Origin of the sequence: Pseudomonas sp. 8BK (assembly GCF_902506475.1) — a bacterium.
GTDB lineage: Bacteria > Pseudomonadota > Gammaproteobacteria > Pseudomonadales > Pseudomonadaceae > Aquipseudomonas > Aquipseudomonas anguilliseptica.
In genome coordinates this window covers 4286333-4342220 of the sequence record NZ_LR733252.1, presented here as the reverse complement: position 1 = coordinate 4342220, position 55888 = coordinate 4286333, and the positions used below count along the sequence as shown (strand labels likewise).

Below are 55888 nucleotides of genomic sequence, written 5' to 3'. Positions count from 1 at the left end.
TATACCCTTAACGATGGGTATCACAGCAAAGAGCCTTCGAATAACGAAGTAAAAAAGGGACTAACTGTTATGCAGGCGCGCTTTCTGCAAGATGTGTTAGACCCAGAAAGTACTATGTTGGTTTCGAGTCCACAGACGAAACTGCGGAACTATTTAATCGTTACTTTAATGCTGTTGCTAGGCCTGCGGCCAGGCGAAGTGCTGAGCCTTCGTCTGTGCGATGTGGAATTTGGCGCTCTGACTAATGTGCGCGTGCGGCGTCGTAGGCTTTGCGCAGAGGACACCCGCTCTTGCCCCGCTTCGGTGAAGCGCGCTGGCCGGATATTGGTGCTCGATTATCCCCGGCTCGAAAAACTGCTGAATAGCTATGCAATGAAGGCCAGGGAGATTGCCGTCCGGAGAGCAAGCGGCAAAACCAACAGCTTTTTCTTTCTAAGTCGGGACGGAAAGCCGCTTTCCGAGTCCAGCGTGCAGGCCATCTTTAAGCGGGTCAGGAGGGCCTATCCAGGCAAGCTACCAGGCAATCTCAGTGCTAAATCACTGCGGCACACCTTCACGGATGGTGTCCATCGTGAGCTGAAGTTCCAAGGGCGTAGCGAAGATGAAATTCGGGCTATTTTGATGTACTTGCGCGGCGACACGGGGCGTGAGTCTCAGGATACCTATATCGACTACCAAGGCCAAAGCGAAGAGGCACAGAGGTCGTATTGGTTAAAAGTGGCGGGTTCAAGGGGGGCAGACGATGTCCCCGTTTAACTCTCCACACGTCCAAGACTTGATTTTCGACAATGGCTGGGAAGCGCTTCCGGAGTCGTTTATCACGCGTGAAGGACGTAAAGCGCTCATGGATGAGCGTGAAGGGCGACTGTACTTGCCGATAGAGTCGGCGAGAGGGGTTATTAATCTCAGGCAAGTGTTGTGTCCAATTCTGAATTGGGTAGTTGTTAAGTTTGTTGTGCATCAGGTTAGGTGTGTTTCCTCAATAGCGGGATTTAATGCGTGGAACGATATTGTCCGTATTCTAAAATTTCGAGAATTTTTGTCGAAATCCTCAAGGTGTGAATATCCCGAGATTTTAGAGGAGGCGCTGATCTCACAAGTCGAATGGGTTATGGCTCATTACACTCAAGCGGGTTCGCTCTGGAATATTTATCGATTTGTACAGTTTTATATTTGGGCTGCCGAACATTATCCTGAACTCGGTTTTAGTGCCGCGTATGCCGATGAGTTGCAGGAGATGACGATCCCTGGTAACCCCAAAGGTGAGGCGGTTCGTCAGGAGTTCTCACACGGAGGAGCCTTGCACCCCGACTTTGAAACTCCGTTAATTTCGCGAGCGCTGGAAAATGACTCAGGGAGTGAATATTCGCATTACCAGCAACGGGCTGCGGTCGCACTGTCGTTAAGTTACGGTCGAAATGCAGCTAACTACACGGCCTTGAATGAAGAAGATCTATTTGATGCGCTGGATATGCCGGATAGCCCACTGTGGACACTGAATATCCCGCGAATCAAAAAACGTTATATCAGCCACCGCTCAGATTTTATGGCTGAGTCTGTGGAGTCGAATACGCTACACCATGTCAAGGCGTTGATTGAACAGAATCAGGAGTTGAGTAACCAAGTAGAAGTCAATGGCGAACTGATCAGCACTGATCGACCGCTCTTCCGTCGTGCACGGGCTAATAGCGTGTTTTTACGAGTGGGTATGTATGCCCCTGTGTATCGGCTGTACGGTTGTCAGTTTAGTCGGCTGCTTTCGGATTTTGCTGAGCGGGTCAAGTTAGTCTCGCCGTTGACCGGCGAGATCATGCACCTCACGCCAAGGCGTTTCCGCTACACGGTCGGCTGTATCTACGCCGCCATGGGTGTATCGCGCAAGGAACTGGCGGTACGACTTGATCATTCGGATGTACAAAATGTTGAGGTGTACTTCACGCTGCTAACCAACATGCGGACAACATTGGATAAAGCTGCCGCGATTCACTTCGCATCCAAGGTCAACGCATTTCTTGGTGCAAATCCGGTCGATGAACACCTGATCGCTTCGGATCGCCGGGTTATCGCCCAGTTTGAAAAGTCGGGTGCTGTGGAAGCGATGGGCGGTTGTGGGTTGGAGTCGGCGTGTCACCGCTTCCCGCCATGGAGCTGCTATCTCTGCCCCAAGTTTGTGCCGTTCAGATCCACGGTTCATGAGCGCGTGCTGGAGCAGTTACTGCGCATGCAAAAGGCAATCCGTAGCCCGGAAGGGGTAGGAGTGGGATTGGCAGACGTGATTATGGCGGTTGCCCAGGTGGTGTCCATGTGCGATAGGGGCACCCTAGATGGCCCGCACCACTCATCTTAGCCGACGCGCTAAGGCTGCCGCCGCTAGATCAGGACATTTATCCCCAGGTGGGCTTGAGGCTCTGATCGAGAAAGCCAAGCTGTGTCTCGCAACCGTTGGCGTTGAACTGGAGCAGTGGTCATCTTCGACGTGGCGTGTTTCCGAATCAGTTTTTAATTTGACTGGCCGAAATGTAGTTACAGCGTCTATGAGCTTTCTAGAGGCGGATACCCCAGCAGGTGTAGTGGGGGAGCAGTGGGAGGAGGCGGCAAAGGCCATCTTTGTGCTGCGACAACATCAAAAAGCTCGGGCCATTACATCACACCGGACGTTCATGTCTGCCATGAGATATGTCGCCCGTTGCGCCAACACGCGTGCACTTTCTGCTGTTACTCCGGAGGTGCTAGATGAGGCTTGCGAGCTTATCAAAGGGGCTACTGACTCTGAAAGTCAACAGTACAAGATGTGTTGCATGGTCGGTGAATTTGCTCGCAAATGGTGCGCGCGCTATGGGCTTTGCCACGTAGATCTTTCGGGCTATAGATTCTGGAATGTGGAACGGCCAGATGCCTATGGAGGATCCAGTAATCTCCGCTTGGATAGTGTGGCTGCGCTGGAAACAGAATCCAGTAGGGTACTCAGCGAGAGATCCTTGGCTTTACTCGGGGAACTATATGAAAAATTCCCAAAGAATCATGTCCATCGTATCTATATCCTGCTATTGGTTCTCTTGTTTTGCGTCGGTAGGCGTTTCTCTGAAATCGCTTACTTGCCTAAGAAGTGTATTGTCAAGCGCGCGGATGGCGACTATTTGCGCTATGTGCAAACAAAGATTGTAGGAGTTAAAGAGCAGCATAAGTATTTGCTGATCCCGATCCCATCTTTAACTCGTAAGTTGTTGCGCGATGTGGTTGCTGAGATAAAGTGGTCTTCTAGGTCGGAATATTCCACTGCTAAAGAAATGCTAAAAAGGCATGGCCCTGATTTGAGGTTTTTGGCGGGGATTCCAGATGCTAAGCCATTGTTAAAGAAAGATCTAGTGGCGTTAGGTCTTCCTAAGCAATGTTTGTCAAGTTAAGGCTGGTTTGCTAAGAATGACAAAGTTAAGCTTTGCGCATCGTTACAGGGCGGTCGCCCTCATAATTACGTTTCAAAGCAAGATGTTGTCGAATATTGCCAAGTCTACTACCGTCCATCGATGTTCGCGCCATTGTTTATTGTTGAGGATCGCAAGTATGGCTTTGCGGATATATTGTTCCTTCGGCAATATGGTGTTAGTAGTGGTTTTTACGCGCACTGGATCGTTCGACCTATCTCGCATGCGATGCTGACAACTACTATGCGCAATATAGATAAAATAACGACCGAGTTTTGCTCGGGTTGTTTTGATCAAAATTTCACGTCGCATGATTTTAGACACACGCTCAACGATGCGCTGGATAAAGGTGGTCTGTCTGACTTAATGCAGACAGAGTATTTTGGAAGGAAATATGCCGCAGACACCAAGAGCTATCAGCATAGTTCGCCGCAGTATCGCGCGCTCCAAGTGCGCGAAAAAATAAAATTGGGAGAAGTCGGCGGTGCAATACCAGAGCGGGCTAAGAACTTGCCGGTAGACAAGCGTGAAATTTATTTAAACTCCGAAGTTCGTGCTGTGCATGACCTTGGCCTCGGAATCTGCCTGCATGTCTGGTCGCATGGGCCGTGTCCAAGACACCTAGAGTGCTCTAGTGGCTGTGGGAAATTTTCTTGGCTCACAAATCTTGACGGTGAGCCTCAAGCTGCGCAGGTTGCTGAGGCAAAACGGCAGATTTGCTCAAATCTTCTTGTGTTATGTAATGCCTTTGATGCCCATGCGGGAAAAGTGGGTGGCGTTGAGTCTTGGGTTTCGCACCTGTTCACTAAAATTAAAAATTTAAAGCAGCTTCTTCGCGAAACAGATGAGCGTGAAGCGGATTTTGATCAGTATGGAATTTACTGGGAAAGTATTGTTCCAGAGGCGCATAAGCTAGACCGGATTAAAATTGATAAGGCCTATGAATATTACCTTGCTAATCACGAACGGTATTTGTCACTGATAGAGGTTGGTCATGGCTAATTTTAATAACCTCGGTGGCAGAAAACGTATTTCAGGCCATGATGTTGCGAGAATAGTTAAGTACCTTGCTGCCTTGCCCCACAATCGAAGGGTATTCAAAGTGACGTGGGCCATGATTGCTGAGTATTCAGGGCTATCACGGCAGTCGCTTCAAGCTAATTCAGAAATTAAGAAAGCCTATGTTTTGGCTAAGCAAGCATTTATCGCGCGCTCTAATCCACTGCATCTTAAGCTGTCGAGGAGTAAGGCTAGTCAGGAACTTGTCAATGAGAATATCGCCCTTCGAAATCGGCTTGAGCAATTAGAAGCCCGTGAAAATGCATGGAAGCTGCGTTGGTATACTATTGCTTACAATATACGGCTGCATGGTCTGCAAATGGAGCGTATTGATCGTGTTGTGCCTTTCACTGGGGAGGCTATGAAACAGCAAGAGATCCAGAAGATTCTTGATGATTGGGACGAGCCTATTCCTCCAGTGAGTTCGTGATTGTGATCCAGCCCCTCAGAAGCTTTAAACTATCTAAAGGTGTGTCTGTCTAGTAGTTTGGTGGAAAGCCATATGGAGTTTTAAAAAATCATGATCTCTGCATATATTGTTTCAACCGGGTACGATCAACCCAAGCCTGTTGATGGTGAGTATGTCGCAAAGATTTTTGAATCGCATGCAGAATTTAATTATGCGGGTCGTAAAGTTATAGCAAAGTCCGTCAAAGGTTCTATGGCTGCTGGCGGGGTTTCTGGAAAAGTGTTGGTAACAGGCTTTAGCGCCAATATCGTATGTGATTTTGATGTTCCTCGTAAGGGATTTCAGTGCTCTCGTTCCAATGATAGAAAAATTAGTTATGAAAAAGTTCTGGCAGCAACTTTGGTGCCTACTGGCTTTGATCAGCCTTATCCGTTTTATGGTGGTAAAATTGAGTACAAAAGCCGAATCCGGAAGGCTGAAGTAGAATTTGGTTGCTTTGAAAAATATCGAGCTGTGTTGGATGGTAATGTCCAATTCGCTGTTTTGGACGCGCCGTGTACTATCCTGCCCTTCTATGATGACCCAATGAGATGTCGAGTTATCTTTGATGATGCGACCATATATTTGGCCAGGAAATATGGCCAGGGAGTACATGACAAATTAGTGGCGGATGCAGTTAATGAGCTTCAACAACTTCTCGCCATAACATGATGTCGGCCAAGTAGAGGGCTGTAATGAAGTCAGCAATATTCTAACGACATTTCATACGTCAGCATCTGGATATACTGCTGACAACCGAGCAATTTGGCGAGCAACCGGACGCTGGTCAGCGCGGAGGGGATACTCAGCTAGACGGTTTTTTGTTGGCCATCATCCAGTCTGGAGAGCGGCCACTGCTCTGCCCTCACCGTGTCATGAATCGGCTGCACTTTCGTGTGCTGCGGCAAGCTAAGATGCAACAGGAGTGTCTTTTTTTTGCCGGCCTCCTTATTCAGCTTGTCCCAGCGGAATTGCTCAGCTTGATCGGAGTGTTTGAGCGCCAGGAGAGCGTTCTACTGGTCTCCAGCCAGTCGGACACCATCAAGCTTGCGGTGAACCAGTGACACCAGTGAGAAGATGTCTAGCGCGTCCTGTTCAGACATAGGCCAATTGGTTTTTGTCGCATGGGCTAGCGGGTTACGAACTGCCCCGAACAAACCAATCAGCAGGTTGGCAAAGCCTCTTTGCTCGCTTTTCTCGGATTCGGTGTTCAGCGGCCCTAGTGCCAATACGGGGGACTGACCAGTGAAGGCCTTATTGACTAGGTCAGCGCCATCACCGCCCAATCCAGAAAGATCGCGGATCCTTTGTGCGACCCCCTTGGTCGCCTCAAATACGGCGTGAAAATAGTTCTCATCCAGTAGCTCAGAGCGGCAGTACTTATAGACTTCCTCGTGTACAGATCGGTTTTCCAAGGCCGATTTGAGTTTGCCTGCGCGGGCGAGAGCGGCGTCTAGGGTCGCTGCCCGATTAGCATGGCCAACCTTGCCGTCGTCGCGTACATAAAAGCCTGAAAACGCCAGAACCACATTGAGTTCGTTGCGTCGCCAGATGAAGGATTCACGGTCTCTGGCATAGCTCACTGGGTTCATCGCTGCGTTGATGAACTGAATGAGATGATTGCCGACCTGGTGCTTGTTTTGGACGGCGGCGAGGGCGTTGTAGAGGCGCTTCCATTTGGTATTGCCGGGGTCTACATCCTCAGCCCGGATATCTTGCAGCAGCCAGCCGATCTGGGATCCGCTAAGGCCTCTTGCAGTATCGGCCAGTACGCGGGAGGCAGCCTCAAGGTCTTGAGAGCTGAAAGGTAGTATCCGATTACACAAGGCCGGTCTCCGTGAGGCTATTCATGCACTTTGCTTGCAAGATAAGGTCAAGCAGAGGTCGAAAGGGCAGGCTCTTGGCTCTGTATTGGTGACTGCTTGCGAATGGTTCGGATAACCATGGCCGTCCCGCGCATCTCAACATCGAACAGCTCAGATGTACGAATGAGGTCGCCCAGTTTCTGGTAGCCATAGTTCACCACAGAGAACGAACTGTTGTTATGGATGTAGTCTGATGCCCTACTGAGAAGCGACCAGCCATCATCGCCCGCTGTTTGGTCTGCCGCGTTTCGAAGCAAGCGCACTAGGGATGTGTCGCAACGCAGCTCATTTCGAGACTTCTTTCTGGGTTGTTCGTCCTGGGAAACCTTGCCGTCGTCTGTGTCCCGCACAAGGTTCTCCACGTAGATGAACGAGGTGCATGCATGTACGAAAGCCGAAGGGGTCTTTTTCTCACCAAAGCCATACACCGGAAAACCACTTTCTTGCAGGCGTAGAGCCAGTGGCGTGAAATCGCTGTCACTGGTCATCAGAGCAAAGGCATCGATATTTTTGCTGTAGAGCAAATCCATCGCGTCGATGATCATTGCTGCATCAGTCGCGTTCTTGCCCTTGGTATAGGCGAACTGTTGCATGGGCCGAATGGCGAACGGATGCAGTCGATCCACCCACCCAGATAGCCCATCACTCTTCCAGTCACCATGGGCATGTCGTACGTTCACCATGCCGTACTTGGCAAGCTCTTCCAGTACGCCCTCAATGGCGCTGTGGCTAACGTTGTCGCAGTCAATGAGTAGAGCAATTCGTTTCTGGTGCATCAAGTGACGTCCTTGTGAAGCTGTGCTTGCTTGAACGTTGCCATCGTGGCCAGGGGCAAAGCAAGCGCGGTAACTGGTTTGGCGGTTCTGAGAGGTGCTTACCCCGGAACGCCCCATCAGCCTGTTATCAAGTGCATGTTCAATTGGAACAGTTAACATAACTTTATTACCGCCTTCTCTCCCTGAACGCAAACTCTATAGTTCCTTGCCGTTAAGCAACCATCCAGTCAATATGTCGATTTCCTGAATGATCAAACGATTCTTTCCAGGGAGATTGAACTTAGGTAGAAGTGTTTCGGGATCTCGGGTGGAACCAGGGGTGTACCCTAGTAGGCCTGCATATTTTGCGGCCTCGTCTCCCAGCGAATCATAAAACCGGTCAAATATCTCTTCCTCACCATTGCGAGATAGCAGTTTAAACTGCGACTTGCAGAATGCGCATATTTGTACATAAAAAGGAATAAACAGAGGGCCTGCTGAATACTTAGCCTTTTCAAGTGCCTGCTTGAAATATTTCAGCGCGCTTTCACTAGAGCCGGTTAGCATGAAGCCGCTAGCCAATGACCAGTCTTCAATCCACGATGGCCTGTTTGTTAAGTTAGTTTGCCATTCCCCATCAAAAAACTTCAGATAATCCTTTCTGTATAGAATTGCAAGAGCGTCAGGTATGGTGGTGTCGCAGGAAAGAAATTCCCCTGTTGATCTAAGTCTTGTCAAAAGCTCATGGTACGCTCCAAACGCAGCACCCAGTAAGTTCTGATCGACTACACAATCATGCAGTATTTGATCAATGCAGTCGCTGATTGGAGTGGCACTGTCTAGAGCTTTAGTCTTTGGGTATTGGGGTTGAGTGCTGGGGGCAAAGTCGCCTATCTCAGCGGCATGCATATATAGGTTGTGGGAAACAAAGGCACAAAAGGCTTTGTTGGCAAAATCCTGCTTTTCTTCCTCTACCGGCACAAGGGAGGCAAGTGGTTTGAGAAATGGATGAATAACTTCCCATTTAATTTTTCCTCCCTTACTCATTCGCTCAAATAGCTGTTTTGACTGCGTGCTAACTGGTTTTGACGTGAAGTCTAGCGTCCACAACTCATCATCAGTCAGCCTATTGTTAATAGTATTCTTACGGAGTGCGTGAAATTGATGCAGTTTGTACGGCGTTACCCCGTATTCCTTGCAGGCGTTTTCAATAAAATCGCGCAGAGGCCATCTACTTGTCTCTGTATTATTACCAAGTTTATTAATTGGCCTTGGATCCACGTCGGCAATAGCTCTGACTAGGTCGATCATTGTGCCTGCAAGAAAACCTTGGTAGGCGTCAATACAGTCTTCAGATGTCGCCGAGTACTCCCTTATGAACTCTCTGTAGTGTAGTAACGCTGACGTGTAGAGTTTTGCAGCAAGATCGGAAACTTTTGAGGTGCCGTATTTCTCATGGGTGAGAATCTCAATATAGCCTGTTAACTCCTTGAGTTCCTCATATGAGGAGTAATCCTCTTTGGCTAGATAGGACACATAGGATTGAATGGTCTTGCTCTTTTTTACTTCCTGTTTTGATTCTGGTGCGATTTGAGTCGTGACCGATACAAGCTCGTCGAGAGATCCATAGGTGCCATCTCCTCTCTTAATTGCCTCGAATGCAGATCTCAATGCTACCCGCCTAGCCTGTTCGCTGGCGGGCACATGAAATTCGACACTCTTACTATCGCTGCTCCATAGTCCCAGGCAGTCACACAGAACTTTGTTGAAGTGACCAAGCGTGGGGAATTGAAAATCAGTAGGTGACATTTTGGCTCTCGCGGAATCGAATTTCCGCCACTTTAAAGTGATTCCATGGGGTGACTAGGTATCAAAGTGTCGATGGCACTGCCGTGGGGCTCACATGCCCCAATGTGGCTTCTGCGTTGCGCTACGGGTACAGGCCTGCTTGTGATTACTGCCGATCACAAGGACTTTAAAGCTGGAGCTAAGACTGTGGACATCTGCACCTGGGTTTCGAGGAGGTTCGGTGACTTCGTGCGGCAAGCTCTCTCGAAGAGGATGGCTTGACTCCAGCGACAGTCGGTTTAGGGCGTCATTAGAGTTTGTTTGGCCGAGCACTGCCGGTTTAGTACGGCAGTGCTCGGCCAGAAGTGGACTATCAAAGCGCAGCGACTGATGACTGTTCGCCTTGCGAATAGGTTGTTCTCAATGCCTATTCGCATATTTATACGAGTTGCTCGTGGTGCACTTTCTGCAACTAAGGGTGCGATGTCTGTTTGCTAATGAGCTTCAGCTTCGTCTTCTCCCTCATAATGGTAGTCAACCAAGCTTCCTGTCACCTCACCAACCTCAAACTCCCCCAAAGCCTTTGTGCCAAGCAATAAGGTATTTTTAATCTCGACGCTAAACTCAATATCGCGGCCAGGTATATCGTCATCTTTTCTATGAGTACCACTTGCCGAGCCAGAAAAAACAACTTTAAACCCAGCATCAAACTCAATGGATTCTAAGTCACTAATCTCGATTTCATCGTATATAGTATCTGACTCTGCGATGGGCCCGGATAATTCATCGCTATGCAGTAAGTCATACTGATTTTTTTCGCAGATATCTCTACACAACTCTTCTACTTGGTCATCGGTAATTAATTTATATTCTAAGCCTTCAAAGACAGAGATGACATGATCGTATAGTAGATCCGCCTCTAGGCTCTCATTATCCGACCCTTCATCTTGAACGATACTTTCAAGACTTGAAGCAAGTTCTTTAGGGTCGTAGATAATATATATAACCTGTGATAGTTTTTCGTTGTTGAAGCTCTCGTCAAAAATTAATGACTGGAAGTCTTTATAGCCAAATATTGTTGCTACAACTTCACCTAATCCGGCCAGGGATAATTGAATACCGTCCGCTTTCAGGCTTTCCTCGATGGCAAGCATGAAGCTATAAGATGAGGGAAAACGATTTGATGCCTGTGCTGACTTTAACCTAGCACTCGCCACAGTAAATCGTTGTCTTTCGATTAGTGCATGCTGTTGTTTTTTCTCCTCGTCCAATTGAACTTGATTTGCTCGGCTTTTGGCTTCGGTCGCTGCGGCTAATGCTGCCTCAGATGCAGCCGCAGCCGCTTCAGCGTTTTCTTTAAATTTTGCGCTTCTTAATTTTAATTGTTCAATTAATTCTTTTCGTCGGTCAATATCTAATTGAACATTTTGCTCCAGAAATTTCTTATCTGGATCTGCTAGCAGCTTTTGCCTATTCAATGCTTCCTGTTGCTTAGTCTTACTCACCTCAATTAATATTGCTTGCTGGTGCAGTCGATCATTTGCAAACTTCTGCATCGATTTCAAAAATAATGACAGCCAAGGGAAAGCAAACAAAAATAGAATTGTCATAAATAAAGGAATAACAAATATCGTGTTGAACGCTATTACATCGGTTTCTTTTAGGTATTTACTGAGGGCGTCAATCCTTTCTGTAGTAGTCCCGTCGCCCCAAATTAAGATTGCCAAGTGACTCCAATTACAGATAATCCATGACCCTATGAACGCGCCGATGAAAGGGTCGTTGACCTTTGTTCTGGTATTTCCGGAGATTGACTGCAATATATCGTCGAGAAACTTCATTTCGTATGACCTGTGTTCCTATGTTCAAGATGAGTCATCACATGCCGTCAAGACACTGACGAATATGGCGACTCTGGGGACGATTCAGCCTTGGGTATCAGTGAGGAGGCGTACGCCCAATATTCTTCTTCGCGCTGCTCTGTCGGATTTGGTCAGAACAGCAATCTTCTCTGCTTCAAGCTGAACAAGCTTTTGTGAAATAAAGTCATCCAACGCGATCATGCACTGGGCACCATTGCAGAACGTGAAAGATTTTCCCCACCCTAGGATAATTTTGTCGATGCGGTAAAGGGCGGATGAGTACGAGTACTTTCCATCGCCGTCTTGGTACTGGGCGTTGTAGCGCAGGGCGTGTGACGCTGCTGCGAATTCGGCGTCTAGTTTTGCCCTGAATCGCCTACGCGTCGCTTCGCTAGGCTGAACCAGACCGGGAGAGACATTACACCCCAAGAAATCGAACCCAGTTTGGGTGGCCCCACGGGAGGCCTTTTCTTTGTCTGTCCGTGGGTCGTAAGCCTTCAGCCCGATCTTGCCCAGCTCCTTCAGCGATCTATTGAATGCTTTGTCTACATCACTAAGGCTTGCCCCGAGGAGCAGGAAGTCATCTATGTAACGAAGACATGTGATGCCGTTCGCGTTCATTGCTAGGTCGAAGTCGGCAAGGTAGATGTTGGCTATCAGCGGGGACAGTGGAGACCCTTGAGCAACACCCTCGATTCCGATTGGAAATATCGCGTCGAGCCCCTTTCGCCTGAGGTCGTCGATATTGGCCAAATCCGTTTTGATGGCTGCCTCAAAAAGCTTGAGGGTAGCCTCACAGTTAAGATGTGGTCGAAGAAGTCCAAGAACCAGGTCTTTGTTGATCTTGGTGAAAAAGCCGGGGATGTCAGACCGAACGTGGAATCGTGCACCCGCGCGCATTGCTTCCCGTGCATCCGAGATGGCCATGGCTACGCGTTTTTCGGGAATGCCGCCGTAGCTTGTGGGAGTACCCAGAACTCGCTTAACGAAGCGGACACGACGCTGCAACACGTCGAGCATGGCGCGCTGGACAACACGATTCGGGATGGGGGCCAACACCAAGGGCCTGGATTTCCCACCTGGCTTCTTCTGTGCGACGCCAGTTTGCTGGAGAAATATGAATGTCTGCTTCGATAGGGCGCGCTGAATATCTATCAAGGAGTCGGGGAGGCGACTTTCGAACTCTTCAGCCTCTCGCCTGATTTCATCGGAAGAGGAGAAGAAGGCGCTACTGCGTACCTTCCGCCAGGCACCATAGAGCGTTCGTTGGCTGCAAATATCCTTATATAGCCTACTCACAGATATTCCTTGTGTTGTTGGGCATCACCAGTTCGCTCTCACCCAACTGCTACAGGGACTCACTACCTACNGCTGCAAATATCCTTATATAGCCTACTCACAGATATTCCTTGTGTTGTTGGGCATCACCAGTTCGCTCTCACCCAACTGCTACAGGGACTCACTACCTACGGGAGACCCAGATACCAGAACGGCTATCTTGGTCGCGACCCGAACAGCTCCCTCCGAAGAGAGATCGCTGCCGTCTGGCAAACTGGGTTCACCGCCGCGTGGCGGCTCGACCAGCAAGCAAACGAAGCAGAGGGCAGCTAGAAACAGCCTGGCTGCCGCTCGCGCCGGATTGGCACGTTTTTGCATGGGCGCATCTTGGCCTCCTGGACGTGTGGGGCACGATGAATCGTACCTTTTTCGGCCCCTCGGTCAACCGCGCCTCACGCGGCTGGACAACGAGCGCCGCACTGAAAATAAAGCTGCCAACCGCCTGGTGTGCCCAATGAAAGGACAGAGATACGGTCGTTGAAGCAGCAGTCGGGCGACACTCACTACCTACGGGAGACCCAGATACCAGAACGGCTATCTTGGTCGCGACCCGAACAGCTCCCTCCGAAGAGAGATCGCTGCCGTCTGGCAAACTGGGTTCACCGCCGCGTGGCGGCTCGACCAGCAAGCAAACGAAGTATCGTCACAATAGCCATCTCGCGGGTTTCAAGCAATGAGTACCTTCTGCATATGATTGGGATTGAAATCTATGCTTAACCGAGTTTCGCTTTTGGCCCAGAGTGTGTAAAAACGCCTCGGTAAACCCTTGCTATGGGTTCCGAGAATCTCATCGCTGGGGCAACCCATGAAACGGTTTATCTGCTGTTTAATGTATGCATTCACATACATTAAACGGTGAAACTCCAATCAATGTATGGAAAGGCATACATTGACGGTACTGCGCACCGTAGCAATAGAATCGATAAGGCATGCCCTCATAAAAGCATAAGCGATTGATTTATAAGGCCTTGTGCCTGTCATGCATAATCGCTTTCATGGACTCTTGTCCCTTCAGCGTGAATCTGGCTGATTCGGGCACTTACAGGCCGATGCCACCGGACTTCGGCTTAGAGCAAAGAGGCGCCGATTTGAGCTTCGGGGTACGGCCCACGGTAATGGCACCATGGCATTCCGCCGAATAGGTCAGATTATAAATCCCGCTCTTCAAACCAAAGTGGGGATGCTTGCCTTGCTCGATGTCGATCCAGAGTGAAGCCGTGCGCTTGTGTCCTGGGAAGGCGTGCGAGAAGAAGAATATCCAGCCGTTGTCAGACCGCTTGGGGTGCTTAAGGCGATAGTCATCGAACTGGAATCGTTCAAAGGCCTTGGCGTTGAAAATCACTACTGGTTTGAGGCCGCGCTGAGCGGATGCGTCGATGAACGCCTTGAGTGCAATCAGATCCAGTTTGTGAGCAAGCATCAGGGAGAGCCGCTTTTCGGGATGGATTCCATCAAAATCGACTCCGCTTACGCTGGTCTCCATCTCCCATTCACCCGAAGCATGATAGTGACGTATCCAGCCGTACTGCCAGAAGGTCGCCGTCTTTCGATAGCTGCAAGCCTGACCAGGCTTATGGCTCCAATGCCACTCGTAGATATCGCCCAGCTTGGGAGTCAGCGGCTCGTTGCAGCTTGGGCAATAGCCGCTCTCATCTCGGGTTGCAGGTATGCGCCTGCCGTCAGTGTTGCGTGCTAGATACATCCGGGCAATCTATCCCTGAGCCGAGTAACAACTTCAATCTAACATCAGTGTGGGCCATAGCCCAAAGCCCCATCGCCTCCCTTTCTGCTGGTGCCAACCGGCTCGAATAATATTTTTCAACTGCCTGGTGACACGCCAAAAGGTGTGCATTGCCGCTAATCTCAGTTCCTAGTACTGGAGCTGAGGAAATTTTCGCGCGTGGTCGTGACACGCGGAAAGTGGCCATTAAATGGGTGTCCCTTAAATCAAGCGGGACACCTCAAATGCGCAATCTAGTGAAAGAGATTTTCCTGTCCGTTGTATGTGGCCTAGCAGGCAACCTGTTGTTCCAGTGGATCGAGGTAGACCGCAGTCCAGCGGCTCCGTCTTTCCACCACTACTCCATTGTGATGCCTGACCAACCTCTAGTTGCTGTGCTCAGGAGTAACAGGGAGCGACCTGTAGCAGCCGAACGGGCATGGTCGTTCTGACTTAGCCACGGTTGGTGGCCAAGGGAGAGTGGTTCGCAGCGTTGCTGCTCGTATTGGCCACCATAACATCCCTGCGCCTCAGGCCCGCTCTGTAAAAGCCTACGTGGGGGCTGTCCCAAGATGAGGCCTGATCTGCATTTCTGATACTCTCGCCCCATCCTTTCGGCAGGGACGCGGACGGGGCCTTGCCCGCTGCTACCTGCCATATACGTAATGCAAGGTAGTACGCCCGATGGCCATCAAGAAATCCGAACTCTACTCATCCCTGTGGAAATCCTGCGACGAGCTCCGTGGCGGAATGGATGCCTCGCAGTACAAGGACTACGTCCTGGTGCTGTTGTTCGTGAAGTACGTTTCGGACAAATACGCAGGCGATCCCAACTCGCTGATCGAGGTGCCGGAAGGCGGCAGCTTCGCCGATATGGTGGCGCTCAAGGGCGACAAGGAGATCGGCGACAAGATCAACCAGATCATCGCCCGCCTGGCCGAGGCCAACAACCTTACCGGCGTCATCGACGTGGCAGACTTTAACGACCAGGAGAAGCTCGGCAAGGGTAAGGAGATGGTCGACCGCCTGTCCAACCTAGTTAGCATCTTCAATACGCCAGGGTTGGATTTCCGCAGCAACCGCGCCCAGGGCGACGACATCCTTGGCGATGCCTACGAATACCTGATGCGCCACTTCGCCACCGAGTCCGGCAAGAGCAAGGGGCAGTTCTATACCCCTGCCGAAGTGTCGCGAATCATGGCTCAGGTCATAGGATTGGCCGGTGCCACCGACAGCAAGCAGAGCATTTACGACCCAACCTGCGGCTCCGGCTCGCTGCTGCTCAAAGCTCACGATGAAGCCAAGAGTACCACCGGCCTCGACTTGGCCATTTACGGCCAGGAGATGGACAACGCCACCAGCGCGTTGGCCAAGATGAACATGATCCTGCACGACTGCCCCACGGCAGAAATCTGGAAGGACAACACCCTGTCTGCCCCACATTTCAAAGACCCGATGGGTAACCTCAAGCTGTTCGACTTCATCGTCGCCAACCCGCCGTTCTCCACCAAGGCCTGGAGCAATGGTTTCAATCCAGCCGAAGACGATTACAACCGCTTCAGCTACGGCACTCCACCAGACAAAAACGGTGACTATGCCTTCCTCCTACACATGCTCACCTCGCTGAAGAGCACCGGCAAGGCGGCGGTGATTCTGCCCCACGGCGTGTTGTTCCGTGGTGGTGCTGAAGGTGTGATCCGCAAACGCATCCTCCAGCAGGGCTATATCAAGGCCATTATCGGCCTGCCGGCCAACCTGTTTTTCGGCACCGGCATTCCCGCCTGCATCATCATTCTCGACAAAGCCGGCAGTGCCGGGCGCAAGGGGCTGTTCCTGATCGACGCCAGCAAGGGTTTTATCAAGGACGGCAACAAGAACCGCCTGCGCGAGCAGGACATCCACAAGATCGTCGATGCCTGCACCCAGCAGCGCGAATTGCCCAAATTCTCACGTCTGGTGCCACTGGCCGAGATTGAGGCCAACGATTTCAACCTGAATATCCCGCGCTATATCGACACCAGCGAAGCGGAAGACCTGCAAGATATCGACGCCCACCTGCACGGCGGCATCCCCGAACGCGATGTGGATGCCCTGCAAGCCTACTGGGATGTAATGCCTAACCTGCGCAGTGCGCTGTTCGCCCCGCAGCGCCCCGGCTACCTGCAACTCAAGGTGCCGCAGGCGGATATCAAGCCCAGCATCTTTGCCCACCCCGAGTTCACCGCCTTTAACCAGACCATCAGCGGCCTGTTCGATGCCTGGCGTAATGAGCACCACCCACGCCTGCAAGGCATCGCCATTGGCGACCGGCCCAAGGCACTGCTCAATGCCATGGCCGAAGACTTGCTGCATCGCTTCGAGGCCGCGCCGCTGTTGGATGCCTACGACGTCTACCAGCACCTCCAGGACTACTGGTACGCCACCATGCAGGACGATGTGTACCAACTAGTGATCGATGGCTGGCAAGCGCTGATCGCCAGCGGCCCGAGCAAAGGCGATCCGAACACCGACCTGCTTCCGCCTGAGCTAATCGTGCGCCGCTACTACGTCGCCGAAGCAGCCGCCATCTCCGAGCTGGAAGCCAAGCGCGACGCCATCAGCCGCGAGCTGGAAGAACTGGACGAGGAACAGGGCGGCGAAGATGGCCCGCTCGCCGAAGGCAAAACCGACAAGGGCAAGCTCACCGCCGCCAGCGTCAAGGCTCGCCTGAAAGCCATCAAGCACGACCGCAATGCCGATGAAGAGCGTCAGGCGTTGGAGCAATGCCTAGCACTGATCGAGCGCGAAGCCGAGGCAAGTAAGAAGATCAAAACCGAGCAAAAGGCCATGGATGCCAAGGTGCAGGCCCACTATGCCCAGCTCAGCGAAGATGAGCTGATAACCCTGGTGGTAGACGATAAGTGGCTGGCCACCCTGCAAGCCGATGTCCAGACCGAGCTGGATCGGGTATCCCAGGCCATTAGTGGACGTATTCGCCAACTGGCCGAACGCTATGCCACGCCGCTGCCGGCGCTGAATGCCGAAGTGGAAGCATTGGCGGCCAAGGTTAACGCGCATCTGGCGAAGATGGGGTTCGCGGTATGAGTGCGGAGGTAAAACCGGGCTATAAGCAGACTGAGGCAGGGGTGATTCCTGAGGATTGGGATGCAAAAGTTATTGGGCACGATATTGATCTACTAACTGGCTTTCCTTTTCCCAGCTCAGGATATTCAGATTCAGGGATACGCCTACTTCGCGGCTCTAACGTAAAGCGGGGTAAGACGGTCTGGACGGATGACATCACTCAGTATTGGCCATCAGTCACGCCGGAAATCTCACGTTATGAATTGAGAGATGGTGATTTGGTCATAGCTATGGACGGCTCACTTGTTGGCCGTAGCTCCGCCCAGCTAACGAGCGAAGACTTGCCGGCACTGCTTCTTCAACGTGTCGCTCGAATTCGCTCTAGTAAGACATATGATGTGGGTTATCTGGCGGCATTTGTTAAGAGTGATTGGTTCATCAAGCATTCCGACGCAGTGAAGACAGTAACGGCTATCCCACATATCAGTCCCGCTGATATTCGCACCTTCATGATCCCTGCCCCACCGACAATAAATGAACAACGTGCCATCGCTATCGCTCTGTCAGATATGGAAACCCTAATCAACGGCCTGGATCAACTAATCGCCAAAAAACGCGACATCCAGCAAGCCGCCATGCAACAACTACTCACCGGCCAACGCCGCCTGCCGGGGTTTAGTGGGGAGTGGGGGGTTAAGCGACTGGGCGAAATTGGCACGTTTATGAAAGGCAGTGGAGTCACCCGCGATCAATCGAGCAGCGGGCTGCTACCTTGCGTGCGATACGGAGAAATTTACACAGCACATCACAATCTTGTCCGAGCTTTCCAATCGTTGATTTCAAAAGAGGTAGCAGCTAGTGCCACCCTTTTGAAAATGGGTGATCTCTTGTTCGCAGGATCAGGGGAAACCAAAGCCGAGATCGGGAAGTGTGTCGCTTTTGTAAATAACTTCGAAGCATATGCAGGCGGAGATATAGTGATTCTGCGCCCAATTAGCTCCGACTCAACTTTCCTTGGTTACGCTTTGAACACACAGGAAATATGCCGGCAAAAAGCGAGTAGGGGGCAAGGAGATGCTGTTGTCCATATCAGTGCCAATGCACTGAGCACGGTCGAAATCAAACTGCCACCCAAGGATGAGCAGACCGCCATAGCCACCATCCTGACCGAAATGGACACCGAACTCGCCACCCTCGAAGCCCGTCGCGAAAAAGCCCATCAGCTCAAGCAGGGTATGATGCAGGAACTCTTAACCGGTCGAATTCGACTTGCCTGATAGAGGGTGCAGGGATGCTGAATCAGTTCGCTAAAGGATTACTGGTAGCCACATCCATGGCCCCCATTCTCGGTGCTGTGGCAGTCAATCAGATTGCCCAGGATCAGCCATACAGCACCTGGGCTCCTTGGCTAGCTGTTGCAATCCTTTTAGGTCTAATTTGCTGGCTGATGCTGCTGTTGGTTACCCGAAGGGGCGAGCAGCATCGCCTGACAGTGCGGGAGTTCGAAAATAGCGACAAAGAAATCGTCGTGTTTCTACTCACCTATCTGCTGCCATTCCTTGCAACAGATAAGCTCGACTTCACTGGTGAGTGGATTACTGGCGTCTACATCTTCGCGGTCATCTTCTTCACGGTGGCCCACGCCGGTGCCTTTCATTTCAATCCAGTCATGGGCCTACTGGGCTACCACTTCTATGCGGTCAAGGATGACTCGGGAGCCTCCTGCCTGCTGATCAGTAAAAAAATAGTCCGCCGCCCAGGCGAAGCACTCAATGTTGTTGAGCTGACCGATGGAATCTATCTGCAAAGGACATAACGAATGCTTGAACACTTGCACCTCGTAGCTCTGCTGAAAGAACGCAAACAGCTCACCCTGCGCCGCATTCCATTGGTAGCTGAGCTACAAGAGCTGCTTGCTGAGAAATGGCAGCGCCAGATGGATGATTTCCTGCTTGAGGCTCAGGAGGTTGACTTCGACCCTGGCTATACACCGGAGGCACACGAGCGGTTCCGCTTAGAAGACTTCGCCCTTCCTGAGGTGGTGGCCGCTGAGCACTCAGGCAGTGTTCGCCATCTCGATCCGATAGATATGCAGGGAGCAGAGCCCTCGCAAATCAAAGCCATCCTTGGCTTCGCGCGGCAGGATGATGGCAATGAAGTTTTGCTGATTCAGAGCTTCAGCAAATCGCACATCATCAACCCAGGCCAATTCCTGTTCTTCAATAGAAACAACTTCGAAAGCTCGGAAACACCGGCCCTTTCTCTTAGTGATCAACTGACCGCCGTCTATTACCCAGCGCAACAAAAACTGCTGTTCAAGAACTACCGAGCAGCCAATGCCATTTTCAACCTCGTTGACTTCTATAAGGAAGCCACCGAGGAGGACATCAAGGCCATTTTGGGTCACGAAAAGCTTGCCCCTGTTAACGTCGATGCGCTGGCCAAAGGCGCAAGCCAATGGTTCTGCAAGCGGTTCGCATTGCTTAAAGACTCGGAAATCCTTGATAAATACACGGTCGCTCAGATTATTCAGCACTCCAATGGCTACGATCTCGACATACAGATCGACCTTGCCGCCGGGCAAGAGCGCATCGTATTCCCCGCAGAAAAGGCACCGGCCAAGAAGCTGCTTCAGTTCCTTAATGAAGAGCTTTTCATAGGCGCTATCACCGAGCAGTTATTTGAGACCAACTCGAAGCGCGTTGCGGATTAATTGCGCTAACTCTCGCTAGTTAAAGGAAGCGGCCTCAATGAGCACCGTCGGTCAGATCGAAAAGAAGACCCAGCAACGCGTGGTCAACCTGTTCCAACAGCAGTTGGGCTATGAGCACCTCGGCGACTGGGCCGAACGCCCGAATAACACCAATATCGAGCCGGAGATGTTGCGTAGCTGGCTGCTTGCGCAGGGCGTGGAGGCCAATCTGGCCAGCCGAGCTATCTTCGAACTGAACAAGGCTGCCAATGACGCCAGCAAGGGCCTGTATGACCGCAACAAGGCGGTGTACGAGCTGCTGCGCTACGGGGTGAAGATCAAGCCCGAGGTCGGTGAAAACACCCAGACGGTTTGGCTGATCGACTGGAAGCAGCCTGAGCGAAACGACTTCGCGATTGCCGAGGAAGTCACCATCAAGGGCGCTGATGCCAAAGCCAATACCAAGCGCCCGGATATCGTGCTCTATGTAAATGGCATTGCCATGGGCGTAGTGGAACTCAAGCGCTCCAAGGTCGCGGTGAACGAAGGTATCCGGCAGAACCTGGATAACCAGAAGGCTGAATTTATCCAGCCGTTCTTTTCCACCATGCAGTACGTGATGGCCGGCAACGATACCCAGGGTCTGCGCTACGGCACCATCCAGACGGGAGAGAAGTACTACCTGACCTGGAAAGAGGAAAACGCAGACTTCTCCGCTGTCGATAATCTGCTGGATCGGCACCTGTTGCAGCTGTGCAACAAGACGCGCTTTCTGGAGCTGATACACGACTACATTGTGTTCGACAGCGGGGTGAAAAAGCTCTGCCGGCATAACCAGTATTTCGGCATCCGCGAGGCGCAGCGCTACCTGCGTCGGCGCGAGGGCGGGATCATCTGGCATACCCAAGGCTCGGGTAAATCCCTGACCATGGTCTGGCTGACCAAATGGATTCGAGAAAACATTCAGGACTCGCGAGTGCTGATCATTACCGACCGCACCGAGCTGGATGAGCAGATCGAGAAGGTGTTTACCGGCGTTAACGAGCAGATCGTGCGTACCACCAGCGGTGCTGATCTGATCGACAAACTCAACCAGCCTTCACCCTGGCTGCTGTGTTCACTGATCCACAAGTTTGGTGCTCGTGAAGATGCCGACGTGGAAGGTTTTGTGGAAGAACTACGCAAAAGCCTACCGCCAGACTTCCGCGCCAAGGGCGATCTCTATGTGTTCGTCGATGAGTGCCACCGCACCCAGTCCGGCGAACTGCACAAAGCCATGAAGATGATCCTGCCCAATGCGGTATTTATCGGCTTCACCGGCACTCCGCTGCTCAAGGCCGATAAACAGAAGAGCATTGAGGTGTTTGGCCGCTACATCCACACCTACAAATTCAATGAAGCCGTAGCCGATGGCGTGGTGCTCGACCTGCGCTACGAGGCCCGCGACATTGACCAGAACATCACGTCACAGAAGAAGATCGATCAGTGGTTTGAGGCCAAAACCAAAGGCCTGAACGACCTGGCCAAGGCTCAGCTTAAGCAGCGCTGGGGCACCTTGCAGAAGGTACTGTCGAGCCAGTCGCGGCTGGAGAAAATCGTCGCCGACATCCTGCTGGATATGGCCACCAAGCAGCGCCTGGCCGATGGACGAGGCAATGCCATGCTGGTAACCAGCAGTATCTTCGAAGCCTGTAAGTGCTACGAGCTATTCAGCAAAGCGGGCATGGGTGACAAGTGCGCCATCGTCACCAGCTACAAACCATCGCCTGCCGACATCAAAGGCGAGGCCACCGGTGAAGGGCTGACCGAGAAGCTGCGTCAGTACGCCATCTACAACCAGATGCTGGGCGACAAAGACCCAGAGACCTTCGAAAAAGAGGTCAAGCAAACGTTCATCAAAGATCCAGGGCAGATGCGCCTGCTCATAGTGGTGGACAAGCTGCTGACTGGCTTCGACGCGCCTTCAGCGACCTACCTCTACATCGACAAGCAGATGCGCGACCACGGCCTGTTCCAGGCCATCTGCCGGGTCAACCGCCTCGATGGAGAGGACAAACAGTACGGTTACATCATCGACTACAAAGACTTATTCAAGCAGTTGGAAGGCGCCATTGGCGACTACACCAGCGGCGCGCTGGACGGCTACGATGAGGCCGATGTGGCCGGTCTATTAGGCGACCGTCTAAGCAAGGCAGAAGAAGATCTCGAAGATGCCCGCGAGGCGATCAAAGCGCTTTGCGAGCCTGTAGAGCAACCGAAAAATACCCCAGCTTATCTGCGCTTCTTCTGTGGCACCGACTCAGGCAACGCCGAGCAGCTCAAGGCTAATGAGCCCAAGCGCCTGAACCTGTACAAAATGACCTCGGCGCTGATCCGCTGCTTCGGCAATATAGCCAACGAGCTGGAAGAGGCGGGCTACAGCAGCAAGGAAATTGCCGAGATCCAGGCCGAGGTCGATCATTTCGCCAAGGTACGCGATGAAGTGAAGCTCGCCAGCGGCGACTACATCGACCTCAAGGCCTATGAGCCGGACATGCGCTTTTTGATCGACACCTACATCCGCGCTGAAGATAGCGAGAAGATTTCCGCTTTCGACGATATGTCGCTGATTGAGCTGATCGTCGAGCGCGGCGTGGGTGCTATCGACGCTCTGCCCAAGGGTATCCGCGAAAGCCAGGAGGCTGTGGCCGAAACCATCGAGAACAACGTGCGCAAGTTGATCATCGACGAATCACCGATCAACCCGAAGTACTACGAGACCATGTCCTCTCTGCTCGATGCCCTGATCGCCAAGCGCAAGGAAGACGCCATCAGCTACCAGCAATACCTGGCCGAGGTTGTGGAGCTGACCAAACAAGCGAAGAACCCCACCAGCGCCAACAGCTACCCTGGCTCGATCAACAGCAATGCCCGTAAGGCGCTGTATGACAACCTTGGGCAGAACGCTGGCCTAGCTTTGGCTGTAGACGCCGCCGTGCTGGATAGCAGGCAGGACGACTGGCGCGGCAATGCCATGAAGATCAAACGTGTTCGCCTTGCGATCAAGAACGTGCTGGATCAATGGGGTAAAGACTCCGCCGAATCGCAGGCAAGCTACTCGGCAGGACAAGACAACGAGCGGCTGGAGGCCTTGCTGGAACTGGTCAAGCATCAGCATGAATACTGAGTCGCGCAATATCACGGTCAGCGGTTTGACCGTGGAGGTCGTGCGCAAGCCGATCAAAAACCTGCACCTTGGCGTTTATCCGCCGCAGGGCCGTGTGCGTGTGGCAGCTCCGTTGGCGGTAGATGACGAAGCTGTGCGCCTGGCAGTGGTCGGTAAGCTTGGCTGGATCAAACGCCAGCGCGCGAAGTTCCAGGCCCAGCCCAGGCAATCCCTGCGACGCATGGTCAGTGGTGAAAGCCATTACTTTCTGGGTCGTCGCTACCGCCTGCGCGTTCACGAAACCACTGGTGCGTTACGCATCGCCCTGCGCGGCACAGCCACCATGGATCTGTTTGTGCGCCCTGACACCACAGTCGAACGCCGCGAACAGGTGCTGCACGACTTCTACCGGGCCGAGCTGAAACGTCTGCTGCCAGAGCTGCTGGAGAAATGGCAGCCGAAGTTAGGGGTTGAAGCGCGGGCCTGGGGCATCAAGCGGATGAAGACCAAGTGGGGCACCTGCAACATCGAAGCCCGGCGCATATGGCTCAACCTGGAGCTGGCCAAGAAGCCCGTGCAATGCCTGGAATACATCCTCGTGCACGAGCTGGCCCACCTGCATGAGCGGCATCACAACGAGCGTTTCACAGGTCTGCTTGATCAGCATCTGCCGCAATGGCGAACGCTGCGAGAGGAGCTGAATAGTTCAGTGCTGACAGAGTTTTAAGTCCTGACACATCGATCCAGTCATGGCCGACTCTTCTCACTCGATTGACCTCTCCGTATCGCGCCTCTGCGCCCCAATTTGAGATCGCAAAACCCCTTGGCTTATCGATAGATCGCCGTGACGGCCTTCGGCTACTATGCGGAAAGCTGTGAGGCAGGCTGTTTGGGAATATCACGTGCAAGGGATCACGATGTCGACGTCAACGATTTTCAGAGAGTTCTTAGGCAATCTGCGCATCACTAACCACGCCACCATTGAAGACCGATATACAGAGATAACACGGTCACTGAATAAGTATTTCCGGGATTTTGATTCAACAAGCAACAACCTTCAGGTTGGCTCTTATGGGCGCTGGACTGCTATCGAAGGCGTTTCAGACCTGGACATGCTCTATATCATGCCCGACAGCGCGTGGGAGTCCTACAACAAGGATGGGGGGCAGTCAGCGCTGTTGTCAGACGCCCGCGATGCAATTCTAAAGCGCTATCCCGCCACCAAGATCACCGTGGATCGCCTGGTGGTATGTGTCACGTTCCACAATTTCAACGTTGAGGTTCAGCCGGTCTTCAGGCAGGGCGACGGCAGCTTCATATACCCCGACACCTATAATGGTGGCGCTTGGAAAATCACCAAGCCCAAGGATGAAATCGAGGCTACCAAGACGGTTGATGATGACCAAAATGGGAACCTGCGGCGACTGTGCAAAATGCTTCGTGCATGGAAGAACAAGCACGGCATTGGTATCGGCGGTCTGCTAATCGATACCCTGGCGCATAATTTCCTCACGTCGACTGATGCTTATGCCAATGCAAGCTTCGGCTCATACGACTGCATGGTTAGGGATTTCTTCGAATACGCCAAGAACCTTCCCCAGCAAGACCGGTACGCAGCCCTGGGTAGCCGTCAGCATGTGAAGGTCAAACAGAAATTCCAAAAGCCTGCTAAGCGCGCTTATGAACTCTGCGTCAAAGCCATCGAGGCGCAGGGAGAGGAGTATGAGGGCGACCGCTGGAAGAAGATTTTTGGGCGCAGCTTTCCTTCAACCCGTACAACCAAGCGCAGCGCCACGGAGTCTTTGGGTTCTGCCTATAGCTTCAGGAACACAGAGCAGTTCATCGAGGATTTGTATCCTGTTGATATTCGCTTTCCTCTGTCGGTCGATTGCGATGTTGAGCAGGACGGCTTCAGGGAGCGTCTGCTCAGTGAGCTGATTCAGCTTGGCCTACCGTTACGGGCACGCAAGACCCTCAAATTCAGGGTTATCCATAACGGTGTTCCTAGACCCTACAGTGTGAAGTGGAAAGTGCTGAACACCGGGGATGAGGCTGAAAGGCGCGACTGTATTCGCGGCAACATTGTGAGCGATTCAGGGCATGAGTCCATCCAAGAGGCCACGAACTTCAAAGGTGAGCACATGGTCGAGTGCTATATCATCAAGGATGGGGTGGTTGTAGCCCGCAGCCCAATTCCAGTACCGATTAGTGAGAACACATGAGCCAGGCCGCACTACTCAAGAACATTGCCGAGACAGGCTACAACGTTGGCTTTGGTGGTCGAAAGCACTGGGCCACCTATGACATCGTGGAGAAAGTCCCAGGCTTCATTGGCTTCTTGGGAACAGCCGTAGGTATTTTTGCTTTGGTATACGACTCGCTTTCTGCGAAAAATATATCCGCAACTATGGCTGTGATTGGGATTGTTGGCATCTATATCTCTGTATATGACTCCAAAAAGTCCGAATATGAAAAGTCTGCCGTAGAACTCACTCAGATATATAACGGCCTGAGAGACCTCTATCGGAAGGTGCAGTCACTTCCGGCTGATGCGGACTTTACTGCATACCAGAGTGAGCTTTCTGGCTTAGAGGCGCGCTACTATAATGCGTCTATTAGTAAGCAAATTCTTTTTAGCGACTGGTATGCGCATTACAAGTTCTTTTGGCAATACCAGATTGATTGGGTTAATGAGCAGAAGCATTTTTCGTTGGTCAGGGATAAGGTTCCGCTGACTGCATGGCTGGCTCTGGCGGCATTGCTGATATTTGCCGGTGCTTCTTTTATTTCGCGCATAGATACCATTAAGGCTTGCCTCGGGATAGTTTGACCGTCGAGCAGGATTCGGATTCCTCTGGCTGCTGTTTGTCGTTCCGGTGAGTAAATTTTAGTTGGTGGCACAGCAGGAGTAGGCGAAATGACTATGGATGTATTGCTACATGAGGTGCTCCGCAAGATTCATTCGGGAGCTAAGTCCTTCGAGCCAGATAGTTCCTCATCCGACGATATTAAAAGCTTCCAGAGCCTTGCCAAGACAATAGTTCATGCCCACAGTCTAGGTTACATAGAGCAAATGATATCCAGAAAGGAGCACTATTCTGGTAATGGGTATTATGCCGTCATACTTGTGAGAGGAGGGCTCACCTACAAGGGCGAGCAACTTTTACAGCAGTTCTCAGGTAAGCCAACGCCAGTGGATGAGTCTTTGGCTGACCTATTTGGGAGAATCCCAAGCCATAGCATTCGAGAGAAGTGGGACAAAGCTCTCCATCGACGAATTACAGACCCAAGCGGCGCTATTACTGCTGCAAGAGCCCTGCTTGAGTCGACGCTGAAGTGGATCATTGAGCAGCGCGGCGGGAAACCGACTGATAGTAATAAAGCGCTTTTCAGCAAGGCCATTGATGCTCTTGGGTTAGAGGTAAAAGGAAAGCCCATTGAAAAAACTATCGAGGGTTTGAGCTCGCTCATCTGGGGCATAGGTGATATGAGAAACAAGCATGGTGATGCACATGGAGCAGCATCGGACGCTATCCCTCCGACAAAATATGAAGCTGGATTGTGTGTAAACCTGGCCGGCTCAGTGGCTTTGTACCTTCTGGAAGAATTCGAAGCCGGTGCATGATCCTTGTTGATAGGCCGAAGGTTGGTCAGGAAGAGGGATTAGTGCAGTAGGCGTAGGGGTAAGCGAAGTTTGGCTTGCCCAGAAGACTTGAACTGCATCAGCGAATACCAGCCATATGTCCGCTCAAACGTCACGGTAACGTAGAAGCTGCCGCTCGTTGTGTGTAGTACCCAGAATCTCCCTTCGCAGTAAAGGTGTATTACATCTGATGTTCGATTTGTAGCTCCCTCCCTGAAGCGCTTTCGTGAGCCTTGGTGGCTAAAAACGCAACCTATGCCAGATCTGGTGCAGATGTATGTGTCTATTAGGTATCCGGTTACAGGCCATGAAAATTGGGTGTTCTGCGCTTTTATCAGGCGTATCTTAGTTCGTCGCGATAATACAGTAACTGGCATCAAAAAATATGCCCAATAACTTCTAGGGCCGCTCTTTTTCTCACGCCATTACCAACGAGTATGTAAATCGAATTTAGCGTCTTAAATATGAAGCCGTCTTCGAATTTATGAAGGAAGCTTGTGCGTACGAAGTCGCCGACATCCCATCGACGACTGCTATCGTAGATCACGGTATCTGCGTAGATAACTGTGGGCTTTCGATTTGTTCTGGCTAGCTCTTCGAATTGTGCAGGTGTGACATCTAAGTCTATCCATCGCCAATCAGTAACGATGCAGTATTCAGCGTATGGGTAGCGCTCACGGACAATCCGCACAGCCTCATCCTGATCGACCTTGGATCCAGACATTGGTATTCCATCGCCGTAGAGCAGATCGGTTATCTCATGCAATTCTTTCATCGCTTAGCCCCCGTAATAGCGGCGCTCCGCAGATTCGGCGGTATAGAGCACTACATTAGACCCCACCTGAACTTGACTGGACATGATCTTGGAAGGGCCGCCGAATTGATAGCAACCAAACTTGGTATGTACGAGGTGTAATAACTCGCCGCGTTTAGTTCGCTCTTCGATGAATTTCAGAACATCCGCGACGGCAATTCCTTTGTTGTCGGGAAAGTTGCAGCTAACGACCGCCTGGAAGCTTCGGATATAAAGCCCTTCGCCAGGGGCATTAAGGGCTCGCTTGATGATCTCTGGATCATTTGTAGCGATAGTGTTTACAACGCCATTGGTTTCGACACTGGCCAGCGTAATGCTCATCCAGCGTTCGCTACCTTTTTTGTTAAGGCACCAGAGCCCTGCGCTTTCTGACTTGAACTCAAAGTCTACATGTCCGGCTTGAGCAGTCATGGTGTTCCTCCGCTTCAAATATCTATTCAGTTTCTATTTCGTCCGGCAGGCAGATCGGAATCACTGGCGCAGGAGTAGTGATTGGGCATTGTTCATGTTGGGCTCGGCTGCCTTGGGCTTGGAATCCCGCTAGATGTCATGACGGCTGTTGCCAGGCGTCGATAATTTCAAATGGCATTTATTGACGGAGTTCTCTGATATGATCAGTGCCACATCATTATCGTAAGCGGTAACGATGTGGCACGTCAAAGCTGGTCTGATGCTCAGATTTGGGCTCAAAGAAAAATGCCGTACGAAAAGGTTTTGGGGCGGGTGCTTCGAGACATTCGATTGCAGGCCGGTATTACGCGCAGCGAATGCGTTGAAGTCCTCACCATCGCGAATTTGAGTCAGGTCGAAAACGGCTTGGCGGCAATCAGAGTCGACACCCTGGTTGGCCTTTGTGAGGTGCTGGGGGTGGCGCTAGCCGATGTGGTTCTGGTTGTTGAGGCGCGCCTGTCTGGCCTGAGAGTTGAAGAACAGCTTGCAGTAAGAAATGAGAGGATTGGGGTGTTGCTGGAAGCTGGCAGACTTGAACCGGTTGCTGAAGAATATGTAATTCGAGGGGTCAAGGGGCAGAGGGCCGATAGCACACGTGACGCCGTGATTCGCCTGCAAGGTGAGGGGCTGAGCAAGGAAGAGATTGCTCGGAAGCTGGGTGTGGGCCGTCGAACGGTTTATCGGTATTGGTTGAAGGGCGGGTAAGGGTGAGCTATTCGTGCGGGTAGCGCAGAAATCACTTCTAGGTTGCGCAGTTTCACTGGTGCTCGACACTCCCCGAGCGTAGGGGCAGGCCCTAGAGTGCCTGCCCTGTCTGTGGGCACTCCTTCTTCGTGCGCTGATTCGTCTGCAAAGGTAAGATATGGAGCGCTCCTGTTTGGGGGGGCGAAATCTGAGAGCAAGGCTTTCCGGATCAATGTATCCCTGGTTTCGGCTCCTTTACAGAAATAGCTATTTTTTGGGGAAAATCCTTATGAAACAATTAGATATTCGTATTTCATCCGCACTCCCGTTCTGATCTGCTGAGTTAGCATTCGATCATGCGTATGCGGCTGATGCTGCTGGGTGGCGGTAATGCGCTGGGGCAGGCGTTGATTCGCCTTGGCGCCGAGGAGGACATTGGCTTTCTCGCGCCGCGTCCACCGGAGTCAGGCTGGGACCCCGCCAGCCTGACCCAGTTGCTCGACGACACTCGCCCCGATGCCCTGATCAACCTTGCGTACTACTTCGACTGGTTCCAGGCCGAAGTGGTCAGAGAGGTGCAGTTTGCTGCCCAGGAGCGTTCTGTCGAACGCCTGGCCGAGCTCTGTCAGCATCACCAGATCCGTCTGTTGCAACCCTCCAGCTACCGCGTCTTCGATGGTTCGCGAGCGACTGCCTACAGCGAGAAGGAAGAGCCGGTGCCGCTGGGCGTGCGTGGTCAGGCGCTGTGGCGCTTCGAGCAGCGCGTGCGGGCGATCTGCCCGCGGCATGTGTTGCTGCGTTTCGGCTGGTTGTTGGATGACAGCGCCAATGGCCTGCTCGGGCGCTTTCTTACCCGCGCCGCGCATGATGAGCCGCTGCTGCTGGCCGATGATCGGCGCGGCAACCCGACGCCTGTCGATGATGCGGCGCGGGTGATTCTCGCCGTGCTCAAGCAACTGGATTGCCAGACGCCACTGTGGGGCACCTACCATTACGGCGGGCATGAGGCGACCACTTCGCTGGCGCTGGGGCAGGCGGTGTTGAGTGAAGCGCGCAACTTCCGCAGCAATCTGGTCGATGAGGTGAGTCCGCAGGCGCACAGCGCGCGTCCGGATGCGGCTGAAGAACCGCAGCATGCGGTGCTGTCCTGCAAGAAGATTCTTCACACCTTCGGAATCAAGCCGCGCGCCTGGCGCTCGGGGTTGCCGAGCCTACTGGATCGTTATTACCGCCATGTCTGATTTGCGCCCTGTTCTGGTGACCGGCGGTGCCGGCTTTATTGGCTCGCATCTGGTCGATGCGCTGCTGGCGCAGGGTTATCCCGTACGGGTGTTGGACAACCTGTCGATGGGCAAACTGGCAAATCTGCCGCTGGATAATCCGCAGTTGCGGTTTATTGAGGGCGATGTGGCCGATGCCGCTGTGGTCGCGCAGGCGGTGGCCGGTTGTGCGGCGGTTGCGCACCTGGCAGCGGTGGCCTCGGTGCAGGCCTCGGTGGATGATCCGGTGGCGACTCATCAGAGTAATTTTGTCGGCACCTTGAATGTTTGTGAGGCGATGCGCCTGCATGGCGTCAAGCGTGTGCTGTTTGCCTCCAGTGCAGCGGTGTATGGCAACAATGGCGAAGGCTACGCGATTGATGAGGCCACCCCTAAGGCACCGCTGACGCCCTATGCCGCAGACAAACTGGCCAGTGAGCAGTACCTGGATTTCTATCGCCGCGAGCATGCTCTGGAACCGGCGATCTTCCGCTTCTTCAATATCTTCGGGCCGCGGCAGGATCCGTCCTCGCCGTACTCCGGGGTGATCAGTATCTTCACCCAGCGCGTCCAGCAGGGCTTGCCGATCAGCGTATTCGGCGATGGTGAGCAGACCCGCGACTTCTTCTATATCGAAGATTTAGTCGTGTTGCTGACCCAGGCGTTGACTGCTCCGCAGGTGGTGGAGGGGGCGGTGAACGTCGGCTGGAATCAGGCTGTGAGCCTGAATCAGCTGCTGGCGCAGATCGGCGAGCTGTGCGGTGGTTTGCCAGCGGTGAGTTACCAAGCGCCGCGTGCCGGCGATATTCGTCATTCGCGGGCGGATAACCAGCGCTTGCAGGCGCACTACCAATTACCCGTTGCGACGCCGATGGGCGAAGGGTTGCGCCGCCTGCTGGCGCAAGGATGAATCTGTTGAACCATAAGAAACCGGCCACAAAGGCCGGTTTTTTATGGCGGGCGCTTAGAACTTGTAGCCCAGGCCGACCATATAAACGAACGGATCTACGTCTACATCGACTTTCACCTTGTCACCCAGGATGTGGGTGGTACCGGTGGTTTCGATATCGATGTAGCGCACCTGGGCGTTGAGCATGATGTTGTCGGTCAGCATGTAGTCCATGCCTACCTGCGCGGCCAGGCCCCAGGAGTCCTTCATGTCCAGGCCGCTAAAGCCTTTGCCTTCCGCCTCGCTGCTCAGCTTGGTGTCGAAGAACCAGGTGTAGTTGATGCCCGCACCAACATAGGGCTGGAAGGCCGAGCTGGCGTCCAGCGGGTAATAGACAACGCTCAGGGTCGGCGGTAGGTGCTTGAGTTCGCCGAGTTTGCCGTTCAGGCCAGCAAAACCGCCCGGCATGCCTTTTACGCCGACGTTATGGCTGAACGGGGTGGCTGCCAGCAGCTCGATGCCGATGTTATTGGTCAGCATATAAGCGAAGTTCAGGCCTAGTTGGGTGTCGCTGTCCAGGGTCGCTTTGGTGCCGGCTACATCAGTGCCGAGTGCGCCAACCCAGATGTCACTGCTACTTTCCTGCGGATCAACGGTGATGGCACCGGCGCGCACGATGATGTCGCCAGCCTGGTGCGCGTGCGCCAGTGGGGCGGCAATGGCCAGGGCCAGCAGTGAAGCGGTAAACAGTGAAGTACGCATGATGTGCTCCCATAAAGCATCGGTTCGTATTGGCTGAGTACGATGTTAGGGGTGCGGATAAAACGACTGTTGATCCAGCTCAATAAAATAGCTAGCTATCTAAATATTCTTTTGCAGGCCATGAGAGGCGTGGTGTGCCGCGCTTTTGCCCTCACTGAGGGCTTCACACGGGTTGCTTGAGATGTGTGAGGCAGTTGATAATGGTTCTCTTTTTGCACGTTCTCTTAACAAGGAATGCCCCATGATCCCTCTGCCGAAGCGCCTGCTGGCAGTCGCTCTGGTTCTGGCCAGTGCGCCGCTCGCAGCGACTCCTCTGGATGCCGCGCTGGATGAAAGTCAGCAACTGGCCGCCGATGCCAAGGCCTCGCAGGCGCGCGTCGAGCAACTCGATGACGCCAGCCGGGAAATGCTTACCGAGTACCGCAATGCCTTGCAGCAGGCTGAGGCTTTGCAAGGTTATAACGCTCAGTTACGCGAACTGGTGGCAGCGCAGCGCAAAGAGCTGGCTGGCTATCAGCAGCAACTCGATGGCATCGAGCGCACTCAGGAGGCGGTGACGCCACAGATGCGCCGCATGGTCGAAGTGCTGGGTGAGTTTATTGCCGCTGACCTGCCGTTCCTGCCGGATGAGCGCAGTGATCGCCTGGCCCAGTTGCAGGACTTGCTGCCGCGTGCGGATGTCAGCCTGGCCGAGAAATACCGACGCATCCTCGAGGCTTATCAGGTGGAGAGCGACTACGGCCGCACCCTGGAAGCCTGGCGCGGTGAGCTGCCGAGTGAAGGCTCGTCGCGTAGCGTCGAGTTCCTCCGTCTGGGCCGGGTGATGCTGTATTTCCAGACCCTCGATGGTCATGAAAGTGGCTGGTGGAACCCGCAAACCCGCAGCTGGCAGCTGCTCGACGGCAGCGCCCGCCGCCCGTTGCGCCAAGCCATTGCGATTGCCCGCCAGGAGCAGGCCCCGGCCGTGCTTGACCTGCCCGTGAAGACCCTGGCGCTGGAGGCCAAGCCATGAATCGTCGTGTTCTCGCCTTTACCTTGGCCCTGCTACCCATCCTGGCTGGCGCTGCCGAGCCGCTGAGTCCGGATCAACTGCTGCAACGTATTCGCAGTGAGCGCGCGGCTGAAGTCAGCGCCATGCAAAGCCGCGAGCAGGCCTTTATTGCCGAGCGCGGCGAGCGTGCCCAACTGCTGGCCACTGCGCGCAGCGCCCTGGCCACACAGAAGGCCGAAGCCGAGCGACTGAAGGCCGAATTCGATCGTCAGGAAGCCGAATTGGCCGAACAGGAAAAACTCCTCAGCCAGCGCGCCGGTCACCTCGGTGAGTTGTTTGGCGTGGTCCGTCAGAGCGCCGGTGATGTCGCCGGCCAGTGGCAGGACAGCCTGCTCAATGCCCAGTACCCCGAGCGCCTGGCGCGTCTCAACGCGCTGGCCGAAAGCCGCACGCTGCCGTCTGCCGCCGACCTCGATGGCTACTGGATGCTGCTGCTCGAAGACCTGACCGCCAGCGGCCGGGTTGAACAGCTGCAATTGCCGGTGGTCGCTGCCGACGGCACGCGCAATGCGCAGGATGTGCTGCGGGTCGGCGCGTTTTCCGCCTACGGCGCCGATGCCTTCCTGCGGTATGACGCCGATGCCGGCGAGCTGCTGGCGCCGCCGCGTCAGCCGTCCGGCTTGGGTCAGGTCGCGGACTATCTGGACAGCGGCGCCGCAGTGGCCAGCCTGCCGGTTGACCCCAGTCGCGGCACCTTGCTGGCGCAGTTGCAGCGCGAGCCTGGTCTGTGGGATCGCGTACAACAGGGCGGGCTGGTCGGCTGGGTGATTCTGCTGCTCGGTGCGTTCGGTCTGCTTTTGGCTGTTTGGCGCATGGTCTACCTGACCCGCGTAGGCCGTGGCGTCAGTGCGCAGATGCATGACCTGAGTGCGCCGCGTGCCGACAACCCGCTGGGTCGGATCATCGGTGTACTCGGGCCGAAACCGCAGCTTTCTGATCTGGAAACCCTGGAGCTGAAACTCGACGAGGCGATCCTGCAGGAAACCCCGCCGCTGGAAAAAGGCCAGGGCCTGCTCAAGCTGCTCAGCGCCGTGGCGCCGCTGCTCGGTCTGCTCGGCACCGTGACCGGGATGATCGTCACTTTCCAGGCGATTACCCAGGGCGGTGGTGGCGATTCGCGGCTGATGGCCGACGGTATCTCGCAAGCGCTGGTGACCACTGTGCTGGGGCTGGTGGTGGCGATTCCGCTGCTATTCCTGCACACCCTGCTGGCCAGCCGCAGCAAGGGCCTGATACAGCTGCTTGAACAGCAAAGCGCCGGGCTGATTGCCCTGCACCTGTCCGGGGCGCCGCGCCGTGACTGATTGGCTGGCGCTGTGGTTGCGCCTGGTCGACAGCGGCCATGCCTTGCTCGACTTCATGAGCGCCGGTGGCGTGGTGATGTGGGCGTTGGCTGGCCTGTGCGTGGTGTTCTGGACCCTGGTATTCGAGCGCTTCTGGTACATGCGCCGGGTGTTCCCGGAGTGGGTCAGCGAGCGCCGTCAGGCCTGGCAGCAGGTGCTGAGCGACGACACTGGCAATTGGCAGCGTGCGGTGCGCAGTGCCTGGCTGGCCCAGGCGCAGCAACACCTGCTTGGCCCGCTGCGCCTGAGCAAGACTCTGGTGGCGATGTATCCGCTGCTGGGCTTGCTCGGCACGGTCAGCGGCATGGTCGCGGTGTTCGACGTGCTGGCCATCAACGGCACCGGTAACCCGCGCGGCATGGCGGCCGGGGTCTGGCAGGCGACCCTGCCGACCATGGCCGGCATGGTCTTGGCGATTAGTGGATTGTTCAGCCTGGCGCGCCTCGAACGCGATGCCCGCCGGGCTTTAGAGCGGCTGGCTGACCAGCTGCGTCACGACTGAGATTCGACACATGAGAATGCGCCGTCACCACCAGCAAGACGAAGACACCGGCATCGACCTGACGCCGATGCTCGACGTGGTCTTTATCATGCTGATCTTCTTTATCGTCACCAGCTCCTTTATCAAGGAAGCTGGCGTCGAAGTGCAGCGGCCCCAGGCGGAAACCGCCAGCCCGCAGGACAAAGGCAATATCCTTATCGCCATCACTGCTGATGGGCAGGTGTGGATGGACAAGAAAGTCGTCGATGTGCGCAGCGTGCGCGCCCACGTCGAGCGCATGCGCGTCGACCAGCCGGACGGCGCCGTGGTGGTTCAGGCCGATCAGGACGCGCGTACCGGCCTGGTGGTGCAGGTGATGGATCAGGCGCGCCTGGCCGGTGTGCAGGACGTGGCCTTGGCCGCTACGGCGGGAGCGCTTTGATGCGTTTGCCACTGTCTTTTGTCGCGGCCTGTGTGATGGCGCTGGCGCTGTTCGGCCTGATGCTCTACATGGTCGCGCCGCCCAGCAGCAAGCCGAGTGAGGAACCGTTGACGGTGGCCAATTTTGTCCGTCTCGACGGCGACTCCAGCGACACCGCGACGCGTACCCGCCAGCAGGCACCGCAACCGCCGCAAGCGCAAACGCCGCAAACCCCGACACCACCGACGCCGATGGCAGCGACCCCGAGCGCCAACCTGCCGGCCCTGGATCTGCCGGTGCCGAGCCTGAGCAGCGGCATTGCCGTGAACAGCGCGCCGACCCCGAGTTTGACGGGGCTGGCAGCAGGTGCCTCGGCGCCCAGTGCGCCAGCCCCGAGCGATGCCGGTGGTCAGCCCGGCGGCCCGGAAAGTGAAGTGATACCGCTCAACGATGTCAGCCCGGAATACCCGAGCTACGCAGTGGATCGAGGTATTGAGGGGCATGTGAAGCTGGCTTTCACCATCAACCGCACAGGAACCGTCGAAAATGTGCGGGTTATCGAAGCCAGTCCGCAGAACGTGTTTGAACGCGAAGCCCGCCGCGCCGCCGTGCGTTGGCGTTTTGCGCCGCGTACCGAAGGTGGCCTGGCGGTGGCCCGCGAAGCGGTGAAAACCCTACACTTCCGCCTGGAGAGAGGTCGCTGATATGTATCGTCTACTGTTGCTGATTGCGCTGTGTAGCGCTGGTGCCGCGCAGGCGGCTGGACAGAGTGTTGATCCGGGCGTGTTTCGCGCGCTGGATACCGCGCAGACCGCACAGAAGAAGGGCGACTACGCGGCCGCGCGCCGCGCTTTAGATGCCGCCAAGGGCACGCCGGGTAGCCTGGAAGAGGCGCTGCTGTGGCGCAGCCGCGGTTATCTGGCCTGGGCCGAAGGGCAGAATGCCCAGGCCATCGAGTTGCTGGAAAAGGTACTGAAGAGCGGCAAGCTGGATGCCGAGCTGCAGGCCGCCGAAGAGCTGAACCTGGCCCGCCTGAATCTGGTCGAGCGCCGCTACGCCCGCGTCGTGACCCTGCTCGCGCCGGGGCAGGCCAACGCCAATGAAGAGGTGCTGCAGATGCTGGTGCAGGCCTATCAGGGCCTCGGCCAGCCGGCCAAGGCGCTGCCGCTGGCCGAGCGCTATGTGCAAGCCAATCCGCAGGCCGCCGACAGCTGGTTGCAGTTCTTAGTCGCAATAAATGCGGACGTTAAACGCTATCCAGCCGCCGAGCGCTGGCAGCGCCAGTTGCTCGCACGCCAGCCGAATAACAGCCAGGGCTGGCGTCAGCTGGCGGCGCTGCAGCAGTTGAGCGGCAGCCATGACAAGTCGTTGGCGACCTTGCGCGCCGCCTACCAGAAGGGCCTGCGCTTCAATGAAAGCGAGCTGGATAACCTGGTGCTGCTGGCCGGCGCGGCCGATCAACCCTGGCAGGGCGCCAAGCTGCTCGCCGGCATGCTCGATCAGGGCCTGTTGCCGCGCACCAGTGCCCGTGAGGAACGATTGGGGCTGCTCTGGTGGCAAGCCCGTGAGCGGGCTCAGGCCGCGCTGGTGTTCCGTGACCTGGCGCAACGCTCGGGCGCGGCCAAGCATTGGCTGCACCTGGCCCAGCTGGAACTGGAGCAGGCGCGCTGGCAAGCCGGACTCGACGCCCTGGCCAAGGCCGAACGTGCCGGTGCCGAACGCAGCAAGGTGCGCGCCTGGCGCCAGTGGGCGGAAAGTGAGCTGAGTTATCAGCGTGACAAGCGCATCGCCAGCGCCGGCTAGTTGCTACCGACTGGTTACGCCCAATAAAAAGCCAGACATCAGGTCTGGCTTTTTATTGGCTGACGGCTACGCGGCGTGTTAGCTGTCCGGCAGCTCATAGGCGTAAATCTTTTCTGCTTCCATCTGATAACCGGCCTCGGCCAGCTCGCTACTGGTTTGTTCGACCTTGAGCGGGCCTTCGATCCAGAACGGCTGATACAGCGCATCGAGTAGCACGCCCAGTTCGCTGGTGACATGCACGATCTGGTTCGACGGCGGTGGTGGCACATGGATACACGCGCCGAAGTATGGCACCAGCAGGAACTCAGTCACTCGGCCTTCATCGGTGACATCCAGCGGCACGATATAGCCCGGCAATTTGACTGATTGGCCATCCAGCGCCTGCACCACCGGCGCGGCAGGCGATTGCTGCATGGCCGCCGGGCCTGCTTCATTCTGTGAGCCGGCGAGGGCGTCGGCCAGCTGCGAGAGGTCGTGGATCGGTGCCGGTTCAGTGACTTGTGGCGGTGCGTCGGCCGGGACCATTTCCGACCAAGTCAGCTCGCGCACCTCGGCGGCAGCCAGCGGCAGGGCCAGGGTAAGCAGCAGAGTGGCGAGCAGGGAACGGTGCATGTAAAGCCTCATAAACGGATCGATAAGCCATCGGCCAGGGATTGGCGATACGCGCGCCAGGCCGGTACACAGCCCATCAGCAGGGCGGCGCTCAGGATAGCGCCGAGCAGCGTCCACTCATAGCGGCTTGGCAAATTCAGCGGCAGGTACAGGCCGTAATTCGCCTGCACATAGCTCTGCGCTCCGGCAATGCCCAGGTACAGCAACAGCAAACCGATCAGCACCCCGGCCAGGGCCAGGGCAAAAGCTTCGACGATCAGCAGGCTGGCGATATGCCAGGGCCGTGCGCCGACCGAGCGCAGAATCGCCATCTCGCGGCGGCGCTCGTTCAGGCTGGTGAGAATCGCCGTAAGCATGCCGATCAGCCCGGTTAGCACCACAAACAGTGAAACCACAAACAGCGCCTTCTCGGCGGTACCCATCAGACTCCACAACTCCTGCAGCGCCACGCCAGGGAGGATTGCCAGCAGCGGCTCACCGCGAAATTCGTTGATCTCCCGTTGCAGGCTGAAGGTGGCAATCTTGCTATTGAGGCCTAGCAGAAAGGCGGTGATCTGCTTGGGTTGCAGGTCCATGGCCCGCGCCTGCTCGGCACTGACTTTGGCCGCGCCGCGTGCCGGCATGCCGTTCTGCCAGTCGACGTGCAGGGCTTCCATTCCGGCCAGGGAAATATGCAGGGTGCGGTCCACTGGGGTGCCGGTGCGTTTGAGGATGCCGACCACCTTGAACGGTTTGTCGTCATGCTTGACCAGGCTGATGGTGGCCACGCCGTGGGCCAGCACCAGTTCCTGATTGAGCTGGTAGTTGAGCGCTTGCGCCACTTCCGCGCCGAGCACCACTTCAAATGGATCATCGGCAAAGGCGCGGCCGCTGCTCAGCTGCAGTTGTTGGCTGCGGGCATAACGATAGTGTTCGAAGTACGCCGGGCTGGTGCCCATTACCCGATAGCCACGGTGCGAGTCGCCCAACGAGATCGGGATGGCCCATTTGACCTGACGGTGCTTGGCAAACTGCTCGAAGCTGTCCCAGCGAATATTGTTGGTGGCATTGCCGATACGAAACACCGAATAAAGCAGCAGGTTCACGCTGCCCGAGCGCGCGCCAACAATCAGGTCGGTTCCGCTGATGGTATTGGCAAAGCTGGCGCGGGCTTCGGTACGTACCCGCTCGACCGCGAGCAACAGGCATACAGAGAGCGCGATGGCGAACACCGTCAGCCAGGCGGTAAAGCGGCGGTTGCCCAGGCTGGCGAGGGCGAGGCGCAGTAGATACATCCTTAAATCTCCGTGAGCAGGCCGTTGAGAACCGTAGGCGAGGCAGCCGAGACAAGGCAAAAACAGGGGAGAAAGCGGAGTTTACTGGTGTAAATGAGCATTTCGAGTCTGTTTTAACGCCGTATCGACAACGTAGGTAGTTTCTCAATGGTCTGCGGGGCGAGTGGCTTTGTTCAGCTCGGCGAGCGACAGGCTGCGGTCGAATAAGCGCGCCAGGCTCTGGTCGTGGCTGACAAACAGCAGGCTGGAGCCCGCTTCGCGGCATTCGGCGAACAGCAGTTCGAGAAAGGCTTCGCGGGCATCCGCATCCAGCGCCGAGGTGGGTTCATCGGCGATCACCAACTCAGGCTGGCCGATCAGCGCACGCGCCGCCGCCACGCGCTGTTGCTGGCCGATCGACAGGTCACCGGCGCGGCGCTGCAGCAACTCCGGCTGGTGCAAGCCCAGATGGGCGAGCAGGGCGTTGGTGGCCTTGGCCACACTGCCATGGCGCTGCGCGGCGCGGCTGGTGCGCAGTTTGGAAAAATGGCAAGGCAGCTCGACGTTCTCACGCACCGAGAGAAACGGCAGCAAGTTGAACTGCTGGAAGATGTAGCCGGTGTGATCGACGCGGAAACGGTCGCGGGCGCTGGCGGACAGTGCGCTGAGGTCCTGATCGAGCAGGCGGATGCTGCCGCGATTGGGCTTCTGTACGCCGCCGAGCAGGCCGAGCAAGGTGGTCTTGCCGCTGCCGCTGGGGCCTTTGAGAAACAGGCTTTCGCCGCGTTGCAGGGTGAACGTGTCAATGTCCAGCAGCTCGGGCTGGCCGGGCCAGGCAAAGCCGAGGTGGGACAGTTGGATCAGGGCTGAACTCATAAAGTAAGCGGCCGGGTTACCCCGGCCGTTCTGCTGCAAAAAGGTGGTTAGAAACTCAGGGTCGGCTGTGCGGGCGTCAGCTCCAGACCCTGTTGGCCATTCGGGCCGATCAGTTGTACCTGAATTTTCTCGGTGGCGGGGAAGCGCTTGAACAGCTCGTCCAGGTCGAGTTGTTTCAGCTCTTCAGGCTTCTGGCAGTCGAGGCTGTAGTGCGCGTGGATCTCGCTGTGCTCGCTGCCATGGTCGTGCTCATGGTGTTCTTCGTGCTTATGCTCAGCAAAAAGTGGGCTTTCCAGCTCCTGTTTGCTGATATTGCAGTCGCCAGCGTTCACGCCGAACAGCGCCTGCGGTTGTTCCAGTTGGCTGCGCGCAGCTGCAACCTTGGCTTTGTCGGCGTCACTCTTGGCGGCATGCTCGAAGCCCACCAGGTTCATCGCCGGGCTATCCAGCTGCAAGTGCAGCATCTTGCCGTCAAGCACCACATTCAGCTGTGCCGCGCCATGTTCATGGGCATCCAGGCTGCCGTGCTCGGCGTGATCATGCTCGTGGTCGTGTTCATGGCTGTGTTCAGCAGCAAGGGCGGCAAAGGGCAGTAGGGCGAAAGGCAGGGCAAGCAGCAAGCGGCGCATGGCGGTCTCCGGTCGGAAATAATCACTTGTTACGTTATAACAACTTTGTGGTGTGCATGGCCAGCCTTGCTTGGCGACCTGCAGTGGACGTGGGAGCATGGCGATTGATCAATTGAGGGTAGAGTGATGGTGCGAATTCGTGGGCAAATCGGTGCCTGGCCGGTGGACCTGACGGTTGAGCTGGATGCGCAGGATTGGGCGCAGCTGGCCCAGCATGTGAGCCTTGAACCGCCCGCTGCGCCGGCAGCCGCTGCCGCGCCAGTGGGCAATGATGCGCTGTGGCAAACCACCCTGGAACTGTTGCGCCAGGCGGGGCAGATCGACGGGCCGCAGTTGCTTGGGCAGCTGGCCGGTCTGGCGGGTGGTGAGGCGGCGGGCAAGCGCCTGCTGGTGCGGTTGCGCCACTGCGCGCAGGTGCGCATGGAAACCGGTGTCGATGCGCCGATCTATCACTGGGTGGGTTAATAGGTGCTGACGCAGCGCCGGGGTAGGTGATCGAGCACCTGGTCTGTCGCGGCACAAAACGGTGTGCCGCCCAGCCCCTCCCACAGGTCTCGCTGTTCTCGTGGGAGGGGCCTTAGCCGCGAGGGGCTGTCTAGTAAATGGCCTGGTACAGCTTGCGACGGTAGGCCGTGACCAGCGGGTGGTCATTGCCCAGCAGGTCGAAGACTTGCAGCAGGGTCTTGTGTGGCAGGCCGTCTGCGTAGCTGCGGTTGCGGATAAACAGCTTGAGCAGGGCGTCCAGCGCCGGTTCGTAGTGCTGACGCGCCAGTTGCTGGATCGCGAGCTGGTAGCTCGCTTCATCATCATCGGTGTTCTGCGCCAGGCGGGTTTTCAGACTGGCGACGTCCGGCAGCTCGCTGGCCTGGCGCAGAAAGGTCAGCTGCGCACGGGCACCGGCCAGCGCCTGTTTATGTTCATCGCCTTTGACTGCGCCCAGCACCGCTTCGGCTTCGCCCAGCTCGCCGCGCTCAGCCAGGCAGCGCGCATAGAGAATCAGTGCGGCAGCGTGTTCATTGTTTTCTGTCAGGAGCACCTTGAGCAGCGCTTCGGCGTCGGCAAAGCGGCCTTCGCTGAACAGCGCCTGCGCCGCTTCCATCGGGTCGGCAGCCGCAGGAGCTGGTTCGGCCACATGCGGCTTGAGCATCTCGCGAATCGCCGACTCCGGTTGCGCGCCCGCAAAGCCGTCGACCGGCTGGCCATTCTTGAACAGCACCACGGTCGGCAGGCTGCGGATGCCAAAGCGGGCAACGATGTCCTGTTCGATATCGCAGTTGACCTTGGCCAGCAGCAATTCGCCGTTGTATTCCTCGGTGATCTTCGCCAGCAGCGGCATCAGCGCCTTGCACGGCGCGCACCAGTCGGCCCAGAAATCCACCAGCACCGGCTTCTGGAAGGAGTTCTCGATCACCAGCTGTTCGAAGCTGGCGCTGCCTGCGATATCAAAGATGTATGGGGAGTCGCTCATGGTCGGTCTCGGCGCTGCGAAAAATGGAATGGACTATAAATGTGTGCTGGGGCTGACGGATACAAGGGCTGCTAACTGCGTTCGGCGTGGTAAAGGCTGACATGGCGAAACTCCGCCGGCTCGGCCAGATCCGGCCAGGTGCAGGCTTCGAGGATGCCCAGGCGCTGATACAGCGGGTGTTGGAAATCGCGCACCCGCGAATCTGCCACCAGCGCTTCACGGCCACGGCTGAGAAACTGGTCGAGTAGCGGCAGGTTGGCGCGATCGTAGAGTACGTCGGCGACAATAATCAGGTCGAAGCGGTCGGTCTCGGCAAAGAAGTCCGTCGAGTAGCTCAGTTGCACCTCATTTAGCGCGGCATTGGCCTGGCAGGACGCAATCGCCAATGGATCAAGGTCGCAGGCTACCACTTCCAGGGCGCCGGCCTTGGCTGCGGCAATCGCCGCTACGCCGGAGCCCGCACCGAAATCCAGCACGCGTTTACCGCGCACCCATTCGGGGTGCTCGGCCAGCCAGCGCACCAGGACCAGGCCGCTGGCCCAGCAGAAGCACCAGTAGGGCGGTTCTTCGAGGATCAGCCGGGTTTCTTCCGGGCTGAAGCAGCGATTCATATTCGCTGGATCGATCAGCCATAACTTGATCGCGGTGCCGGGCAGGGTTTGCGCACTGAGTTGGGCGTCACCCAGCAGTTCGCTGAGTGCAGCCTGCAATTCGGCCGGTGCGGTCATGGTGCGGGCACCAGGCGCAGCTCGCCGAGTGCCTGGGTTTCGCCGCGCGCAATCGGTTGCGCGGGCAGGCGCAGAATCAGCCGGCCAGCCTGATTGGCGCGGCCGTGTAGCTCGATGCGACTGTGCTTGTTGAAGGTTTCCGGATTGAACGGCAGGCGAAATGCCAGCGGATTACCTGTGCCGCGCAGCTGGATATTGCCCAGCAGCGCTTGCGGCCGGCCGCGTTGATCGACGGCCAGCAGGGCCAGCTCGACATCCGCTGCGTTGGGTACATTCATCAGGCTGCCGCTCAGTTCGCGCTGATAGGCCGGCAGTGGCACCACGTCCGCAGGGGCTTGAACGGGGGCGGGCAAGGTGGGTTTTACGGGCGGCGGGCTGTCGCTGGCGCAGGCCGCCAGCAGCGCGGTCAGACTCACAGAAATCAGCGGTTGCAACGGCTTAGGGGCTTTCATGGTAGGCATCAACTTCGCTGGTTTGCATGGGCGCCTGTATACCGCAAAGCCCTCGGCTTGTCTTGCCCGCGGGATGCGCTACCATGGCCTCTTTCGTCCTAAGGCTAGCTTTATTTATGCACTGTCCCTTCTGCGGTGCCAATGACACCAAAGTGATCGACTCGCGCCTGGTTGCCGAGGGTGAGCAGGTGCGTCGTCGGCGTGAATGCCTGGCCTGTGAAGAGCGTTTCACCACGTTTGAAACCGCCGAACTGGTGATGCCCCGTTTGATCAAGCAGGACGGCAGTCGCCAACCCTTCGATGAAGACAAGCTGCGCGCCGGTATGCAGCGTGCGCTGGAGAAGCGTCCGGTGAGTATCGAGCGCCTGGAAGCGGCCATCGCCCATATCAAACACAAGCTGCGCGCCACCGGCGAGCGCGAGATCAAATCGCTGGTGCTCGGTGAGCTGGTCATGGGTGAGCTGCAGAAGCTCGATGAAGTCGCCTATATCCGCTTTGCCTCGGTGTACAAACGCTTTCAAGACCTCAACGAGTTCCGTGAGGAAATCGACCGTCTTTCCCGCGAACCTGTCAAAGGTTGACGATGAATTCAGATCACGCCTTTATGGCTCGCGCGCTGGAGCTGGCCCGTAAAGGCCTGTACTCCACCCACCCCAATCCGCGCGTTGGCTGCGTGATCGTGCGTGATGGGCGCATTGTTGGCGAAGGCTGGCATGCCCGCGCGGGCGAGCCTCACGCCGAAGTACACGCGCTGCGCCAGGCCGGCGACAAGGCCCGTGGCGCGACGGCCTACGTCACCCTGGAGCCCTGCAGCCATCACGGGCGCACGCCACCGTGCGCCGATGCGCTGATCAATGCCGGTATCACCCGCGTCGTAGCCGCCATGCAGGACCCTAATCCGCAGGTCGGTGGTGATGGCCTGCTGCGCTTGATGCACGCCGGTGTTGCGGTGCAGAGCGGCGTACTCGAGGTGGAAGCGCGGGCGCTGAATGCCGGCTTTATCAAACGAATGGAACAAGGCCTGCCGTTTGTGCGGGTCAAGCTGGCGATGAGCCTGGATGGGCGCACTGCCATGGCCAGCGGCGAAAGCCAGTGGATTACCGGCCCGGCCGCGCGTGCTGCGGTGCAGCGCCTGCGCGCCCGTTCCAGCGCGGTGTTGACCGGTGCCGACACGGTGCTGGCCGATGATGCGCGCCTGACTGTGCGTCCTGACGAGTTGGGCCTGGGAGCCGAGCTCAGTGCCTTGGCCCAGGCTCGGCCACCGCTGCGAGTGCTGGTTGATGGGCGTTTGCGCGTGCCGCTCAGTGTGCCGTTCTTCCAGGCTGGTGCCGCCATGGTGGCGACCTGCGCAGCCGCCTCGGCGCGTGATCGCTATCTGGACGATGGACATGAACTATTGGCCGTGCCCGGCAGCAACGGGCATGTTGACCTGCGCCGGCTGTTGGTCGAACTGGCCAGCCGTGGCGCCAATGAGGTGTTGGTTGAAGCCGGGCCGCGTCTGGCTGGGGCGTTTGCCCGCCTGGGCCTGGTGGATGAGTACCAGCTGTTTGTGGCGCCCAAACTGCTTGGCTCCAGTGCACGGCCGCTGCTCGACCTGCCGTTGGCGCGGATGGCTGATGCGCCGGCGCTGAAAATTGTCGAGATGCGCGCAGTCGGTGATGACTGGCGGATTATTGCGGTGCCGCAGTCGGCTGTTTGATGGGCAGCCATTAGCAATGACGAGTCATTAGCGATGGCACACCATTCAGGCTGTCGTTTGTCGATGCAGGGCGTCGGCAATTTGTGGTAAAACGCGTCTCGGCTGCGCAAGTAGTCGTAACGTTCTCAGGGCGGGGTGTGATTCCCCACCGGCGGTAATGGCCTCTAGCGCCTAGCCCGCGAGCGCTTGCAGCGGTTATGTGAATAGCTGGGGCAAGGTCAGCAGACCCGGTGTGATTCCGGGGCCGACGGTTAAAGTCCGGATAAAGAGAGAGCGGGATTGCCTCAACAAGGCGCGCCTAGGCGTGCCTCGAAATCCCTATCGATCAAACGCGCCCTGTTTTTTATAAAACAGGAGTTGGTTTAGATGTCTGATTTTTATTCCGTGCCCCGGGCTTCTGGTGTTATCCGCCAGTGCTTTGCCGTGGGCACGACGCAGGGGGTGGCATGTTTACCGGAATAGTCGAAGCCATAGGCAGCATCCGCGCACTGACGCCCAAGGGTGGCGATGTGCGGGTCTATGTGGAAACCGGCAAGCTGGATCTTGGTGACGTCAAGCTCGGTGACAGTATTGCGGTCAATGGCGTATGTCTGACAGCCGTGGAGCTGCCGGGTGACGGTTTCTGGGCCGATGTCAGTCGCGAAACTCTGGCGCATACCGCCTTTATCAGCTTGAAAGCTGGTAGCAAGGTCAATCTGGAGAAGGCGCTGACGCCTACCAGTCGCCTTGGTGGTCACTTGGTCAGCGGCCATGTGGATGGCGTGGGTGAAGTCATTGCCCGCGCCGATAACGCCCGCGCCGTGCAGTTCACCATTCGCGCGCCGCGCGAGCTGGCCAAGTACATCGCCCACAAGGGCTCGATCACCGTTGATGGCACCAGCCTGACGGTCAATGCGGTCAATGGCGCCGAGTTCGAGTTGACCATCGTGCCGCATACCCTGGCCGAGACCATCATGGTCGATTATCGCCCTGGTAGTCAGGTCAACCTTGAAGTCGACCTGCTGGCCCGTTACCTGGAGCGTCTGCTGCTCGGTGACAAGGCTGCCGAGCCGAAAGCCTCGGGCATGACTGCAAGTTTTCTCGCCGAACACGGCTACCTGAACAAATAAGGAATCGCCAGCATGGCTCTTAACAGTATCGAAGAACTGGTCGAAGACATCCGCGCCGGCAAGATGGTCATCCTGATGGATGACGAGGACCGCGAGAATGAAGGCGATCTGATCATCGCCTCCGAGTGCGTCACCGCCGAACATATCAATTTCATGGCGCGCTTTGCCCGTGGCCTGATCTGCATGCCGATGACCCGCGAGCGCTGCGAAACCCTCAAGCTGCCGCTGATGGCGCCGCGCAACGGTTCCGGTTTTGGCACCAAGTTCACTGTCTCCATCGAGGCCGCAGAAGGCGTGACCACCGGCATCTCTGCTGCCGACCGCGCGCGTACCGTGCAGGCCGCCGCCGCCAAGCACGCCAAAGCCGATGACATCGTCAGCCCTGGCCATATCTTCCCGCTGATGGCCCAGCCAGGTGGCGTGCTGGCCCGTGCCGGCCACACCGAAGCGGCCTGTGACCTGGCGCGCATGGGCGGTTTCGAGCCGAGTGGGGTGATCTGCGAAATCATGAACGACGACGGCACCATGTCGCGTCGCCCTGAGCTGGAAGTCTTCGCTGCCGAGCACGGCATCAAGATCGGCACCATTGCTGACCTGATCCACTACCGCTTGATCCACGAACGTACCGTTGAGCGCGTCAGCGAACAGGTGCTCGACAGCGAGCTGGGCCAGTTCAATCTGGTGACCTATCGTGACTCGGTGGAGAACGACGTGCACATGGCCCTGACCCTGGGCGAAATCTGCGCGGAAGAGCCAACGCTGGTACGGGTGCATAACATGGACCCGCTGCGCGACCTGTTTATGGTCAACCAGCCGGGTCGCTGGAGTCTGCGTGCAGCCATGGCCGAAGTGGCCAAGGATGGCAGCGGCGTGGTGCTGTTGTTGGGCAACCCGCTGACCGGCCCAGATCTGCTGGCTCACCTGGAGCGCCAGTTGGGTGGTGAGGCGAAAGTCGCCAATCCGACCACCTACAGCACCGTCGGTGCCGGTTCGCAGATTCTGCGCGACCTCGGCGTGCGCAAGATGCGCCTGATGAGTTCGCCGATGAAGTTCAATGCAATATCCGGTTTCGATCTGGAAGTTGTAGAATACCTGCCCTCCAAATAATCCCAAGGGTCGCCACTGGCGGCCCGGCTCTTTAAATAGACGAGACGCGTTATGACCCTGAAGACCATCGAAGGTACTTTTATCGCCCCCAAGGGCCGCTTTGCACTGGTCGTCGGCCGCTTTAACAGCTTCGTTGTCGAAAGCCTGGTAAGCGGCGCAGTTGACGCCCTGGTGCGCCATGGCGTGAGCGAAAGCGACATCACCATCATCCGCGCGCCGGGTGCCTTCGAAATCCCGCTGGTGGCACAGAAAGTCGCCCAGCGTGGTGATTTCGACGCCATCATCGCCCTCGGTGCCGTGATCCGTGGCGGCACTCCGCACTTCGAATACGTCGCTGGCGAATGCACCAAGGGCCTGGCCCAGGTGTCCATGGAGTTCGGCGTACCGGTTGCCTTTGGCGTGCTGACTGTCGATTCTATCGAGCAAGCCATTGAGCGTTCCGGCACCAAGGCCGGCAACAAAGGTGCGGAAGCTGCTTTGTCCGCCCTGGAAATGGTCAGCCTGCTGGCGCAGTTGGAGGCCAAGTGAGCCAGAACGACGGTAACGGGCAGCAGCCACAAGCGCCGAAGAAAGGCCCTAGCAACAAGACCCTCGCGCGCCGTCAGGCGCGCACTCTGGCTATGCAGGCGCTGTACTCCTGGCATATGGCTGGGCAGTCGCTGAACGAGATCGAAGCGCAGTTCCGCGTCGATAACGATTTCACTGCCGTGGACGGTGCCTACTTCCACGAGATTCTGCACGGTGTGCCGCGGCAGAAGACCGAGATTGATGGCGCGTTCGAATCGCTGCTCGACCGTCCGCTGGATGAGATCGACCCGGTGGAGTTGTCGATCCTGCGTCTGTCGACCTACGAGCTGAAAAACCGCATCGATATCCCTTATCGCGTGGTGATCAACGAAGGCATCGAACTGGCCAAGGTGTTTGGCGCCACCGACGGGCACAAGTTCGTCAATGGCGTGCTGGACAAGCTGGCACCGCGTCTACGCGCGGATGAAGTTCGCGCTAACAAGCGTTAAGGTTTGTTTGGATGCTTGATTTACGATCTTGCGAGCTAGAGTCCTGCAAGGCGCTACGTAGTAACAGCCTCCGGCTGGTCAAAGCAGTCGAGGAGGCGGAGTGTGCTGTAGCACATGAGCATTCCGAGTCTGCTTTGACTCGCTTCGCTCGCCCTTCGGGCCAGCCTTCGGCTGTTACTCCCGTTGGTCGTTGCAACACAGCAGGGCCGGCGCGCAGCAGATCGTTGCCACCTCATGGGTGAGTTCGAGCTGATCCGTCAGTTCTTCGCCGCTGCGTCCTGTGCGCAGGCTGGCGAAGGCGTGGCATTGGGCATCGGCGACGACTGCGCCCTGCTGCAGGTACCCGCTGGCGAGCAGTTGGCCATTTCTACCGACACCCTGGTCGCTGGGGTGCATTTCCCTGAATCGCCCGACCCGTTTCTGTTGGCGCAACGTGCGCTCGGCGTTTCGGTCAGTGATCTGGCCGCCATGGGCGCTACTCCTGTCGGTTTTACCCTGGCTTTGAGCCTGCCCAGTGCCGAGCCGAATTGGCTGCAGGCATTCGCCTCTGGTCTGGATCAGATGGCGCAGCACTGTGCGATTCGCCTGATCGGAGGCGACACCACCCGCGGTCCCTTGAGTCTCACCTTGACCGTGTTCGGCCGCGTGCCGACTGGCATGGCGCTGACTCGCAAGGGTGCGCAAATCGGTGATCTGCTCTGCGTCGGTGGTGAGTTGGGCGATGCTGCTGGTGCCTTGCCGCTGGTGCTCGGGCAGCGCCAAACCGAGCCCGCAGTGGCCGAGCCGTTGCTGGCGCGCTACTGGTCGCCCATGCCGCAGCTCGGTTTGGGCCTGGCGCTGCGCGGTAAGGCCACGGCCGCGCTGGATATCTCCGATGGCTTGTTGGCTGACTGTGGCCATATCGCCGCAGCGTCCGGCGTTGAATTGCTGATTGAGCAGGCGCAGGTGCCGATGTCCGCAGCTTTGCTGGCGTTTGCCGGGGCGCCGGCGGCGCGTCAGTGCGCATTAAGTGGTGGCGATGATTACCGCTTGGCATTCACTCTGCCTAAGCAGTATCTGGCAGATTTGCAGCAGGCAGGCTGGCCTGTGCGAGTTATTGGTCGTGTTGTGGCCGGCCAGGGCGTTACTCTGCTGGACTCGCAAGGCCAGCCCGTGCAGCAGCCACACAGCGGCTATCAACATTTTGGAAGTGCCAGTGACTGATCATCCCAAGCAAGTCCCCGCCGAGTTCGTGCCGCCTTCGGTCTGGCGTAACCCCTGGCATTTCCTGGCCTTCGGCTTTGGCTCCGGCACCTTGCCGAAAGCCCCAGGCACCTGGGGTTCGTTGGTAGCGTTGCCGTTTATTCCGCTGTTGCAGATGCTGCCTGACTGGGGTTACTGGCTGATGCTTGGCATCACCATGCTGTTTGGCTTCTGGCTATGCGGCAAGGTAGCCGATGACCTGCGCGTGCACGACCACGAAGGCATCGTCTGGGACGAGATGGTCGGCATGTGGATCACCCTCTGGCTGGTGCCGGACGGCTGGGGCTGGCTGCTGCTAGGCTTTCTATTGTTCCGTGTGTTCGACATCCTCAAACCCTGGCCGATCCGTTGGATCGATCGGCACGTGCACGGCGGTGTCGGCATCATGCTCGATGACGTGCTTGCCGGAGTGTTCGCCTGGATGGCCCTGCAGTTGATCGTCTGGGGCTGGGCCAATGGGCTGGCTGCGGCGCTGGGTTGGTAATCAAAAGGGATAGCGAATGGGCGGCTGCTGTCGGTGGTTGCTGTGGCTGGTGATAAGCGTTGTCAGCGGGCCACTGTGCGCCGTTGAGCCTGCGCAGATCCGTATTGCCAGCGAAACCTGGGAAGGGCATACCCATGCCGATGGCAGCGGGATGGCCTGGGAGATTTTTCGCGCTGTATTCGAGCCTGCTGGCGTGCAGTTGGATATCCAAAGCGTGCCTTACACCCGCTCCATCGGCCTGGTGCAGCGCGGCGCTGCCGATGCTTGGGCGGGCTCTTACCTGAATGAAGTCGAGCAGGGCGTGTTCTATCCGCGCTGGAACTACGACTTTGATCAGATTGCTGCATTGGGCTTGCGGGATAAGCCCATCCCTAGCCTGGATTCCCTTGGCGAATACCGCTTAGCCTGGATGCGTGGCTATGAATACCAGCGTTATCTGCCAAATTTGCGCCAGTACCGCGAAGTGCTCCGCCGTAGCGGTATCCTCGGCATGCTGGAAATCGGCCATGTGGATTTCTATCTCGATGCCCTGACCGAAGTTGAGGATGTGCTGAGCGCGGCCAGTCAGCCCGAGCGCTACCGTGTTACCCAGCTGACCAAACTACCGGTCTACCTGGGTTTTGCCGATACCCCGCGTGGCCGAACGCTGGCCGAACTGTTTGACACGCGCATGGATAGTTTGGTGGCGGACGGCAGCCTGCGGCCGATTTTTCAGCGTTGGCAGCAACCTTATCCATTTGACTAACCTGCGCGAGACGCTCCATGTACGCCTTAAAAATACTGTTATTGAGCTTGTCGCTGCTAACTTGCAGTGAGGTGATGGCGGCCACCCAGGTACGGGTTGTCGGCCTGTTCCCTGGCGCGGCGGTGTTGAATGTCGATGGCCAGCGCAAGCTGGTCAAGGTCGGCCAGGTTGGCCCTGGCGGCGTAGTGGTGGTCAGCGCCGACAGCCGTGGCGCGGTGTTGCGTGTCGATGGTGTCGAACGCAGTTACAGCCTGAGCCGCGAGTACAGTGACGGTTTTGCCGAAGCGCAGAAAAAGCAGCTCAGTGTGGCGAAAGGCATCGGTGGGCATTACTGGATCGCTGGCTCGGTCAATGGTCAGTCCATCCAGTTTCTGGTGGATACCGGCGCCACTTCAGTCGCCTTGAATGATGAGCATGCGCGCCGCCTCGGGATCGATTACCGAGTGATTGGTGCGCCCTTGCAGGTCAACACCGCCAGCGGTACTGCGCGTGGTTGGCGCGTAACGCTGGATCGGGTGAAGGTCGGTGAGCTGGAGGTGTTGGGTGTCGAGGCCGTGGTGCTGGAAGGTGGTTCGCCTACCGAGGCCTTGCTTGGCATGAGCTTCCTTAGCCGGGTTGGCTGGAAGGTTGAACAGGATGTACTGGTGCTGGAGTCCAAATACTAGCGCGTTGGTCATCTCGCGTTGGCTCGATTCTTATCATCAGTAATTCAGGCTAAGCGGCTGCCAAGGCCTGCTGTTACAATGCCGGCCTGATTATTCCTGCCCATTTTCTTTAGGAGCATCCGGTGTCCGTCGTGTTTGTCGCCGCCTCCCAGCTGCCTACGCCCTTTGGCGTATTCACCATGCATGGCTTCCTCGAAGAGGCCACTGGCAAGGAGCATGTAGCCCTGACCTTTGGTGATGTGGGCGATGGCGCGCCCGTACTGGGCCGTTTGCATTCCGAATGCCTGACCGGCGATGCGCTGTTCAGCTTGCGTTGCGACTGCGGTTTTCAGCTCGAAGCGGCGCTGCGTGCGATTGCTAGTGAAGGCCGCGGCGTTCTGCTCTATCTGCGTCAGGAAGGCCGTGGCATCGGTCTGCTGAACAAAATCCGCGCCTATGAGTTGCAGGACGGCGGTGCCGATACCGTTGAGGCCAATGAACGTCTGGGTTTCGGTGCCGATCAGCGAGACTACGCGATCTGCCTGCCGATGCTCGATCACCTGGGCATCACCCAGCTCAAGCTGATGACCAACAACCCGCGTAAGGTCAAGGCGCTGGGCGATATGGGTATCAATGTGGCGACCCGCGTGCCGCTGCAGATCGATCACAACCCGCACAACAAAAAATACCTCGCTACCAAGGCCGGCAAACTCGGACATATGCTCGGCAGCCTGCACCAGGGCGAGGTTGAGGAAAGCCTGTGACGCGCGGCGAAGTGCGCCGTCGATTGGCGCTGGAGTGGTGGCGGCAACTGGCCGTGACCCTGTTGCCGCTGTTCGTGCTCAACCTGCTGTTTGGTGCCGAGCAGAAAACCGGCCTGCTGACCATGCCACTGTTTATCGCCGGCCTTGCCTCGATGTTTGTCAGCCTGCCGCTGTTCAGTGCCTACAAGCGCGCGTTGGTGTCCACGGAAAAAGCCCTCGATACCACCGATGAGCACGATGCCTGGCTTGAGCTGGCACGTGTGCGTCGCCTGGCCTTTCTCGGTGCGGCGCTGCCGGCCTGGATTGCCGCCATCGCGGTATTCGCTGGCCTGGAAGCCATCCCGTTGATCCTTCTGGCGATTTCTAGCATCGTTCTGCTGTATCTCTACCGTATTCCCCGTCAACTCGGCTGATGCGCACCACCACTCTCTGTTTGCTGCTGTTGCTGGCCTTGCCCGCCGCAGCGGTCGAGCGGGTGGTGACCCTGGCACCCTCCCTGACTGAAATCATGCTGGAGCTGGACGCGGGCGAGCTGCTGGTCGGCCTGCTCGATGGTGGTGAGCGGCCGGCAGCGGTGGCGCAGCTGCCTTCGGTGGGTCGGTATGGCCAGCTTGAACTGGAAAGCCTGCTCGAGCTGCAACCCGATCTGGTGCTGCTCTGGCCCGACAGCATCAGTGGCGCGCAACGCCAGCAGCTGCAACGTATGGGGATTCCCCTGCTGATTGCCGAACCGCGCAAACTGGCTGAGCTGGCGGAGAACTTCGTCGAAATCGGCGCGCGTGTCGGTCGCGCCGAGCAGGGTCAGCAACTGCACCGGCAATTCAACAACGGCCTGGCTGCGCTGCGTCAGCGCTATCAGCGTGAACAGCCATTGCGTCTGTTCTATCAGGTCTGGGACACGCCGCTGTACACCATTGGCGGCCAGCAAATTATCAGCGATGCCCTGCGTATCTGCGGGGCCGAGAATATCTTTGCCGAACTCACCTTGCCCGCACCACAGGTCAGCGTGGAGGCAGTGCTGCAGCGTAATCCCGAGGTGATTCTGGCGGGCGTGCAGGGGCAGCTGGATGCCTGGCGCATCTGGCCGGGGGTAGCCGCAGTTAAGCGTAAACAGCTGTGGTTGGTGCCGGATGCTGGCCTGGAGCGGCCGAGCTTTCAGATGCTGGGGGCGGTGCAGCGGTTGTGCGAGGTGTTGAGCGAGGCGCACTAAGAAAAGCCCCGCACTATGGCGGGGCTCTCTTTGGGCAGCACTATTGAGCGCCTAGCTGATAGCTCAAAGCTGAGGTGTCCAGGTCACGGCAAACAGTGCGGTGCGGCCTTCGTTGTTGTAGCCGAAGCGTCCGTTGGTTGTGCTGTAGGTCGCTTCGGCATAGTCCTGATCGAGCAGGTTGTTCAGTTTCAGATCGAAGGCCACTTCATTGCTGGCTTGCCATGTGCCGCGCAGGCTAAACAGGCCGTAACCACTCAGCTCACGGGTGTTTTCGGCGTCGTCATAGCGGCCGCTGACTGCGCGCCAGCTGGCACCCACTGCAAACTCCCCGAAGGGGCGATCCAGGTCCAGGCTCAGCGTGCGTTTTGCGCGGCGGGCGAGAGTGTGGCCAGTATCGCGGTCCCGTGGGTCGATCAGCGCGAGGGCTAGGTTGCCCTGCCAGCCGAACAGCTCCTGTTTGACGGTAGCCTCGAAGCCATTGATGCGGGCGGTCTGCACGTTCTGCGGAATAAAATTCTGGTCGAGAACGATCGCGTCTTGCAGATCAATGCGGTACAGCGACAGCTCCAGTGCACCGCTTTCGCTGTAGCGGCTGCGCCATTGGACTTCGTAGCTTTCCGACGTTTCCGGTTTGAGGTCCGGGTTGGCGCTCTCGGAGCAAAAGCCGCCGAAACAGAAGTCGGGGTAGTACAGGTCGTTGAACGTCGGTGCGCGGAAACCTTCGCTGTAAGACAGGATCAAGTCGTTGTCCTGGTTGAACGGCACAGTCAATGCGGCATTCCAGCTGTTTTCGCTGCCGAATTGCTGGTTCTTGTCATGGCGCAGACCCAGTTCGGTCGAGAAGTGTTCGGCGTTGTAGCGGTGCTGAATAAAGGCCGCCTGATTCCAGCGCGAGTCCTCGACGAAGTCCGTGTCGCTGTGCAGGCGATCCTCGTACCAATCGGCACCCAGCAGCACTTGGTGGCGCTCGTTGAGGGTCAGGGTGTTTACCCAATTAACCGAGTCACGGTAGGTGTTGAAGCTGTAGAACGCGTCGGCACTGGCCTGTGGCTGGTCGTTGCCAGTGTCGCGCTTGTCTTCGCTGTGGCCGATTTCCAGGCGACTGTTCCAGGCTTCGCTGAGGCTGGCATCAATGTAGCTGGACAGGCTGCTGAGTTGAAAGTCGGTGGTGGGCAGTGAGGTGCTGAAAACATCTTCAAATTCGTTCTGGCCGCGTTGGTCGAGGGCACTGAAGCCGACTTTCAGATCGTCATTGAAGCGGTGCGAGAGATTCAGGCTCAGCGATCTATTGCGGTAGGCGTCGTCATCGCCATTGGCACCGAAGTTATCGCGTGTGGCGTCGATCCCCTGAGTTTCATCAAGCGCGGCACCCAGGTTGAAGCGGGTCTGCGCGTCGCCGCCAGACATACCCAGGCTGCGCTCGAAGGTCTGATTGCTGCCGACGCCAAAGCGTACGTAGGGCTTGAGCCCGTCGCCACTGCCTTGGCGAGTGAAAATCTGTACGACGCCGCCGATAGCATCGGAGCCATACAGCGCCGAGCGCGCGCCGCGTACCACTTCAACGCGTTCGATCTGCTCCGGGCTGAGGAACTCCAGGCTGCTGGTGCCGCTGGATGCAGCAGAAATACGTTGGCCGTCGACCAGAACCAGGGTCTGCGCGGTCGAGGTGCCGCGCAGGAACAGGCCGGTCTGACTGCCCGCGCCGCCGGTACGGCTGACGCTGACGCCGGGCACGCGTTCAAGCAACTCTGCCACGCTGCGCACTTGCAGGCGTTCGATGTCCTTGCGGGTAAATACCGTGGTTGCAGCTGTAGTCTGCTGGATGGGCTCGGCGTGCCGCCCGGAGGTCACAACCAGTGGTTGCAGTTCGAGTGGGTCAGCATGAGCAGCCAGCGGCAGCAGCGCTACAGCCAGGGCAAGACGGGACAATTTCACGTAGAGAATCCTCAAAAGGTCGAACGACTTTTGAGAAGGGCAGGGGCAAGAACGGGCGCGCGGGCGCAGCCTGAGCTTGACGGTGATGCCCTCCGCAACACCAGTCACATCCAGCAAGGCCGGTCTCCGGGCTCTCGACGTGCGCCGCCTCGCCTTCCCGGGATAATCCAGTGGCGTTGAGGTGACGTGCAGAACGGCTCTGCGGTCGATTACCGTTGCGGGGGCAGCGCCGGGATGGTTCGTCAGAACGCACCGGCTTCCCGTTTAACGCCGTTTCACTGTGGAAGGGCGCACCTTGATGGAAGTAAAACGCCGCGCACCTTAATGCGCGGGTGGATGAATTACAAGCAAGCCTGGCTCCGCTCTGGATGAGCGGTGCTCATGCAGAAAGGCTGGCGAGGCGCACGCGGATGGCGGCTTCGATACCGGTGGCATCCAACCCGCATTCGGCAAGCATCTGCGCCGGTTTGGCGTGCTCGACGTAGTAGTCGGGCAGACCCAGGTGCAGCACTGGCTTGAGGATGTCCGCGTGGGCGAGGAACTCGCTGACTGCGCTGCCAGCACCGCCCATGATGCTGTTCTCTTCGATGGTTACCAGCAGTTCGTGGCTGGTCGCCAACTGGCGTACCAGGGCCTCGTCCAGCGGTTTGACAAAACGCATGTCGACCACAGTGGCGTCGAGTGCATCGCCCACCTTGAGCGCCTCACTCAGCTGCACGCCGAATACCAGCAAGGCTGCTTTGCTGCCTTGGCGACGAACGACGCCCTTGCCGATTTCCAGTGGCTCCAGACCTGGCTCGATGGTGGCATTCGGGCCGCTGCCGCGTGGGTAGCGCACCGCTGCCGGGCCGTTGAACAGGTGGCCGGTGGTCAGCATGCGGCGCAGTTCGTTTTCATCGCTCGGGGTCATCACCAGCATGCCGGGGATGCAGCGCAGGTAGGAAATATCGAAGCTGCCGGCGTGGGTCGGGCCGTCTTCGCCGACCAGACCGGCGCGGTCGATGGCGAACAGCACGTCGAGGTGCTGCACGGCCACATCGTGAATCAGCTGGTCATAGGCGCGTTGCAGGAAAGTGGAGTAGATCGCCACCACCGGCTTGGCACCATCGCAGGCCATGCCGGCGGCCAGGGTTACGGCGTGCTGTTCGGCGATGGCCA

The 55888-nt window shown here is 56.8% G+C and carries 56 protein-coding genes and 2 riboswitches (2 of these 58 cut by a window edge); of the genes, 38 read left to right on the top strand and 18 right to left on the bottom strand.

Annotation, left to right across the window (positions count from 1 at the left end; genetic code table 11):
* From ACIN8IBEIGE_RS20260 to ACIN8IBEIGE_RS20235, 6 genes are all read left to right on the top strand, one after another.
* Positions 1-756, top strand: partial view of a site-specific integrase gene (locus ACIN8IBEIGE_RS20260; protein WP_160016241.1) — the 3' portion only. The gene continues 438 nt to the left of window position 1, outside the view; 756 of the gene's 1194 nt are visible here — the last part of the coding sequence; its start codon lies beyond the left edge, outside the window; its stop codon occupies positions 754-756.
* Positions 743-2347, top strand: a complete 1605-nt coding sequence (locus ACIN8IBEIGE_RS20255; protein WP_160016240.1) for a site-specific integrase — start codon at positions 743-745, stop codon at positions 2345-2347. The genes ACIN8IBEIGE_RS20260 and ACIN8IBEIGE_RS20255 overlap by 14 nt, the downstream gene beginning before the upstream one ends.
* A complete protein-coding gene (locus ACIN8IBEIGE_RS20250) occupies positions 2325-3404 on the top strand; it encodes a hypothetical protein (RefSeq protein WP_160016239.1) in 1080 nt (359 codons plus the stop codon). The genes ACIN8IBEIGE_RS20255 and ACIN8IBEIGE_RS20250 overlap by 23 nt, the downstream gene beginning before the upstream one ends.
* Before the next feature lie 120 nt (positions 3405-3524).
* Entirely contained in the window at positions 3525-4424 is a 900-nt protein-coding gene (locus tag ACIN8IBEIGE_RS20245; protein ID WP_160016238.1) for a hypothetical protein, read from the top strand.
* Positions 4417-4911, top strand: coding sequence for a hypothetical protein (locus ACIN8IBEIGE_RS20240; protein ID WP_160016237.1), 495 nt, complete (start codon positions 4417-4419; stop codon positions 4909-4911). Before ACIN8IBEIGE_RS20245 ends, ACIN8IBEIGE_RS20240 begins: the two co-directional genes overlap by 8 nt.
* Before the next feature lie 90 nt (positions 4912-5001).
* Positions 5002-5601 (top strand): hypothetical protein, encoded by a 600-nt coding sequence (locus tag ACIN8IBEIGE_RS20235; protein WP_160016236.1) that lies wholly within the window; start codon positions 5002-5004, stop codon positions 5599-5601.
* A gap of 341 nt (positions 5602-5942) precedes the next feature.
* On the opposite strand, the gene ACIN8IBEIGE_RS20230 is transcribed toward ACIN8IBEIGE_RS20235, so the two are convergent.
* From ACIN8IBEIGE_RS20230 to ACIN8IBEIGE_RS20205, 6 genes are all read right to left on the bottom strand, one after another.
* On the bottom strand, positions 5943-6755 hold the full coding sequence (locus tag ACIN8IBEIGE_RS20230) for a TIGR02391 family protein (protein ID WP_160016235.1): 813 nt from the start codon (positions 6753-6755) through the stop codon (positions 5943-5945).
* 47 nt (positions 6756-6802) lie between these two features.
* On the bottom strand, positions 6803-7570 hold the full coding sequence (locus ACIN8IBEIGE_RS20225; protein WP_160016234.1) for an NYN domain-containing protein: 768 nt from the start codon (positions 7568-7570) through the stop codon (positions 6803-6805).
* Positions 7571-7765: 195 nt separating this feature from the next.
* Positions 7766-9358, bottom strand: a complete 1593-nt coding sequence (locus ACIN8IBEIGE_RS20220; RefSeq protein ID WP_160016233.1) for a hypothetical protein — start codon at positions 9356-9358, stop codon at positions 7766-7768.
* 473 nt (positions 9359-9831) lie between these two features.
* Positions 9832-11178 carry a hypothetical protein gene (locus tag ACIN8IBEIGE_RS20215; RefSeq protein WP_160016232.1) on the bottom strand — a complete coding sequence of 449 codons (1347 nt, stop codon included), beginning with the start codon at positions 11176-11178 and terminating at the stop codon, positions 9832-9834.
* An 84-nt stretch (positions 11179-11262) separates the two neighbouring features.
* Complete coding sequence (locus tag ACIN8IBEIGE_RS20210) at positions 11263-12498, bottom strand: reverse transcriptase domain-containing protein (RefSeq protein WP_160016231.1); 1236 nt, start codon at positions 12496-12498, stop codon at positions 11263-11265.
* Positions 12499-13576: 1078 nt separating this feature from the next.
* On the bottom strand, positions 13577-14239 hold the full coding sequence (locus ACIN8IBEIGE_RS20205) for a competence protein CoiA family protein (RefSeq protein WP_160016230.1): 663 nt from the start codon (positions 14237-14239) through the stop codon (positions 13577-13579).
* 702 nt (positions 14240-14941) lie between these two features.
* On the opposite strand from ACIN8IBEIGE_RS20205, the gene ACIN8IBEIGE_RS20200 reads away from it, so the two are divergent.
* The 9 genes from ACIN8IBEIGE_RS20200 (at position 14942) to ACIN8IBEIGE_RS20160 (ending at position 26782) form a co-directional block, all read left to right on the top strand.
* Complete coding sequence (locus ACIN8IBEIGE_RS20200) at positions 14942-17341, top strand: type I restriction-modification system subunit M (RefSeq protein WP_160016229.1); 2400 nt, start codon at positions 14942-14944, stop codon at positions 17339-17341.
* Positions 17338-18597, top strand: coding sequence for a restriction endonuclease subunit S (locus ACIN8IBEIGE_RS20195; protein WP_160016228.1), 1260 nt, complete (start codon positions 17338-17340; stop codon positions 18595-18597). The genes ACIN8IBEIGE_RS20200 and ACIN8IBEIGE_RS20195 overlap by 4 nt, the downstream gene beginning before the upstream one ends.
* 14 nt (positions 18598-18611) lie before the next feature.
* Positions 18612-19136: a hypothetical protein gene (locus ACIN8IBEIGE_RS20190; protein ID WP_160016227.1), complete on the top strand. Its 525-nt coding sequence runs from the start codon at positions 18612-18614 to the stop codon at positions 19134-19136.
* Between the two features lie 3 nt (positions 19137-19139).
* Positions 19140-20033 carry a Kiwa anti-phage protein KwaB-like domain-containing protein gene (locus ACIN8IBEIGE_RS20185; RefSeq protein WP_160016226.1) on the top strand — a complete coding sequence of 298 codons (894 nt, stop codon included), beginning with the start codon at positions 19140-19142 and terminating at the stop codon, positions 20031-20033.
* 37 nt (positions 20034-20070) lie between these two features.
* Positions 20071-23178 carry a type I restriction endonuclease subunit R gene (locus ACIN8IBEIGE_RS20180; RefSeq protein WP_160016225.1) on the top strand — a complete coding sequence of 1036 codons (3108 nt, stop codon included), beginning with the start codon at positions 20071-20073 and terminating at the stop codon, positions 23176-23178.
* Complete coding sequence (locus ACIN8IBEIGE_RS20175) at positions 23168-23884, top strand: M48 family metallopeptidase (protein WP_160016224.1); 717 nt, start codon at positions 23168-23170, stop codon at positions 23882-23884. Before ACIN8IBEIGE_RS20180 ends, ACIN8IBEIGE_RS20175 begins: the two co-directional genes overlap by 11 nt.
* 190 nt (positions 23885-24074) lie before the next feature.
* Complete coding sequence (locus tag ACIN8IBEIGE_RS20170) at positions 24075-25379, top strand: nucleotidyltransferase (RefSeq protein WP_160016223.1); 1305 nt, start codon at positions 24075-24077, stop codon at positions 25377-25379.
* Positions 25376-25987, top strand: coding sequence for an SLATT domain-containing protein (locus tag ACIN8IBEIGE_RS20165; protein WP_160016222.1), 612 nt, complete (start codon positions 25376-25378; stop codon positions 25985-25987). The genes ACIN8IBEIGE_RS20170 and ACIN8IBEIGE_RS20165 overlap by 4 nt, the downstream gene beginning before the upstream one ends.
* Before the next feature lie 87 nt (positions 25988-26074).
* Complete coding sequence (locus ACIN8IBEIGE_RS20160) at positions 26075-26782, top strand: abortive infection family protein (RefSeq protein ID WP_160016221.1); 708 nt, start codon at positions 26075-26077, stop codon at positions 26780-26782.
* 394 nt (positions 26783-27176) lie between these two features.
* Here ACIN8IBEIGE_RS20160 and ACIN8IBEIGE_RS20155 read toward each other — a convergent pair whose 3' ends face one another.
* Positions 27177-27575 (bottom strand): hypothetical protein, encoded by a 399-nt coding sequence (locus ACIN8IBEIGE_RS20155; protein ID WP_256665246.1) that lies wholly within the window; start codon positions 27573-27575, stop codon positions 27177-27179.
* A gap of 3 nt (positions 27576-27578) precedes the next feature.
* A complete protein-coding gene (locus ACIN8IBEIGE_RS20150; RefSeq protein ID WP_160016220.1) occupies positions 27579-28025 on the bottom strand; it encodes a hypothetical protein in 447 nt (148 codons plus the stop codon).
* Between the two features lie 237 nt (positions 28026-28262).
* Between ACIN8IBEIGE_RS20150 and ACIN8IBEIGE_RS20145 the strand changes: the two genes are divergently transcribed.
* The 3 genes from ACIN8IBEIGE_RS20145 (at position 28263) to ACIN8IBEIGE_RS20135 (ending at position 30917) form a co-directional block, all read left to right on the top strand.
* The gene (locus ACIN8IBEIGE_RS20145; protein WP_160016219.1) at positions 28263-28769 is read left to right on the top strand and encodes a helix-turn-helix domain-containing protein; all 507 of its coding nucleotides are present in this window, start codon (positions 28263-28265) and stop codon (positions 28767-28769) included.
* Between the two features lie 335 nt (positions 28770-29104).
* Positions 29105-29989 (top strand): sugar nucleotide-binding protein, encoded by an 885-nt coding sequence (locus ACIN8IBEIGE_RS20140; RefSeq protein WP_160016218.1) that lies wholly within the window; start codon positions 29105-29107, stop codon positions 29987-29989.
* Entirely contained in the window at positions 29982-30917 is a 936-nt protein-coding gene (locus ACIN8IBEIGE_RS20135) for an NAD-dependent epimerase/dehydratase family protein (RefSeq protein ID WP_160016217.1), read from the top strand. Before ACIN8IBEIGE_RS20140 ends, ACIN8IBEIGE_RS20135 begins: the two co-directional genes overlap by 8 nt.
* A 54-nt stretch (positions 30918-30971) precedes the next feature.
* Here ACIN8IBEIGE_RS20135 and ACIN8IBEIGE_RS20130 read toward each other — a convergent pair whose 3' ends face one another.
* Positions 30972-31658 carry an OmpW family protein gene (locus ACIN8IBEIGE_RS20130; RefSeq protein ID WP_160016216.1) on the bottom strand — a complete coding sequence of 229 codons (687 nt, stop codon included), beginning with the start codon at positions 31656-31658 and terminating at the stop codon, positions 30972-30974.
* Between the two features lie 241 nt (positions 31659-31899).
* On the opposite strand from ACIN8IBEIGE_RS20130, the gene ACIN8IBEIGE_RS20125 reads away from it, so the two are divergent.
* The 6 genes from ACIN8IBEIGE_RS20125 to ACIN8IBEIGE_RS20100 are packed head-to-tail and all read left to right on the top strand — an operon-like array spanning position 31900 to position 36757.
* Positions 31900-32670 (top strand): DUF3450 domain-containing protein, encoded by a 771-nt coding sequence (locus ACIN8IBEIGE_RS20125; RefSeq protein WP_160016215.1) that lies wholly within the window; start codon positions 31900-31902, stop codon positions 32668-32670.
* Positions 32667-34013, top strand: a complete 1347-nt coding sequence (locus ACIN8IBEIGE_RS20120) for a MotA/TolQ/ExbB proton channel family protein (RefSeq protein WP_160016214.1) — start codon at positions 32667-32669, stop codon at positions 34011-34013. The genes ACIN8IBEIGE_RS20125 and ACIN8IBEIGE_RS20120 overlap by 4 nt, the downstream gene beginning before the upstream one ends.
* On the top strand, positions 34006-34554 hold the full coding sequence (locus ACIN8IBEIGE_RS20115; protein WP_090377279.1) for a MotA/TolQ/ExbB proton channel family protein: 549 nt from the start codon (positions 34006-34008) through the stop codon (positions 34552-34554). The genes ACIN8IBEIGE_RS20120 and ACIN8IBEIGE_RS20115 overlap by 8 nt, the downstream gene beginning before the upstream one ends.
* A gap of 10 nt (positions 34555-34564) precedes the next feature.
* The gene (locus ACIN8IBEIGE_RS20110) at positions 34565-34975 is read left to right on the top strand and encodes a biopolymer transporter ExbD (RefSeq protein ID WP_160016213.1); all 411 of its coding nucleotides are present in this window, start codon (positions 34565-34567) and stop codon (positions 34973-34975) included.
* On the top strand, positions 34975-35658 hold the full coding sequence (locus ACIN8IBEIGE_RS20105) for an energy transducer TonB (RefSeq protein ID WP_160016212.1): 684 nt from the start codon (positions 34975-34977) through the stop codon (positions 35656-35658). Before ACIN8IBEIGE_RS20110 ends, ACIN8IBEIGE_RS20105 begins: the two co-directional genes overlap by 1 nt.
* A 1-nt stretch (position 35659) precedes the next feature.
* Positions 35660-36757 (top strand): tetratricopeptide repeat protein, encoded by a 1098-nt coding sequence (locus ACIN8IBEIGE_RS20100; RefSeq protein WP_160016211.1) that lies wholly within the window; start codon positions 35660-35662, stop codon positions 36755-36757.
* Between the two features lie 78 nt (positions 36758-36835).
* Here the strand turns inward: ACIN8IBEIGE_RS20100 and ACIN8IBEIGE_RS20095 are convergent, their stop codons facing one another.
* The 4 genes from ACIN8IBEIGE_RS20095 to ACIN8IBEIGE_RS20080 all read right to left on the bottom strand — a co-directional run bounded on the left by ACIN8IBEIGE_RS20095 (position 36836) and on the right by ACIN8IBEIGE_RS20080 (position 40127).
* Positions 36836-37369, bottom strand: a complete 534-nt coding sequence (locus tag ACIN8IBEIGE_RS20095) for a DUF3299 domain-containing protein (RefSeq protein WP_160016210.1) — start codon at positions 37367-37369, stop codon at positions 36836-36838.
* An 8-nt stretch (positions 37370-37377) separates the two neighbouring features.
* Positions 37378-38643: an ABC transporter permease gene (locus ACIN8IBEIGE_RS20090; RefSeq protein WP_160016209.1), complete on the bottom strand. Its 1266-nt coding sequence runs from the start codon at positions 38641-38643 to the stop codon at positions 37378-37380.
* A 144-nt stretch (positions 38644-38787) separates the two neighbouring features.
* Complete coding sequence (locus tag ACIN8IBEIGE_RS20085) at positions 38788-39498, bottom strand: ABC transporter ATP-binding protein (RefSeq protein WP_160016208.1); 711 nt, start codon at positions 39496-39498, stop codon at positions 38788-38790.
* Between the two features lie 47 nt (positions 39499-39545).
* The gene (locus ACIN8IBEIGE_RS20080) at positions 39546-40127 is read right to left on the bottom strand and encodes a DUF2796 domain-containing protein (protein WP_160016207.1); all 582 of its coding nucleotides are present in this window, start codon (positions 40125-40127) and stop codon (positions 39546-39548) included.
* Between the two features lie 126 nt (positions 40128-40253).
* Here ACIN8IBEIGE_RS20080 and ACIN8IBEIGE_RS20075 point away from each other — a divergent pair, with 126 nt between their 5' ends.
* The gene (locus ACIN8IBEIGE_RS20075) at positions 40254-40592 is read left to right on the top strand and encodes a hypothetical protein (RefSeq protein ID WP_160016206.1); all 339 of its coding nucleotides are present in this window, start codon (positions 40254-40256) and stop codon (positions 40590-40592) included.
* A 130-nt stretch (positions 40593-40722) separates the two neighbouring features.
* Here ACIN8IBEIGE_RS20075 and trxA read toward each other — a convergent pair whose 3' ends face one another.
* From trxA to ACIN8IBEIGE_RS20060, 3 genes are all read right to left on the bottom strand, one after another.
* Positions 40723-41595, bottom strand: a complete 873-nt coding sequence (gene trxA / locus ACIN8IBEIGE_RS20070; protein ID WP_160016205.1) for a thioredoxin — start codon at positions 41593-41595, stop codon at positions 40723-40725.
* Positions 41596-41666: 71 nt separating this feature from the next.
* Positions 41667-42323: a methyltransferase gene (locus ACIN8IBEIGE_RS20065; protein WP_160016204.1), complete on the bottom strand. Its 657-nt coding sequence runs from the start codon at positions 42321-42323 to the stop codon at positions 41667-41669.
* Positions 42320-42775, bottom strand: coding sequence for a YbaY family lipoprotein (locus ACIN8IBEIGE_RS20060; RefSeq protein WP_160016203.1), 456 nt, complete (start codon positions 42773-42775; stop codon positions 42320-42322). Before ACIN8IBEIGE_RS20060 ends, ACIN8IBEIGE_RS20065 begins: the two co-directional genes overlap by 4 nt.
* A gap of 116 nt (positions 42776-42891) precedes the next feature.
* On the opposite strand from ACIN8IBEIGE_RS20060, the gene nrdR reads away from it, so the two are divergent.
* The 13 genes from nrdR to ACIN8IBEIGE_RS19995 all read left to right on the top strand — a co-directional run bounded on the left by nrdR (position 42892) and on the right by ACIN8IBEIGE_RS19995 (position 52795).
* Positions 42892-43356, top strand: coding sequence for a transcriptional regulator NrdR (gene nrdR, locus ACIN8IBEIGE_RS20055; protein WP_160016202.1), 465 nt, complete (start codon positions 42892-42894; stop codon positions 43354-43356).
* A 2-nt stretch (positions 43357-43358) separates the two neighbouring features.
* Entirely contained in the window at positions 43359-44474 is a 1116-nt protein-coding gene (ribD, locus tag ACIN8IBEIGE_RS20050) for a bifunctional diaminohydroxyphosphoribosylaminopyrimidine deaminase/5-amino-6-(5-phosphoribosylamino)uracil reductase RibD (protein ID WP_160016201.1), read from the top strand.
* Between the two features lie 117 nt (positions 44475-44591).
* Positions 44592-44753, top strand: a riboswitch (FMN riboswitch).
* Positions 44754-44920: 167 nt separating this feature from the next.
* A complete protein-coding gene (locus tag ACIN8IBEIGE_RS20045; RefSeq protein WP_160016200.1) occupies positions 44921-45583 on the top strand; it encodes a riboflavin synthase in 663 nt (220 codons plus the stop codon).
* Positions 45584-45595: 12 nt separating this feature from the next.
* Positions 45596-46690: a bifunctional 3,4-dihydroxy-2-butanone-4-phosphate synthase/GTP cyclohydrolase II gene (gene ribBA / locus ACIN8IBEIGE_RS20040; RefSeq protein ID WP_160016199.1), complete on the top strand. Its 1095-nt coding sequence runs from the start codon at positions 45596-45598 to the stop codon at positions 46688-46690.
* Between the two features lie 51 nt (positions 46691-46741).
* Positions 46742-47218, top strand: coding sequence for a 6,7-dimethyl-8-ribityllumazine synthase (ribE, locus tag ACIN8IBEIGE_RS20035; RefSeq protein ID WP_087515564.1), 477 nt, complete (start codon positions 46742-46744; stop codon positions 47216-47218).
* Positions 47215-47706 (top strand): transcription antitermination factor NusB, encoded by a 492-nt coding sequence (gene nusB / locus ACIN8IBEIGE_RS20030; protein ID WP_160016198.1) that lies wholly within the window; start codon positions 47215-47217, stop codon positions 47704-47706. Before ribE ends, nusB begins: the two co-directional genes overlap by 4 nt.
* A gap of 234 nt (positions 47707-47940) precedes the next feature.
* A complete protein-coding gene (gene thiL, locus ACIN8IBEIGE_RS20025) occupies positions 47941-48909 on the top strand; it encodes a thiamine-phosphate kinase (protein ID WP_160016197.1) in 969 nt (322 codons plus the stop codon).
* A complete protein-coding gene (locus ACIN8IBEIGE_RS20020) occupies positions 48902-49432 on the top strand; it encodes a phosphatidylglycerophosphatase A (RefSeq protein WP_160016196.1) in 531 nt (176 codons plus the stop codon). Before thiL ends, ACIN8IBEIGE_RS20020 begins: the two co-directional genes overlap by 8 nt.
* A 16-nt stretch (positions 49433-49448) precedes the next feature.
* Positions 49449-50177, top strand: a complete 729-nt coding sequence (locus ACIN8IBEIGE_RS20015) for an ABC transporter substrate-binding protein (protein ID WP_160016195.1) — start codon at positions 49449-49451, stop codon at positions 50175-50177.
* A gap of 17 nt (positions 50178-50194) precedes the next feature.
* A complete protein-coding gene (locus tag ACIN8IBEIGE_RS20010) occupies positions 50195-50842 on the top strand; it encodes a TIGR02281 family clan AA aspartic protease (protein ID WP_160016194.1) in 648 nt (215 codons plus the stop codon).
* Between the two features lie 122 nt (positions 50843-50964).
* Complete coding sequence (gene ribA, locus ACIN8IBEIGE_RS20005) at positions 50965-51585, top strand: GTP cyclohydrolase II (RefSeq protein WP_160016193.1); 621 nt, start codon at positions 50965-50967, stop codon at positions 51583-51585.
* Positions 51582-51998, top strand: coding sequence for an MFS transporter (locus ACIN8IBEIGE_RS20000; RefSeq protein ID WP_160016192.1), 417 nt, complete (start codon positions 51582-51584; stop codon positions 51996-51998). The genes ribA and ACIN8IBEIGE_RS20000 overlap by 4 nt, the downstream gene beginning before the upstream one ends.
* Positions 51998-52795, top strand: coding sequence for a cobalamin-binding protein (locus ACIN8IBEIGE_RS19995; RefSeq protein WP_160016191.1), 798 nt, complete (start codon positions 51998-52000; stop codon positions 52793-52795). Before ACIN8IBEIGE_RS20000 ends, ACIN8IBEIGE_RS19995 begins: the two co-directional genes overlap by 1 nt.
* Positions 52796-52858: 63 nt before the next feature.
* Here the strand turns inward: ACIN8IBEIGE_RS19995 and ACIN8IBEIGE_RS19990 are convergent, their stop codons facing one another.
* Complete coding sequence (locus tag ACIN8IBEIGE_RS19990; protein ID WP_160016190.1) at positions 52859-54730, bottom strand: TonB-dependent receptor domain-containing protein; 1872 nt, start codon at positions 54728-54730, stop codon at positions 52859-52861.
* A 99-nt stretch (positions 54731-54829) separates the two neighbouring features.
* A riboswitch (cobalamin riboswitch) is annotated at positions 54830-55043 on the bottom strand.
* Between the two features lie 66 nt (positions 55044-55109).
* Positions 55110-55888: the final stretch of a 1-deoxy-D-xylulose-5-phosphate synthase gene (gene dxs, locus ACIN8IBEIGE_RS19985; RefSeq protein WP_160016189.1), read on the bottom strand. The gene runs 1120 nt beyond the window's last position; the window shows 779 of its 1899 coding nt (coding positions 1121-1899); its start codon lies off the right edge, out of view — the gene reads right to left on this strand; the stop codon is at positions 55110-55112.

Coding starts and splice junctions, on each gene's coding strand:
- ACIN8IBEIGE_RS20255 (WP_160016240.1), top strand. CDS start 743: ATGTCCCCGTTTAACTCTCCACACGTCCAAGACTTGATTTTCGACAAT.
- ACIN8IBEIGE_RS20250 (WP_160016239.1), top strand. CDS start 2,325: ATGGCCCGCACCACTCATCTTAGCCGACGCGCTAAGGCTGCCGCCGCT.
- ACIN8IBEIGE_RS20245 (WP_160016238.1), top strand. CDS start 3,525: ATGTTCGCGCCATTGTTTATTGTTGAGGATCGCAAGTATGGCTTTGCG.
- ACIN8IBEIGE_RS20240 (WP_160016237.1), top strand. CDS start 4,417: ATGGCTAATTTTAATAACCTCGGTGGCAGAAAACGTATTTCAGGCCAT.
- ACIN8IBEIGE_RS20235 (WP_160016236.1), top strand. CDS start 5,002: ATGATCTCTGCATATATTGTTTCAACCGGGTACGATCAACCCAAGCCT.
- ACIN8IBEIGE_RS20225 (WP_160016234.1), bottom strand. CDS start 7,570: ATGCACCAGAAACGAATTGCTCTACTCATTGACTGCGACAACGTTAGC.
- ACIN8IBEIGE_RS20220 (WP_160016233.1), bottom strand. CDS start 9,358: ATGTCACCTACTGATTTTCAATTCCCCACGCTTGGTCACTTCAACAAA.
- ACIN8IBEIGE_RS20215 (WP_160016232.1), bottom strand. CDS start 11,178: ATGAAGTTTCTCGACGATATATTGCAGTCAATCTCCGGAAATACCAGA.
- ACIN8IBEIGE_RS20205 (WP_160016230.1), bottom strand. CDS start 14,239: ATGTATCTAGCACGCAACACTGACGGCAGGCGCATACCTGCAACCCGA.
- ACIN8IBEIGE_RS20200 (WP_160016229.1), top strand. CDS start 14,942: ATGGCCATCAAGAAATCCGAACTCTACTCATCCCTGTGGAAATCCTGC.
- ACIN8IBEIGE_RS20195 (WP_160016228.1), top strand. CDS start 17,338: ATGAGTGCGGAGGTAAAACCGGGCTATAAGCAGACTGAGGCAGGGGTG.
- ACIN8IBEIGE_RS20190 (WP_160016227.1), top strand. CDS start 18,612: ATGCTGAATCAGTTCGCTAAAGGATTACTGGTAGCCACATCCATGGCC.
- ACIN8IBEIGE_RS20185 (WP_160016226.1), top strand. CDS start 19,140: ATGCTTGAACACTTGCACCTCGTAGCTCTGCTGAAAGAACGCAAACAG.
- ACIN8IBEIGE_RS20180 (WP_160016225.1), top strand. CDS start 20,071: ATGAGCACCGTCGGTCAGATCGAAAAGAAGACCCAGCAACGCGTGGTC.
- ACIN8IBEIGE_RS20175 (WP_160016224.1), top strand. CDS start 23,168: ATGAATACTGAGTCGCGCAATATCACGGTCAGCGGTTTGACCGTGGAG.
- ACIN8IBEIGE_RS20170 (WP_160016223.1), top strand. CDS start 24,075: ATGTCGACGTCAACGATTTTCAGAGAGTTCTTAGGCAATCTGCGCATC.
- ACIN8IBEIGE_RS20165 (WP_160016222.1), top strand. CDS start 25,376: ATGAGCCAGGCCGCACTACTCAAGAACATTGCCGAGACAGGCTACAAC.
- ACIN8IBEIGE_RS20160 (WP_160016221.1), top strand. CDS start 26,075: ATGACTATGGATGTATTGCTACATGAGGTGCTCCGCAAGATTCATTCG.
- ACIN8IBEIGE_RS20155 (WP_256665246.1), bottom strand. CDS start 27,575: ATGAAAGAATTGCATGAGATAACCGATCTGCTCTACGGCGATGGAATA.
- ACIN8IBEIGE_RS20150 (WP_160016220.1), bottom strand. CDS start 28,025: ATGACTGCTCAAGCCGGACATGTAGACTTTGAGTTCAAGTCAGAAAGC.
- ACIN8IBEIGE_RS20140 (WP_160016218.1), top strand. CDS start 29,105: ATGCGTATGCGGCTGATGCTGCTGGGTGGCGGTAATGCGCTGGGGCAG.
- ACIN8IBEIGE_RS20135 (WP_160016217.1), top strand. CDS start 29,982: ATGTCTGATTTGCGCCCTGTTCTGGTGACCGGCGGTGCCGGCTTTATT.
- ACIN8IBEIGE_RS20130 (WP_160016216.1), bottom strand. CDS start 31,658: ATGCGTACTTCACTGTTTACCGCTTCACTGCTGGCCCTGGCCATTGCC.
- ACIN8IBEIGE_RS20125 (WP_160016215.1), top strand. CDS start 31,900: ATGATCCCTCTGCCGAAGCGCCTGCTGGCAGTCGCTCTGGTTCTGGCC.
- ACIN8IBEIGE_RS20120 (WP_160016214.1), top strand. CDS start 32,667: ATGAATCGTCGTGTTCTCGCCTTTACCTTGGCCCTGCTACCCATCCTG.
- ACIN8IBEIGE_RS20110 (WP_160016213.1), top strand. CDS start 34,565: ATGAGAATGCGCCGTCACCACCAGCAAGACGAAGACACCGGCATCGAC.
- ACIN8IBEIGE_RS20105 (WP_160016212.1), top strand. CDS start 34,975: ATGCGTTTGCCACTGTCTTTTGTCGCGGCCTGTGTGATGGCGCTGGCG.
- ACIN8IBEIGE_RS20100 (WP_160016211.1), top strand. CDS start 35,660: ATGTATCGTCTACTGTTGCTGATTGCGCTGTGTAGCGCTGGTGCCGCG.
- ACIN8IBEIGE_RS20095 (WP_160016210.1), bottom strand. CDS start 37,369: ATGCACCGTTCCCTGCTCGCCACTCTGCTGCTTACCCTGGCCCTGCCG.
- ACIN8IBEIGE_RS20090 (WP_160016209.1), bottom strand. CDS start 38,643: ATGTATCTACTGCGCCTCGCCCTCGCCAGCCTGGGCAACCGCCGCTTT.
- ACIN8IBEIGE_RS20085 (WP_160016208.1), bottom strand. CDS start 39,498: ATGAGTTCAGCCCTGATCCAACTGTCCCACCTCGGCTTTGCCTGGCCC.
- ACIN8IBEIGE_RS20080 (WP_160016207.1), bottom strand. CDS start 40,127: ATGCGCCGCTTGCTGCTTGCCCTGCCTTTCGCCCTACTGCCCTTTGCC.
- ACIN8IBEIGE_RS20075 (WP_160016206.1), top strand. CDS start 40,254: ATGGTGCGAATTCGTGGGCAAATCGGTGCCTGGCCGGTGGACCTGACG.
- trxA (WP_160016205.1), bottom strand. CDS start 41,595: ATGAGCGACTCCCCATACATCTTTGATATCGCAGGCAGCGCCAGCTTC.
- ACIN8IBEIGE_RS20065 (WP_160016204.1), bottom strand. CDS start 42,323: ATGACCGCACCGGCCGAATTGCAGGCTGCACTCAGCGAACTGCTGGGT.
- ACIN8IBEIGE_RS20060 (WP_160016203.1), bottom strand. CDS start 42,775: ATGAAAGCCCCTAAGCCGTTGCAACCGCTGATTTCTGTGAGTCTGACC.
- nrdR (WP_160016202.1), top strand. CDS start 42,892: ATGCACTGTCCCTTCTGCGGTGCCAATGACACCAAAGTGATCGACTCG.
- ribD (WP_160016201.1), top strand. CDS start 43,359: ATGAATTCAGATCACGCCTTTATGGCTCGCGCGCTGGAGCTGGCCCGT.
- ACIN8IBEIGE_RS20045 (WP_160016200.1), top strand. CDS start 44,921: ATGTTTACCGGAATAGTCGAAGCCATAGGCAGCATCCGCGCACTGACG.
- ribBA (WP_160016199.1), top strand. CDS start 45,596: ATGGCTCTTAACAGTATCGAAGAACTGGTCGAAGACATCCGCGCCGGC.
- ribE (WP_087515564.1), top strand. CDS start 46,742: ATGACCCTGAAGACCATCGAAGGTACTTTTATCGCCCCCAAGGGCCGC.
- thiL (WP_160016197.1), top strand. CDS start 47,941: ATGGGTGAGTTCGAGCTGATCCGTCAGTTCTTCGCCGCTGCGTCCTGT.
- ACIN8IBEIGE_RS20015 (WP_160016195.1), top strand. CDS start 49,449: ATGGGCGGCTGCTGTCGGTGGTTGCTGTGGCTGGTGATAAGCGTTGTC.
- ACIN8IBEIGE_RS20010 (WP_160016194.1), top strand. CDS start 50,195: ATGTACGCCTTAAAAATACTGTTATTGAGCTTGTCGCTGCTAACTTGC.
- ACIN8IBEIGE_RS19995 (WP_160016191.1), top strand. CDS start 51,998: ATGCGCACCACCACTCTCTGTTTGCTGCTGTTGCTGGCCTTGCCCGCC.